At 63.0% G+C, this 54,987-nt stretch carries 59 protein-coding genes and 4 tRNA genes (2 of these 63 running past the window's edge); 35 read left to right on the forward strand and 28 right to left on the reverse strand.

The window, feature by feature from the left end; translation table 11 throughout:
- Positions 1-771, forward strand: the 3' portion of a protein-coding gene (locus J7643_06250; GenBank protein MBO9540178.1) for an MBL fold metallo-hydrolase. The gene continues 75 nt to the left of window position 1, outside the view; the window shows 771 of its 846 coding nt (coding positions 76-846); its start codon lies beyond the left edge, outside the window; its stop codon occupies positions 769-771.
- A 23-nt stretch (positions 772-794) separates the two neighbouring features.
- Here J7643_06250 and J7643_06255 read toward each other — a convergent pair whose 3' ends face one another.
- From J7643_06255 to J7643_06270, 4 genes are all read right to left on the reverse strand, one after another.
- Positions 795-1,202, reverse strand: a complete 408-nt coding sequence (locus J7643_06255; protein ID MBO9540179.1) for a CAP domain-containing protein — start codon at positions 1,200-1,202, stop codon at positions 795-797.
- 253 nt (positions 1,203-1,455) lie between these two features.
- Positions 1,456-2,064 carry a C40 family peptidase gene (locus J7643_06260; protein ID MBO9540180.1) on the reverse strand — a complete coding sequence of 203 codons (609 nt, stop codon included), beginning with the start codon at positions 2,062-2,064 and terminating at the stop codon, positions 1,456-1,458.
- A 162-nt stretch (positions 2,065-2,226) separates the two neighbouring features.
- Positions 2,227-2,299: transfer RNA gene (locus J7643_06265), tRNA-His, on the reverse strand.
- A gap of 22 nt (positions 2,300-2,321) precedes the next feature.
- A tRNA-Arg gene (locus J7643_06270) sits at positions 2,322-2,397 on the reverse strand.
- Positions 2,398-2,614: 217 nt separating this feature from the next.
- Between J7643_06270 and J7643_06275 the strand changes: the two genes are divergently transcribed.
- From J7643_06275 to J7643_06315, 9 genes are all read left to right on the forward strand, one after another.
- Positions 2,615-2,848, forward strand: a complete 234-nt coding sequence (locus tag J7643_06275) for a BolA family transcriptional regulator (protein MBO9540181.1) — start codon at positions 2,615-2,617, stop codon at positions 2,846-2,848.
- 46 nt (positions 2,849-2,894) lie between these two features.
- Positions 2,895-3,224: a glutaredoxin gene (locus tag J7643_06280; GenBank protein MBO9540182.1), complete on the forward strand. Its 330-nt coding sequence runs from the start codon at positions 2,895-2,897 to the stop codon at positions 3,222-3,224.
- A 140-nt stretch (positions 3,225-3,364) separates the two neighbouring features.
- Complete coding sequence (locus J7643_06285; GenBank protein ID MBO9540183.1) at positions 3,365-5,692, forward strand: DUF4040 domain-containing protein; 2,328 nt, start codon at positions 3,365-3,367, stop codon at positions 5,690-5,692.
- Positions 5,685-6,092: a hypothetical protein gene (locus J7643_06290; protein ID MBO9540184.1), complete on the forward strand. Its 408-nt coding sequence runs from the start codon at positions 5,685-5,687 to the stop codon at positions 6,090-6,092. Before J7643_06285 ends, J7643_06290 begins: the two co-directional genes overlap by 8 nt.
- Complete coding sequence (locus tag J7643_06295; protein MBO9540185.1) at positions 6,089-6,421, forward strand: NADH-quinone oxidoreductase subunit K; 333 nt, start codon at positions 6,089-6,091, stop codon at positions 6,419-6,421. The genes J7643_06290 and J7643_06295 overlap by 4 nt, the downstream gene beginning before the upstream one ends.
- Positions 6,418-7,857: a hypothetical protein gene (locus J7643_06300; GenBank protein ID MBO9540186.1), complete on the forward strand. Its 1,440-nt coding sequence runs from the start codon at positions 6,418-6,420 to the stop codon at positions 7,855-7,857. Before J7643_06295 ends, J7643_06300 begins: the two co-directional genes overlap by 4 nt.
- Positions 7,854-8,351, forward strand: coding sequence for a Na+/H+ antiporter subunit E (locus J7643_06305; GenBank protein MBO9540187.1), 498 nt, complete (start codon positions 7,854-7,856; stop codon positions 8,349-8,351). Before J7643_06300 ends, J7643_06305 begins: the two co-directional genes overlap by 4 nt.
- Complete coding sequence (locus J7643_06310; protein ID MBO9540188.1) at positions 8,351-8,623, forward strand: hypothetical protein; 273 nt, start codon at positions 8,351-8,353, stop codon at positions 8,621-8,623. The genes J7643_06305 and J7643_06310 overlap by 1 nt, the downstream gene beginning before the upstream one ends.
- Positions 8,620-8,949: a monovalent cation/H(+) antiporter subunit G gene (locus tag J7643_06315; GenBank protein MBO9540189.1), complete on the forward strand. Its 330-nt coding sequence runs from the start codon at positions 8,620-8,622 to the stop codon at positions 8,947-8,949. Before J7643_06310 ends, J7643_06315 begins: the two co-directional genes overlap by 4 nt.
- 36 nt (positions 8,950-8,985) lie before the next feature.
- On the opposite strand, the gene J7643_06320 is transcribed toward J7643_06315, so the two are convergent.
- The gene (locus tag J7643_06320; GenBank protein ID MBO9540190.1) at positions 8,986-9,462 is read right to left on the reverse strand and encodes a hypothetical protein; all 477 of its coding nucleotides are present in this window, start codon (positions 9,460-9,462) and stop codon (positions 8,986-8,988) included.
- A gap of 186 nt (positions 9,463-9,648) precedes the next feature.
- Between J7643_06320 and J7643_06325 the strand changes: the two genes are divergently transcribed.
- Both J7643_06325 and J7643_06330 read left to right on the forward strand, forming a co-directional pair.
- On the forward strand, positions 9,649-10,158 hold the full coding sequence (locus tag J7643_06325; protein ID MBO9540191.1) for a hypothetical protein: 510 nt from the start codon (positions 9,649-9,651) through the stop codon (positions 10,156-10,158).
- 74 nt (positions 10,159-10,232) lie between these two features.
- Complete coding sequence (locus tag J7643_06330; GenBank protein ID MBO9540192.1) at positions 10,233-10,787, forward strand: hypothetical protein; 555 nt, start codon at positions 10,233-10,235, stop codon at positions 10,785-10,787.
- 18 nt (positions 10,788-10,805) lie between these two features.
- Here the strand turns inward: J7643_06330 and tpx are convergent, their stop codons facing one another.
- From tpx to J7643_06350, 4 genes are all read right to left on the reverse strand, one after another.
- On the reverse strand, positions 10,806-11,306 hold the full coding sequence (gene tpx, locus J7643_06335) for a thiol peroxidase (GenBank protein ID MBO9540193.1): 501 nt from the start codon (positions 11,304-11,306) through the stop codon (positions 10,806-10,808).
- 81 nt (positions 11,307-11,387) lie between these two features.
- Positions 11,388-11,972, reverse strand: coding sequence for a YdeI/OmpD-associated family protein (locus J7643_06340; GenBank protein MBO9540194.1), 585 nt, complete (start codon positions 11,970-11,972; stop codon positions 11,388-11,390).
- A 5-nt stretch (positions 11,973-11,977) separates the two neighbouring features.
- Positions 11,978-12,376 carry an SRPBCC family protein gene (locus tag J7643_06345; protein ID MBO9540195.1) on the reverse strand — a complete coding sequence of 133 codons (399 nt, stop codon included), beginning with the start codon at positions 12,374-12,376 and terminating at the stop codon, positions 11,978-11,980.
- Between the two features lie 29 nt (positions 12,377-12,405).
- Positions 12,406-12,963 carry a hypothetical protein gene (locus J7643_06350; protein MBO9540196.1) on the reverse strand — a complete coding sequence of 186 codons (558 nt, stop codon included), beginning with the start codon at positions 12,961-12,963 and terminating at the stop codon, positions 12,406-12,408.
- A 182-nt stretch (positions 12,964-13,145) separates the two neighbouring features.
- On the opposite strand from J7643_06350, the gene J7643_06355 reads away from it, so the two are divergent.
- The gene (locus J7643_06355; protein MBO9540197.1) at positions 13,146-13,673 is read left to right on the forward strand and encodes a zf-TFIIB domain-containing protein; all 528 of its coding nucleotides are present in this window, start codon (positions 13,146-13,148) and stop codon (positions 13,671-13,673) included.
- Between the two features lie 248 nt (positions 13,674-13,921).
- Here the strand turns inward: J7643_06355 and J7643_06360 are convergent, their stop codons facing one another.
- A complete protein-coding gene (locus J7643_06360) occupies positions 13,922-14,701 on the reverse strand; it encodes a hypothetical protein (GenBank protein ID MBO9540198.1) in 780 nt (259 codons plus the stop codon).
- 343 nt (positions 14,702-15,044) lie between these two features.
- Positions 15,045-15,608, reverse strand: a complete 564-nt coding sequence (locus J7643_06365; protein ID MBO9540199.1) for a protease complex subunit PrcB family protein — start codon at positions 15,606-15,608, stop codon at positions 15,045-15,047.
- A gap of 360 nt (positions 15,609-15,968) precedes the next feature.
- Here J7643_06365 and J7643_06370 point away from each other — a divergent pair, with 360 nt between their 5' ends.
- From J7643_06370 to J7643_06380, 3 genes are read left to right on the forward strand one after another with little or no spacing between them, the layout of a single operon-like run.
- Positions 15,969-19,193: an IPT/TIG domain-containing protein gene (locus tag J7643_06370; protein MBO9540200.1), complete on the forward strand. Its 3,225-nt coding sequence runs from the start codon at positions 15,969-15,971 to the stop codon at positions 19,191-19,193.
- 20 nt (positions 19,194-19,213) lie between these two features.
- The gene (locus J7643_06375; protein MBO9540201.1) at positions 19,214-20,233 is read left to right on the forward strand and encodes a hypothetical protein; all 1,020 of its coding nucleotides are present in this window, start codon (positions 19,214-19,216) and stop codon (positions 20,231-20,233) included.
- A 2-nt stretch (positions 20,234-20,235) separates the two neighbouring features.
- The gene (locus tag J7643_06380; protein MBO9540202.1) at positions 20,236-20,931 is read left to right on the forward strand and encodes a hypothetical protein; all 696 of its coding nucleotides are present in this window, start codon (positions 20,236-20,238) and stop codon (positions 20,929-20,931) included.
- Here J7643_06380 and J7643_06385 read toward each other — a convergent pair.
- Positions 20,921-23,278, reverse strand: a complete 2,358-nt coding sequence (locus J7643_06385) for a hypothetical protein (protein ID MBO9540203.1) — start codon at positions 23,276-23,278, stop codon at positions 20,921-20,923. The two genes, J7643_06380 and J7643_06385, sit on opposite strands and share 11 nt — an antisense overlap.
- Positions 23,275-24,840 carry a hypothetical protein gene (locus J7643_06390; protein ID MBO9540204.1) on the reverse strand — a complete coding sequence of 522 codons (1,566 nt, stop codon included), beginning with the start codon at positions 24,838-24,840 and terminating at the stop codon, positions 23,275-23,277. Before J7643_06390 ends, J7643_06385 begins: the two co-directional genes overlap by 4 nt.
- Positions 24,841-25,579: 739 nt before the next feature.
- Between J7643_06390 and J7643_06395 the strand changes: the two genes are divergently transcribed.
- Positions 25,580-26,794 carry a hypothetical protein gene (locus J7643_06395; GenBank protein ID MBO9540205.1) on the forward strand — a complete coding sequence of 405 codons (1,215 nt, stop codon included), beginning with the start codon at positions 25,580-25,582 and terminating at the stop codon, positions 26,792-26,794.
- 202 nt (positions 26,795-26,996) lie between these two features.
- Here the strand turns inward: J7643_06395 and J7643_06400 are convergent, their stop codons facing one another.
- Positions 26,997-27,401 (reverse strand): hypothetical protein, encoded by a 405-nt coding sequence (locus tag J7643_06400; protein ID MBO9540206.1) that lies wholly within the window; start codon positions 27,399-27,401, stop codon positions 26,997-26,999.
- 336 nt (positions 27,402-27,737) lie between these two features.
- Complete coding sequence (locus J7643_06405; protein ID MBO9540207.1) at positions 27,738-28,154, reverse strand: hypothetical protein; 417 nt, start codon at positions 28,152-28,154, stop codon at positions 27,738-27,740.
- A 109-nt stretch (positions 28,155-28,263) separates the two neighbouring features.
- On the opposite strand from J7643_06405, the gene J7643_06410 reads away from it, so the two are divergent.
- A complete protein-coding gene (locus J7643_06410; GenBank protein MBO9540208.1) occupies positions 28,264-28,707 on the forward strand; it encodes a hypothetical protein in 444 nt (147 codons plus the stop codon).
- Positions 28,700-29,245 (forward strand): hypothetical protein, encoded by a 546-nt coding sequence (locus J7643_06415; GenBank protein MBO9540209.1) that lies wholly within the window; start codon positions 28,700-28,702, stop codon positions 29,243-29,245. Before J7643_06410 ends, J7643_06415 begins: the two co-directional genes overlap by 8 nt.
- A gap of 283 nt (positions 29,246-29,528) precedes the next feature.
- On the opposite strand, the gene J7643_06420 is transcribed toward J7643_06415, so the two are convergent.
- The 4 genes from J7643_06420 to J7643_06435 all read right to left on the reverse strand — a co-directional run bounded on the left by J7643_06420 (position 29,529) and on the right by J7643_06435 (position 31,602).
- A complete protein-coding gene (locus tag J7643_06420; protein MBO9540210.1) occupies positions 29,529-30,050 on the reverse strand; it encodes a hypothetical protein in 522 nt (173 codons plus the stop codon).
- 765 nt (positions 30,051-30,815) lie between these two features.
- Positions 30,816-31,235: a hypothetical protein gene (locus J7643_06425; GenBank protein ID MBO9540211.1), complete on the reverse strand. Its 420-nt coding sequence runs from the start codon at positions 31,233-31,235 to the stop codon at positions 30,816-30,818.
- A gap of 200 nt (positions 31,236-31,435) precedes the next feature.
- Positions 31,436-31,510, reverse strand: a tRNA-Gly gene (locus J7643_06430).
- A gap of 15 nt (positions 31,511-31,525) precedes the next feature.
- Positions 31,526-31,602 (reverse strand) — tRNA-Pro (locus tag J7643_06435).
- Positions 31,603-31,820: 218 nt separating this feature from the next.
- Between J7643_06435 and J7643_06440 the strand changes: the two genes are divergently transcribed.
- The 3 genes from J7643_06440 (at position 31,821) to J7643_06450 (ending at position 33,633) form a co-directional block, all read left to right on the forward strand.
- Positions 31,821-32,375: a DUF4332 domain-containing protein gene (locus tag J7643_06440; GenBank protein ID MBO9540212.1), complete on the forward strand. Its 555-nt coding sequence runs from the start codon at positions 31,821-31,823 to the stop codon at positions 32,373-32,375.
- A 160-nt stretch (positions 32,376-32,535) separates the two neighbouring features.
- Positions 32,536-33,414 carry an undecaprenyl-diphosphatase UppP gene (gene uppP, locus J7643_06445; protein ID MBO9540213.1) on the forward strand — a complete coding sequence of 293 codons (879 nt, stop codon included), beginning with the start codon at positions 32,536-32,538 and terminating at the stop codon, positions 33,412-33,414.
- 9 nt (positions 33,415-33,423) lie between these two features.
- Positions 33,424-33,633, forward strand: a complete 210-nt coding sequence (locus J7643_06450) for a hypothetical protein (protein ID MBO9540214.1) — start codon at positions 33,424-33,426, stop codon at positions 33,631-33,633.
- 38 nt (positions 33,634-33,671) lie between these two features.
- Here the strand turns inward: J7643_06450 and ettA are convergent, their stop codons facing one another.
- From ettA to J7643_06465, 3 genes are all read right to left on the reverse strand, one after another.
- A complete protein-coding gene (gene ettA, locus J7643_06455) occupies positions 33,672-35,549 on the reverse strand; it encodes an energy-dependent translational throttle protein EttA (GenBank protein MBO9540215.1) in 1,878 nt (625 codons plus the stop codon).
- A gap of 227 nt (positions 35,550-35,776) precedes the next feature.
- Entirely contained in the window at positions 35,777-36,142 is a 366-nt protein-coding gene (locus J7643_06460; protein MBO9540216.1) for a response regulator, read from the reverse strand.
- Between the two features lie 288 nt (positions 36,143-36,430).
- A complete protein-coding gene (locus J7643_06465) occupies positions 36,431-37,261 on the reverse strand; it encodes a DNA adenine methylase (protein ID MBO9540217.1) in 831 nt (276 codons plus the stop codon).
- 262 nt (positions 37,262-37,523) lie between these two features.
- On the opposite strand from J7643_06465, the gene J7643_06470 reads away from it, so the two are divergent.
- Positions 37,524-38,369: a hypothetical protein gene (locus J7643_06470; GenBank protein ID MBO9540218.1), complete on the forward strand. Its 846-nt coding sequence runs from the start codon at positions 37,524-37,526 to the stop codon at positions 38,367-38,369.
- A gap of 52 nt (positions 38,370-38,421) precedes the next feature.
- Here the strand turns inward: J7643_06470 and J7643_06475 are convergent, their stop codons facing one another.
- Positions 38,422-40,863: a vitamin B12-dependent ribonucleotide reductase gene (locus J7643_06475; GenBank protein MBO9540219.1), complete on the reverse strand. Its 2,442-nt coding sequence runs from the start codon at positions 40,861-40,863 to the stop codon at positions 38,422-38,424.
- Positions 40,864-41,648: 785 nt separating this feature from the next.
- Here J7643_06475 and J7643_06480 point away from each other — a divergent pair.
- Positions 41,649-42,143, forward strand: coding sequence for a helix-turn-helix domain-containing protein (locus J7643_06480; GenBank protein ID MBO9540220.1), 495 nt, complete (start codon positions 41,649-41,651; stop codon positions 42,141-42,143).
- 82 nt (positions 42,144-42,225) lie between these two features.
- On the opposite strand, the gene J7643_06485 is transcribed toward J7643_06480, so the two are convergent.
- Positions 42,226-43,395, reverse strand: a complete 1,170-nt coding sequence (locus J7643_06485; GenBank protein MBO9540221.1) for an MFS transporter — start codon at positions 43,393-43,395, stop codon at positions 42,226-42,228.
- Between the two features lie 299 nt (positions 43,396-43,694).
- On the opposite strand from J7643_06485, the gene J7643_06490 reads away from it, so the two are divergent.
- The 9 genes from J7643_06490 (at position 43,695) to J7643_06530 (ending at position 50,860) form a co-directional block, all read left to right on the forward strand.
- Complete coding sequence (locus J7643_06490) at positions 43,695-44,525, forward strand: cytochrome c oxidase subunit 3 (GenBank protein ID MBO9540222.1); 831 nt, start codon at positions 43,695-43,697, stop codon at positions 44,523-44,525.
- A gap of 62 nt (positions 44,526-44,587) precedes the next feature.
- Positions 44,588-45,691 carry a cytochrome c oxidase subunit II gene (gene coxB, locus J7643_06495; protein ID MBO9540223.1) on the forward strand — a complete coding sequence of 368 codons (1,104 nt, stop codon included), beginning with the start codon at positions 44,588-44,590 and terminating at the stop codon, positions 45,689-45,691.
- Between the two features lie 21 nt (positions 45,692-45,712).
- Positions 45,713-47,299, forward strand: a complete 1,587-nt coding sequence (gene ctaD / locus J7643_06500) for a cytochrome c oxidase subunit I (GenBank protein ID MBO9540224.1) — start codon at positions 45,713-45,715, stop codon at positions 47,297-47,299.
- A gap of 17 nt (positions 47,300-47,316) precedes the next feature.
- The gene (locus tag J7643_06505; protein MBO9540225.1) at positions 47,317-47,886 is read left to right on the forward strand and encodes a cytochrome c oxidase assembly protein; all 570 of its coding nucleotides are present in this window, start codon (positions 47,317-47,319) and stop codon (positions 47,884-47,886) included.
- 19 nt (positions 47,887-47,905) lie between these two features.
- Positions 47,906-48,046 carry a hypothetical protein gene (locus tag J7643_06510; GenBank protein MBO9540226.1) on the forward strand — a complete coding sequence of 47 codons (141 nt, stop codon included), beginning with the start codon at positions 47,906-47,908 and terminating at the stop codon, positions 48,044-48,046.
- A gap of 31 nt (positions 48,047-48,077) precedes the next feature.
- Complete coding sequence (locus J7643_06515; protein MBO9540227.1) at positions 48,078-49,025, forward strand: heme A synthase; 948 nt, start codon at positions 48,078-48,080, stop codon at positions 49,023-49,025.
- Positions 49,022-49,939, forward strand: coding sequence for a heme o synthase (locus tag J7643_06520; GenBank protein ID MBO9540228.1), 918 nt, complete (start codon positions 49,022-49,024; stop codon positions 49,937-49,939). The genes J7643_06515 and J7643_06520 overlap by 4 nt, the downstream gene beginning before the upstream one ends.
- 10 nt (positions 49,940-49,949) lie before the next feature.
- Complete coding sequence (locus J7643_06525) at positions 49,950-50,366, forward strand: cytochrome c oxidase assembly protein (protein ID MBO9540229.1); 417 nt, start codon at positions 49,950-49,952, stop codon at positions 50,364-50,366.
- Positions 50,363-50,860, forward strand: a complete 498-nt coding sequence (locus J7643_06530; GenBank protein MBO9540230.1) for a hypothetical protein — start codon at positions 50,363-50,365, stop codon at positions 50,858-50,860. Before J7643_06525 ends, J7643_06530 begins: the two co-directional genes overlap by 4 nt.
- A gap of 63 nt (positions 50,861-50,923) precedes the next feature.
- Here the strand turns inward: J7643_06530 and J7643_06535 are convergent, their stop codons facing one another.
- From J7643_06535 to J7643_06545, 3 genes are all read right to left on the reverse strand, one after another.
- Complete coding sequence (locus tag J7643_06535) at positions 50,924-51,142, reverse strand: hypothetical protein (GenBank protein MBO9540231.1); 219 nt, start codon at positions 51,140-51,142, stop codon at positions 50,924-50,926.
- Positions 51,143-51,168: 26 nt separating this feature from the next.
- Positions 51,169-51,915 (reverse strand): hypothetical protein, encoded by a 747-nt coding sequence (locus tag J7643_06540; protein MBO9540232.1) that lies wholly within the window; start codon positions 51,913-51,915, stop codon positions 51,169-51,171.
- 106 nt (positions 51,916-52,021) lie between these two features.
- Entirely contained in the window at positions 52,022-52,717 is a 696-nt protein-coding gene (locus tag J7643_06545; GenBank protein MBO9540233.1) for a hypothetical protein, read from the reverse strand.
- Positions 52,718-52,853: 136 nt separating this feature from the next.
- Between J7643_06545 and J7643_06550 the strand changes: the two genes are divergently transcribed.
- Positions 52,854-53,441: a 4Fe-4S dicluster domain-containing protein gene (locus J7643_06550; GenBank protein MBO9540234.1), complete on the forward strand. Its 588-nt coding sequence runs from the start codon at positions 52,854-52,856 to the stop codon at positions 53,439-53,441.
- 136 nt (positions 53,442-53,577) lie between these two features.
- Positions 53,578-54,000, forward strand: coding sequence for a hypothetical protein (locus J7643_06555; GenBank protein ID MBO9540235.1), 423 nt, complete (start codon positions 53,578-53,580; stop codon positions 53,998-54,000).
- A 62-nt stretch (positions 54,001-54,062) separates the two neighbouring features.
- On the opposite strand, the gene J7643_06560 is transcribed toward J7643_06555, so the two are convergent.
- A protein-coding gene (locus J7643_06560) for a hypothetical protein (protein MBO9540236.1) crosses the window boundary here: on the reverse strand, positions 54,063-54,987 show its 3' portion. Its footprint extends 320 nt past the window's final position; 925 of the gene's 1,245 nt are visible here — the last part of the coding sequence; its start codon lies off the right edge, out of view; its stop codon occupies positions 54,063-54,065.

Below are 54,987 nucleotides of genomic sequence, written 5' to 3' on the forward strand. Positions count from 1 at the left end.
TCGCGTCCCGGTGAGGTCGTGTGCCATTGCCTGCTCGTTGAAACCGGCGATGGCTTGGTCTTGATCGATACAGGACTGGGGACCGCCGATCTCGCAAACCCTCGCCAGCGTATCGGGGGCCTCTGGACCGCCCTGATGAGGCCGCAGACCGATCTCGGCGAGAGCGCCTTGCGCCAGATCGAGCGCCTGGGCTTCAAGGCGGATGACGTGCGGGACATCGTCGTCACCCACCTGGATTTCGACCATGCAGGCGGCATCCCCGACTTCCCGAAGGCCCAGGTGCACGTCTACGCGCCCGAGTACGAGGCCGCCATGGCGCGTCGTAGCCTGCGCGAGCGCTTTCGCTACAAGCCGGATGACTGGGGGCACCGTCCCCAGTGGCTGCGCTACGAGACGGAGGGCGATCGCTGGTACGGGTTCGACTCCGTACGGGCGCTCTCGGATCGCAGCAGCGAGATCCTGTTGGTGCCGTTGCTTGGTCACACCCGGGGCCACTGCGGTGTTGCGGTCGATAGCGATCAAGGCTGGCTCTTGCTTGCGGGGGACATCTACTTCCACCACGACGAGCTGGAACCCAATGGCCACAGCCCCATCGGCTTGCAAATCTATGAGAACGTCATGCACATGGATCGCAGCGTTCGCCAGGAGAACGTCCGGCGCCTTCAGGCACTGCACCGCGACCATGGCGCCGACGTCCAGATCTTTTCGTCGCACGACCCCGAGGAATTCTATCGCTTCGTGCCTCAGACGCAGGCGGCCGAGAGGCGCTGAGGAGGCGCCGAATCACCGATCTGTCAGCTCGCGAAGACCTGGGTGACGAGCAAGTACCCGCCAAGCTTGGCAGGGGGTAGCGATTGGCCTTCGACCTGGGGATGGTAGCGCGTATTGGCCGGCAGGCGGATGATGCCGACCCCCAAGCGTCTGAACTCCGGGCGCAGGATGTTGGCTCGGTGGCCGGGGCTCTTCATCAGGCCGCGGTGGGCCGCTTGTAGGTCGTGGGCGAAAGCCAGGTTCTCTCCGAGGCGCGTGTAAGTGAGCCCGCTGCGCGCGGCCCGATCGGCAAGCGTCTCGCCGTCGGGGGCTTCGTGCGCGAAGTAGTTTTGCTTCTGCATGTCCAAGGAGTGCGCGCGTGCAAGTGCAGCGAGCCGCTCGTCCCAGACGAGGGGGCGGAGCTTGGCCTTGCGGCGTTCTTGGTTCACCAAGGCGAGCATCTCGCGCTCGGTTTGGTGTGGGGCCGCGAGCGCTACGGCGGCTCTGAGGGGCGCTTGACTAGGAAAGGCGCCAAGTGGGCCGAGCAACGCTGCGAACAAGGTTAAGACTTGAAGGCGTTTTCTCATGCTGGCCGGCTTTCTAGAGAGCGGGAAGGCCCCTAGCATACCGATTGAATTCTGGCCGGCTGTAACAGGAAACGGCGGCCCCGCCATCGTGGCGGGGCCGCCGTTGAGCATGAGCGCCTCAGAAGAGACGGCGTGCCGATTCGAAGTAATTCGCCCCCACGAAGGAGACGCGCTTCCCGGTGGTGGGAGCGTGGAGGACCTTGCCGCCGCCCACGTAGATGCCGACGTGGTGCGCCGGGCTGCCTCGGAACACCAGATCCCCGGGGCGGAGGTTCCGCATGTCGACCGCCTTGCCCATGCGCTGGAAGGTGGCCGCGGTGCCGCTGCGGCCTGCCCCCGCCATGCCTGAGGCCTGCTGGACCAAGCCCGAGCAATCGACCGGGGCGGGCCCCTTCATCCAGCCGCCGTGGCCGCCGCCCCAGCGATAGGGCTGGCCGATGAAGCGCATGGCTTCCTTGACGAAGCGCATGGCCGTACCCGTCGCGCCCTTCACCTTGTCGAAGAAGGATGGGCTGGCTTGTTGCGGGGCCTCGGCGGCGCGGTAGGCGTTCATGCGGCCTTGCGCGTGCTTCAGGCTTCGGGTGTCCCGCTCGACCTTGAGGGTCTTGCCCGCGAAGATCCGGTTGATGTCGCGGATCCCATTGGCCTTCGCCAGGCGCTCCACCGACGTGCCGAAGCGCTTGGCGAGCGCGCCGAGGGTATCGCCGAACTTGATGCGAATATCCATCCCGTCCCCCTTTCGTCGAAGGCCTCCTAGCTTGTCGGCGGTTCGACAGGCGAGATTGTGAGGTTTAGCGAAGATTTGATGAAGGATTAATAGAGGGCCCCCGAGCAGGGAAGCACGGTGTCAAAAGGTTGAAGGCCCCGTCTTTCGACGAGGCCTTCGAGGGGTGGATGATGGGAATCGAACCCACGTATGCTGGGACCACAACCCAGTGCCTTAACCACTTGGCGACACCCACCACGGTGTTTCAGAGAATACGCTGGCGCGCCCGGCTGGATTCGAACCAGCGGCCAGCCGCTTAGAAGGCGGCTGCTCTATCCCCTGAGCTACGAGCGCAGAAGCGAATCGAGGATTTAAATATAGCTTATCCTGGGTGGGCTGTAAAGTCCCCCGCTTGATGAAATTTCGGTTTCAGTCCTCTCGGCCCGCGCAGCGCGGCCTGGGGCGGTCCTTTGACACCCCCCGGGGGATGGGTTAGAGTTGAAGCCAACTAATAAGACCGGATTTGTCCGATTCACCCTCGGACCCTGTTGAGGAGCGAAAAACGCCGCCAATGATCACGCCCGAGCACCTGACCCAGTACATCCTCCAGGCCATGCCCGACGCCGAGGTGACGGTGACCGACAAGACGGGCACTTCCGACCACTTCATCCTGCGGATCGTCTCCGACGCCTTCGCGGGCAAGAACCCGCTCGATCGTCAGCGCCTGGTCTACCAGGTCCTGAACGAGCCCATGAGCGACGGGCGCATCCATGCGCTCGAGATCCGCACCGAGACCAAGTCCTAAGTCCCCCTTTCCAGCAAGAGGAGATCCCATGAGCGAGCTGTTCAAAATGGCCGACACGGCCATCGAAGAGGAAGTCCGCCGCGAGATCCAGGATCACAAGATCCTGGTCTACGGCAAGGGCACCAAGCTGATGCCCATGTGCGGGTTCACCCGCGAGACCATGCAGTTCTTCGATCGCTACGGCTACGCCTACGAGGTGATCGACGTCCTGAGCAACCCTGCCAAGCGCGAGTTCCTCAACCGCATGACCAACTGGCCGACCTTGCCCAAGGTCTTCATCAACGGCGAGTTCTACGGCGACACCGACATCCTCGACCCCATGGCCGAGAAGGGCGAGATCGAGCCCCTGCTCAAGCAGGCTTTCGAGAAGGCCTAGTCCCCGCCTCGCCTTTGACGCGCCCCGGATGCTCTCCGGGGCGCGTCTTTTTGCGCGCCGAAATGATCCGGCCATTCTGACCAGCCTGCGCTTGCTTGCCAGCTTTTACACTCGAGAGGGTCGAAGCGAGGGATGCGCGCATGCCGAACCTGTTGCTCATCGCCATCGTCATGCCGTGGCTGTTCGCGGCGCTACTGGCGATCCTGCCTCGGGGCTTGGACCGCTGGGCTCGCCGTGTGGCCCTTCTAGGCAGCCTGCTGACGGCGGGAACCTTGACGCTCGCCTGGCGCTTCTTGCCGCCTGCATCCTCGCTCATCGCCGTCGCGACCTTCGAATGGCTGCCCTTCGGGGGCGGGCGCGTCTCGGTGGCGTACGACGGCCTCTCCTTTCTCTTTCTGCTCTTGACGGCCTGGATCGCCGCGGTGGTGGTCCTGTTCTCGGGGGCTTACATGCCTCACGCCCAGCACGCCGAGCATAGCGATCGCAGCGAGGCCAGTTACTACGCGCTGCTGAGCGCCTTCACGGGCTGCATGTTCGGCTTGCTGCTCGCAGGGCATTTGCTGCCCTTCTACGTCTTCTGGGAGCTGACGAGCCTCGTTTCGTTCCTGCTCATCGGCTTTTGGCACCACAAGCCGAGCGCGCGCGAAGGGGCCATGCGCAGCCTGGTGATGACCGGCACGGGCAGCCTCTTGATGCTGGTGGGTCTGGTCGGGCTCGGTTTGGGCGCGGGGGCCTGGAGCTTCGGTGAGTTGCTCGCCCCGGGCGGGGTGGGGGCGGCGATCCCGGGGCTTGCCGTTTGGGGGGCGCTCATTGTGGCGGGGGCGCTCGCCAAGAGCGCTCAGGTTCCTTTCTCGAGCTGGTTGCCGGGGGCCATGGCGGCGCCGACGCCGGTCAGCGCTTACCTGCACTCGGCCGCGCTCATCGCGTCGGGGGTCTATCTCTTGGCGCGCTTTTTCCCGCTCTTGAGCGGGACCGTCACCTGGCAGTGGCTGCTCGTCGCTTCGGGCTTTATCGGGGGCCTGATGGGGGGCCTCATCGCCCTGAGGCAAGAGGAGCTCAAGGCCATGCTGGCCTACTCCACCATCAGTCAGTACGCCTTCATCATCTTGGCCTTCGGGCTCGGCACCGCGACCGGGGCTCAATCCGGCCTCTACGCCTTCTTCATCCACGCCTTCATCAAGGCGGGGCTGTTCCTGCTCAGCGGCGCGGTGATGTACCTGACCGGCGAACGCCACTTCGAGGCCCTGGGCGGCCTTGCTCGACGCCAACCCGTCCTCGCCGTGCTGGCCGTCGTGCTCGCCCTCTCGCTGGGAGGCGTGCCCATCTTCGGCGGTTTCTTCTACAAGGAGGAGCTGCTCCACGCGGCGCTCGAGACCGATGCCTGGCTCTTGCTCGGGGCCTTGCTCACGGGCGGGGGGCTCACCTTTCTCTACATGATGCGCTTCTTTACCGAGATCTTCCGTGGGGATCTGCCCGCGCCCCTTCACGTGGAGCGCCTTCCCACGCGCATGACGGTGGCGATCGCCTTGCTCACGGGGGTCTCGCTCGCGGCGGGCCTCTTCCCCAACTGGATGAATCAGGCCCTGCTGGATCCGGCGATCGCGAGCGTCCTGGGCCACCCGGCTCCCTACGCCATCGAGATGCATTTCAGCGGCTTGCTGCTGCTTAGTTTGGTGGTCTTGGCTTGCGTGGCGGCCATCTGGGCCGTCTGGCGGCGCGGGGTGCTGCCCGAGGAGTTGCTCTGCGCCCTGCCTTCGCGCTTCACCTTCGGCGGAGACCGCTTGCTTGCGTGGTACGGGGCTGCCTCCGAGGCGTTACTCGACCTGCACGACGGCAACCTGAGACGTTACCTGCGAATTGAGCTCTTCGCGGCGGCGGTCCTGACTTTTGGCTGCTGGTGGGGCCTCGCCTGGGTCTGGCCCCCGTCGCCGACGCGCTTCGATCTCGCCCTCACCTTGATGCTGGCGGTCGTGGTGCTCGCAGCGGGCGCGACCATCTGGCTACGGTTCCACGTGCTCGCCGTCATCGCCTTGACCATCTCGGGCTACGCGCTCGCGGCGGTGTTCGCCCTCATGCACGCGCCCGACGTGGCCCTCGCGCAGGTGCTGGTCGAGACGCTCGCCACTTTCTCGATCGTGGTGGCCCTGAGCCAGAGCCGCCAGATCAACCCGCAGGAGACCCAGATCCTGACGGCCGGCCGTCGTGACTGGGGGCGCTGGGGCCTCTCCATCGGCTTGGGGGCCTTCATGGGCTGGCTCACCTACTGGGTCGGCGGCCATGCGCCTCGCGTATCGATGGGCGAGCGCTATGCGGCCGAAGCCCACGCCTTGACCGGCATGTGGGACCTGGTGACGGCGATTCTGACGGATTTTCGCGCACTCGACACGGCGATCGAGATCCTGGTCTTCGCCTCGGCGGCGCTCGCGGTGATGGCCCTCTTCCGCCGGCGAGAGGTGGCCCATGAATAACCCGCTCGTACGTTTCGTGGCGGCCTTGGTGTTCGCGCTGACCTGGGTGATCGCCTGGCAAGAGATCCTGTATGCGGGCGAGTTACCCGGTGAGGGCTTCACGGCTTCCGTGCTCTTGCTCTTGGTGGTGTTGCTCCAGTACGCGGTCATGGGCGACGCCGAGGCCTCCAGGCGCTTGCCGCCGCGGGTCTTCTCCCATGCCATGACTGCGGGCGGGCTCTTGCTGCTCTTCCTGCTTGGCGTGCCGCTTGCCTGGGGTGGGGCGCTCCTCCAGGTCTTCAAGATCCCGCTGGGGCCGTATGAGGTGTCGAGCACCATCCTCTTCGATCTGGCCCTCTTCCTCACGGTGAGCGGTTCCATGCTCGCGGCTTTCGCGGGCGTCAAGGAGAACGAGGCATGACGGTCGTCTACGCGGTGGCTGTGGGCCTGCTGTTCGCCATCGGCTGTTATCAGCTGCTCGGGCGGGATCTGCTGCGCATCGCCTTCGGGATCTACCTCGCTTTCAACGGGGCCAACTTGCTCATCATGGCCCTCGGCACCGTGCCGACGGGGGCTGCCCCGTTCGCGCAGCTTCGCCCGCCGTACGTCGATCCCTTGGTCCAGTCTATGGTGCTCACGGCGATCGTTATCGGCTTCGGGCTCGCCACCTTCTTGCTGATCCTGGCCGCGCGCCTGGGCGAGGCGCGATCGACCTTGGACGCCGAAGTCATGCGGCGGTGGCGACGATGAGCATCGCTTTTCTGCTCTTGGTCCCTATGGCGGGCTTCGTGGCGGTGCTTGCCGCAAGGCGGGCGCCGCGCGTGCAGGCGGGTGTCATCCTGGCCATGGCCTTGCTCTCATGCGCCTTGAGCGTCGCGCTCATCGGGGCGGGGCCTACCACCCTCGGCTATGCCCCGGGCGGCTGGGGAGCACCGTTCGGGATCGAGCTGCGGGCCGATCGCCTCAGCCGCCTCATGCTGGTGCTGACGGGCCTTCTCTTCGTCGCGGGGGGCGCTTGCCATCTGGGGCAGACCTGGCAGGGGATGACGCCTACCGAGCGGCCGGTCTACCACCTGGCCTTCCCGTTGCTGCTCTTTGCCCTCAACTGCCTCTTCTTGACGGCCGATTTCTTCAACTTCTACGTCTGTTTCGAGCTGGTGGCGGTTTCCTCGTACCTGCTGGTCGCGATGGGAAAACATGCCCCCTTCGAGGCCGCCTGGAAGTACTCGGCCCAGAGCGTGCTCGGATCCCTCTGCCTGTTGACGGCCATTTGCTTGCTTTACAGCTGGACCGGCGCCCTGGCCATGGCGGACGTGGCGGCGCGCCTGGTCGAGCCCGCCCGCTGGGTGGCGCCCCTGCTATTGGTGGCCTTCCTCCTCAAGGGGGCCATCTTCCCCTTCCACTTCTGGCAGCCGGATGCCCATGCGGCGGCGACCACGCCGGGTAGTCTCTTGCTTGCGGGCCTGCTCATCAAGGTGGGCCTGTACGGCTTGCTGCGTTTCTGGCCGCTGCTGCTGGGCAGCAGCCTGGAGCAGGCGTTTCTCATCATCGGGGCGGCCTCGATCCTGTTCGGTGCGATCGCCGCCTGGCGTCAGGCCGATGCCAAGCGCCTCTTGGGCTTCTCTTCGGTGAGCCAGCTGGGGTTCGTCCTGGTGGGCTTGGGGCTAGGAAGCCCGGGAGCCGTGGCGGCGGCCATCTTCTTCCTCGCGGCGCACTCGCTAGCAAAGGCCCTGCTCTTTCTTTCCACCGGTAGCATCGCCGATCGGATGGGCCAGACGGCCCTGGTTGAGCTCGCGGGGGGCGGGCGCGGCCAGCGGCTTGCCAACATGGGCTACTTGCTCGGGGCCCTCTCGCTGGCAGGGCTTCCGCTCACGGCGGGCTTCGTCGCGAAGCTCGGCCTGCTCACGGAGGGCGCGCGTCTGGGGCAGTGGCTCTGGGTGGGGCTCGTGGCGCTGGCGAGCGTGATGACGCTCGGGTACGTGCTGCGGGCCTATCAGACCTTGTTCTGGGGTGCGCATCCCCCGTCGCCCTTGCCCGGTAAGGCGAACCCGGGATCGTCCGGGGCGATCGCGCTGCTGTCGCTCGTGGTCTTGCTGATCGGAGTGGCGCCTGCGCCCCTCTGGGGCTGGTGCCTGGCGAGCGCCGAAGAGCTCGCGGTCTCGCGTCTCGATTGGGGCGGACGATGAACGTCGCCTTCTGGCTGTTTGCGATCGTGGCCTTGCTGGTCTGGTTCACCCTCACCGGGCGCGCCGGCGTGCCGGAATGGTGCCTCGGCGTGCCGGTCGTGCTGAGCGCCTGGGGGATCCTACAGCGCCTGGTGGAGGCGCCCTTGCGGCTGACTCCGGGACGTTCGCCCACCTGGCTTCGGGGCGTGGTCGGCTACCTGGTGGGCTTCGTGCTGCCCGAGATCCCGCGCGCCACCTTTCGGGTGTTCGTCAAGGTCCTTCAAGCGCGGCAAGACGTCCATTCCGTGATCCTGGCGGTTCGGATTCCCGAGGCGTCACGCGCGGCCCTCATCCTGCTCGCTTATGGGATCTCTTTGACGCCCGGGCAGTTGATCGTGGACATCGACGCCGACGCGCACGTGCTCTACGTCCACGTCCTGGAAGCCGCCGATCCCGAAGCGGAACGCCAGGAGATCCTCGCGCTCTACGAGCGCTACCTCAAGGAGGTCGTGTGATGCTGAACATGGTGCTGGTCGCAGCTTTGGTCGTCTTGGTCCTCCTCGCGCTCGCGACCACCTGGCGGGTCGTCACCGGCCCCACGATTCCCGACCGGCTCTTGGCGGGCGATCTCACGGTCGCCATCCTCACCTTCGTGCTCGCGATCGCCGCCATCCTCGGCTCCTCGGAGTTCTACCTGGACGCCGCCCTGGTCGCGGCCTTCCTCGCCTTCACCAGCACCATCGTCCTCACGCGCTTCATCGACAGCGGCAGGGTGTTCGACGCATGACGGCCGTGATAGGCTTGTGCGCCCTCTTGCTCGGGATCGCCATCACGGCGGCGGGGGTGGTCGGTATCTATCGCTTTCCCGACGTGTACGCGCGCCTCAACGCCCTGGCCAAGGTGACGACGATGGGAGCGGTCCTGGTCCATCTCTCCTCGGGGGCCCTGCTGCCGCCTGGGCACGGGGGCAAGGGCGTCCTGACGGCACTCGTGTTGCTGTTGACCACCCCGGCGGTGACGCAGGCGATCGCCTATCTCTCTCATCGCCAAGGCCTGCCCAACTGCCTGGAGCGCGACGAGCTCGCCGATGAAAGAGCGAGCAGCGAGCCGTGACGCGTTTTGGAGCATAGGTTTTCTAGCTTAGGCGCTCTAAGGGGAAAAGGGGCCCTGCGATCGCACGTGTCGGATCATCCCCGTGAAGACGATGGCGAGCAAACCGAGTAGCACGCAGACCCCCAGGAAGGAAATGCCTTTGTTGCGCAGCAGGTCGCTGTCGGCGACGTCCGCGATCGCGGGCGCGTCCTTGGCGTATCGGACCCTGATCGACGAGCCGAGCGGCTTGGCACCTGCCAGTTCCCTTTCCACTTGGCGGCGGACCTCGAAGGAGCGGCTACTCTCGCCGGCAGGCACGACGTAGCGGATGCCGAGATAGTAGCGCGAGCCTTTGGGCTTTCGAACCCGCACGTTCTCGGTGACGGTGCCGAGGGAGACGGCCGTATCGAGGGTGCTGAGGCGGTACTGGGTGAGCAGGTCCCGGGGCCCCAGGCTGAACGCGGCCAAGACCCCGATGGTAAGCAGCAAGAGGTAGGGCAAGAGGTTTCCGAGCAGTCGCTTCAGGGTGTCCATCGGGGCGCTCTCCCATACGGTGCGTGGCCGCCGGCCTCAGGCTTTGGCGTCCAAGAGGGTATACCACTCCTGCTCGTTTCTCACGCCGGAGCGTCTCAAGCGTTTGGTGATTTTTCATCTAGGCCATTCACTGGCTTCGCCTCATGCTTTTACCTGGGTAGCAGGCATTATGAGGAGGGACGTGCCGTGAGAGCTTTGCTGGTCCTGGGTGGCCTCACCGCTTGTCTGGTCGGGTGCGCCGTCGCTTCCGCCCCAAAGGAAACCGAAGTGGTGGCGCGCTGGACGTCGCAGCAGACGGCGCCAGTCATCACGCGAAAGTGGATGGCAGGTTTCGTGCCCGCCGAGGCCTGGAAGGTCGATACGCTCAGGGTCTACGGCGATGGCCGCTGGGTGGCGACGCGGGCCTTCGCACCGGTTTCCAACCGGCCGGATTCGGTGGTCGCAAGCGGCTCGCTGAGTCAGGATGCGCTGCGCGAGGTGCTCGACAAGGCGTTCGAGCGTAGCGCTGACGGCACGCGCTTCGTGGATCTGCCGGCGCGGGTCGAGAGCGGAATCGCGGATGTTTCGGCCGAGACCCTTTCGCTGTCGATCGAGAACGCGTCGCACTCGGTTTCTCTCTCAGGGACGACGCCCCCCGCTTATCGGCGTTTTGCCGAGGCGCTCACCGCACGGACGATCGCCGTGCCCTTCGATTAGGCGCCTGCGCTTTCGGGAACTCATGTCATTAAGCCTTGCTCGGTTGGATATGAGTTTCCGGAGGATGTTGCCCCATGCGACGCTGCCATCGCCTTAGCTTGCTCGCCCTCGTGATGCTCGGCTTGACGAGCCAACCTGTCCTGGCGGCTCCCCTGACCTCCTGGCAGGAGGCGCCGGTGACGACCAGCCAAGCCGTTTATTCCTTGGCTTCTTCCGATCTCTCCCACCTCAGCCTTGCGCCCAGTGCCACGCTGCAGGAGGCTGATGTGACGCCCTCCTTGAGCCCGTGGGGCTCGGTGGCGCTCAGTGCCGCGGGGGGGAGCCTCTTGTCGCCGCTGGGGCTCGGGGTGGGGTATCTCTACGCCGGTGATCCGATGCGCGGCGTGATGGTTGGCCTGGGTGGCCTCGGTACCGTCTCGCTAGGCGTCTTGGCTGGTGTCGCCCTCAGTCAGGCCGTCGTGGTCGGCGCCCAGTCGGGTGGCGAGAGCGCGGGCTTCGCGTATGTCTTGGTTGGCCTGCCCGTGATGGCCCTGAGCTTGGTTGGGTACTACGCCTGGGCGCTCGTGGACGTCTATCACACCACGCTTCGCACGAACGAGGCGCTTCGAAAAGAAGCGACCCCGGAATGATCCGGGGTCGCGCGAGGCTTAGGCCAGGGCCTTGAGAGCCGCTTCGTAGTTCGGCTCCTGGGCGATCTCGGGGACCTGCTCCTCGTAGACGATCTTGCCCTGGGGGTCGATCACGACGACCGCCCGGGACAGGAGCCCGGCGAGGGGACCGTCCTGGATGGTCAGGCCGTAGCGCTCGGCGAACTCTTGGTGGCGGAAGCCGGAGAGGGAAACCACGTTCGTGAGGCCCTCGGCACCGCAGAATCGCGCATGGGCGAAAGGCAGATCGTTCGAGACGCAGAGCACCACGGTGTTGTCGAGCTTCTCGGCCGAGGCGTTGAAGCTACGGACGGATGCTGCGCAGACGCCCGTGTCGACGCTCGGGAAGATGTTGAGGATGATGCGCTTGCCCGCGAAGTCCTTGAGCGAGACGTCGCTGAGGTCGGTCTTGGTCAGCTTGAAGTCGGGCGCCGTCGCGCCGACCGACGGGAGATTGCCGGCCGTGTGGATGGGGTTGCCCTTGAGGGTGATGGTGGCCATGGTGCCTCCTTTGATGGGATTGAGCTGGGATCGATTTGGAAAGGCCGCTTCCATTGTAGAGGAATTTGCCCAGGCCACGGGTTAATACAGCTTTTCCTGCTTCAACATCAAGTCGAGGGCCCACGCGAGGCGACGGGCCCGCGTTTCAGGCTTCTTGGCGGCCTGGATGCGGTAGTAGAGGGCGTAGCGGTTGGTCTTGTTGAGGCCCTCGAAGAAGGCCTTGGCCTCGGGATGCTGATCGAGCAGGGCCAAGAAGTCTTCCGGGACCTGCGCCTGGCTCGGTGAGTCGTAGGCGGCATCCCACTGGCCGTTGCGCTTGGCCTCTTCGATGGCTTGCTGGCCGGCGGGCTGCATCTTGCCGGCCTCGATCAGGCGCGCGACGTGCTCGCGGTTGACCTTGGACCAGGGCGATCGCGCCTTTCGTGGCGAGAAGCGCTGCAAGAAGCTCTCGGCGTCGTACTTGTTCTTGGTGCTGTCGATCCAGCCGTAGCAAAGGGCCTCGTTGAGGGCCTCGGCGTACGTGATGCTCGGATATCCGCTTCCCTTCTTGTAGAGGCGCACCCAGACGCCCGGGGCGTGGGTGTGGTGCTCGGCGAGCCAGGCGCGCCAGGCATCGGGGGATTCGAAGGGGAGGATAGGCAGGTCCTTGAGGGTTTCAACGGTCATCGCTATCAGGCTTCCAGGATTCGCTTCAGGTTGTGCAGGTCGCGTTCGACCCAGCGTGCGTCGTCTTCAAAGCGTTCTTGCGACATGTCGGGTTGGCGGAAGAGCGTGAATTGGATCTCGCTGCCCGTGCCGTTCGGAATCACGCGCATGGGCACCTCCACGACGTCTCCGCTCGGCAGCAGGACCCGGTGATCCAGGACGCCATACGCGTTCGGCGGCGCGAAGTGCAGCGTGACGAGGCCCGATGGCCCTTGTACCGTCCACTCATCGCCGGCTTGCCGGATTGTATCGCCCAGGCCTGAGGCCCACTTGACCAGGTTCTCGGGGGACGAGGCGAAGGCATAGACGAGGTCCGACGGGCGGTCGATCCAGAGGGTGATCGTGCGGGATTCGAGGGCGGGCAATCGTGGGTCTCCTGGTCGTTTGAAGCTGCTCAGCGCGTGATGACGTACGTGACCACGGCATCATCCCCCTGTTTTCCGATGCCGTAAATGACGTAGGAGGCGCGCGCCGGATCGTAATCGTAGACGATCGCACCGAAAGTCGTCACGTCGTGCAGGGAGTTGTGGGGCACCTTGCCCGGGCCGAGGCGGGTGCCCTTGGGGGTCGGTGTGGTCGCGGTTGCGGGCTTCAGCGGGCTGTTGCTCGCAGGCAGGCGAATCGCGTTGGATTGGTGCAGTTCGTACGTGGAGAAGGGGTTCGGCGGCATCTGGTCATTCGCCATGTAGTAGGTGCCCTGGTGGGTGAGGGCCTTAAGGGCGGTCTCGGCAGCAGGATAGTTGCCGGCATGATCGACCGCGTACATCTCGAGTGCCATGTGAAACGCGCGAAGGTTCGCGCCGAGCTCTTCGTTCGGATCGCTCGGCGCTTCTTGCTGGATGGCTTCGAGTGCTTGCTGGGATGGCGTGGGAAAGAAGGCAAGAGGGCGCGAGCAGCCGAGGAGCAAGCAACTCAAGGAGAAGCCGAGGGCGAAGAGAATGCTGCGTGGCATGGCGGGCCTTTCACTTCAAGAACGGGGTTGGCACCAAGCGAGGACTGATGAGAATTTACCCGCTGAGGGCTTGAACGCTACCTTGGCGGGTGAGGGCGCGCACGTCCTTTGTGTGGCGACGATTCTTGCGGGCCTGCACGGGGTAAGGAACAAAAGCATGCACGTTCGCTTGGAGGATTTTCATGCTTTGTCCAGCTTGCGGCCATTCCCTGACCGAGACTCAGGCGGGATCGATCGTCGTCGATGCCTGTGCCCAAGGCTGCGGCGGCCTCTGGTTCGATGCCTTCGAGCTCAAGAAGGTGGATGAAGCCCACGAAGCCGCAGGCGAAGCCTTGCTCGCCATTCGGCCGGCGGCAGAGCGGGCCGCCATTCAAGACGAGAAGCGTCGCTGCCCGAAGTGCGTCGATGTCGTGATGTTCAAGCACTTCGCCAGCGTCCAGCGGCGCGTGACGGTGGACGAGTGTGCGGGCTGCGGCGGCTTTTGGTTGGATGCGGGCGAGTTGGACCAGATCCGAGGCGAGTTCGAAAGCGAAGCCGAGAAGGACCGCATCACCGAGACGGCGCTCACGGGTCAGCTCGAATCGGCGGCGGTCGGAGCGATCGTAGACCGAGAAGAGAACCTGGCGCGCGCGCAGCAGGTGGCTCGGATGTTCAGGTTGATCTGCCCGAGCAACTACGTGCCAGGAAAGCAAGACTGGGGCGCGTTTTAGCCGGTTGAAACCGCCTGCCTCAAAAGCCCCCGAGCATCCAAGCGGGCGATAGCAGCTTCACGCTTGGAGGGTGTCCGCGGGAACGGTTTTTTGAGCCAAGAGATGGCAAGATACTCCCATCAACCACACACCACCTCTCTGAACTGAAGCCCCCGGCCTAGTGGCCGGGGGCTTCTTGATGGAGCGTGCGACACGACTCGAACGCGCAATAGCTTGCTTGAAAGGCAAGACCTCTGCAGCCCGGAAATCTACATGGGGAGATAAACGCCGGCGGGGCAAGGCCTAATGAGGGTTGGGTTGTTCATTCCCTCTGCGACATAGCCTAGGCCATAGTAGCGGCCTCTTTGGAAGCGTGCGGGCGACCCGTCTGTGTATGTGCCCATGTCTTCCTTAAGCTGAACTGAGATGTTGACGACGCCATCAACGGGCGTTGATTCGCCGATCGAGAGCCAGTTCTCGGACATGGCTCCATCGCTACTAGCGCTGCCGAGGTAGAACTTGATTGGCTTTGTAAGCGTCAAGCCCTTCAAGGTGAAGGTAACCTGCGTGCCCAGATTGGGACACGGTTCCGAGACCAGGAATTCCACGCGATCGCGCACCTCGACATTGAATGGATCGAAGAGCGAAATCCGTGGAGAGCTTACTTGGCCGATCAGCGAACCATTTTGGACAAAGCTTTTGACCAACCGATATTCGCCGCTGGAAAAATCTCTAGGCTTGGTATGAACGAGATAAGTCGGCGTCTTGGCGTACTCCGCATTTGCCGGGATCAAGCCGCGCTTGGAAAACTCTTCGTAAGGAGCCAACTCGGTCTTCGTGGCTAATACCATTTCAACGGGGCCTTTGGGCTCGGGTGACGTGCTTATGCCTGTGGAGCCAAGAGCGAGCCTTTCGGCATTTTCTCGCGCGGCCTTGGCTTCGGATGATTCCTCCAAAAAGCCTACAGTGGCACCTAGTGACGAGAGGATGCCGCAGCCACTGAGAAGAAAGGTGGAGGCCATGAGAATCGGCAGGATGCGTTGTTGCATAGTCGTGCTCCGTTTCGCAACAGGTTATTGATGGATTGTATTTTGGGTTTAATTAATAATATTATCATTATAGGTATCTTAAGACAATGCCATGCAACAGGAGTTACGCAGGTTAGGCTGAATTCCGCCGCTCGGGTGAAGCTGAAGGGCGAGGGCATGAGGGTGACTTTGTCGTCAAAAAGCGATCGAGCAAACGATAGCAAGTTCACTTCGACGAAGTAAGAGGGCTAACAGCGTTGCGGCTCAAGATGAGGGATACTGAAACCCATCAAGACCACGAACGACCACCTCTCGCTCTCGAGGCCACCCGTCGCACACCGGGTGGCCTCGAGAAGTTTTTGTGTTACTGGACTGAGGAGATGGCATACCAAGGGCCAGGTTGTTCTCTCTTAACCCTTGGAGCAAACTCCATGGGCTTTTCGGAGCGAGGCATTGCGACGTAGTGGTAGGGATAGGTGACTGTAGCCGTTACGGTCATCCCGGATGAGGGCGTCCATAAGATTGGGTGCACGACGAACCGATCCGATTTTTCTTCGATGGCGGCGATTTTACCTTCATAGCCCCCACTGCTTTGGCTGCCAAACAGAAAGAGAACCCCTTGGTCTTTGGTAAAGTCGATGACAGGGAGACGGCTGACAAGACCATCGACGTAAGCTTTTCGATCTACCATTCCGGGTATTTCATCGAGATGGCTGTTTAGGGCGTCGTGCAGCTCTTCTTGGCTTTGAATGCGGAAGCCTCGTGGTGTGTTCCCCCCTAGGTTGCTGTATTCCCCAGCAAGAGGAGCAATCGATCTAAAGGAAATGCTCGGGGCAATTGGAAGAGTGGAGGCCAAATTCCTGGCAATGCCGCAGCCTGAGAGCATCGAGATGCAGTAGAACGAGAGAGTTAGTTGTTTTATTGTCATGTTGCTACGGCCGTCCTCGCTAGTGGATGTCTTCTCTGAAGTAATTATCCTGATTGCTGATAACAGAATAGATCACATGAATGGCTCATGAAACAAAACGCGTTTCATTTGCTTCATTGGTTTCATTTTCTGGAATCTGTATCGGCGTATAGCAAAAGCCCCTGCCATTGGAGTGAGCATCAATCACATACTACCTCTCTAAACTGAAGCCCGCCGGGTGCACACCCGGCGGGCTTTCTCGCATCAAGCCTCGGCCCCTGTCTGACAAATCCTGACAAACCGGCTGGAGTCTCGAATCCACAGATATATTGATGATCGTCGGCTGATAGGTTGCGCCGATCAGACCGTGGAGGAGACCCCATGCACAACGTCGTGCGCGATACCGTAAAACCCTGGCGCCTGCTCATCTTGCTCGTGGGTCTCCTCGTCGGCTGCCCTCACCTGCCCAGCGCGGTTCAATCATCACAAGCAACCCCCGTCCTGAGCGGCACCGTGCTCGGCCAGGACGGCTATCAGACCCAGGGCACTCCCATCAGCGAGATTGCGAACGGCGCCACCGTCTCGCTGATCAATCCCAGCGACGGCCAGACCATCGCCACCACCTTGACCCAGCCCAACGGCGACTTCGTCCTGGCCTTCGGCACCAAGGCCCTGGCCCAGAACACTCCCTACTTGCTCGAGGCGATCAAGGGCTTGAGTGTCGGGGGCGCACCGAATCGAGCGGGCGCTCCCGCGGCTCGCCTTCGCACCTTCGTGTACAAGACGTCCAGCGGCTGGCAGAGCCTCACGAAGCTATCGAACGGCAGCGACGTCGTCCGCATCAACCAGAGCACCACCGCCCTGTGTGTCATCGCGGGCCTCAGGGGCTTCGACAAGGCCGCGCTCCTTGCGCTCAAACGCACCATCACCGTCGGAACCCCCGACTCCTTCGCTGCAGCCGGCGGGATCACGGGGCCCGAGTATGCGAGCGTCTGGGGCCTGATCGACACCGCCCTGACCCTCAACCAAGATCCGGTGAGGACCGTCGCCCTCGACACTGCCACGAACACTTACGCCCGCCTCGAGCGAGGCCCGTTCGTCACCGACCTTTCGACCGTGCAGAGCGATCCGGGGACCACCATCACCCTGTACGGAAGCGGATTCGACCCCGTCAAGACGAACAACAAGGTCTACTTTGCGGGTGATGCGAGCGCGGCGACCGTCGTCTCCGTCAACGCCACCGGCACCCAGCTCGTCGTGAAGGTGAGCAACAACGCCGACGTGGGGACGATCGTCGTCCAGGTGGGGAATCTGCGCAGTCTGGTGGCGTCCGCCACCGTCTTCAAACCCGGCCCCGTCGTTGAAGCCTTCGCGGGCGCCGTTGATTACGCGACCGGCAAAAGAATCCCCCTGGCGGGCACCAAGGCCCGGAACTTCTACCCGGAATCGCCATCGACCTTCCCGACCTCTGTCGCGGTGGCTTCGGGCGGTGCGGTGTTCGTGACGAGCCATCTCCAGGTCTTCAAGGTCTTTCCCGACGATACCTTCGTGCCGGTGGCCGGTAGCCTGAGCGGCGGCTCCAGCGCGGAGGGCGTTCCGGCCACCAGCGCTGCGCTCAGCGTAACGGGCCTCGCCGCGGATGCCGACGGCAATCTGTACATCGCCGTCTTCAATCGAATCCGCATGGTGCCCAAGGCCTCCGGCACCTACTTCGGCCAGGCCATGACCGCCAATTGCATCTACACCATCGCGGGCACCGGCACCTCCGGCTTCAACAATGATGGAATCCTCGCGACCACTGCCTCGCTCAACAATTCCACCGGTGTGACGCTGGACGCCCAGGGCAACGTCTTCATCGCCGATACGAATAACCATCGCATCCGGATGATCCCGCGCACGGGCGGCACCTACTTCGGCCAGACCATGACCGCCCACTATCTCTACACCATCGCGGGCACCGGCGCGTCCGGCTCCGATCTGGATGGGACCATCGCCACCAGCGCCAGGCTCAATGCCCCCAAGGGCGTGGCGGTGGATGCTCAAGGCAATGTCTTCATCGCCGATACGAGCAACCATCGTGTCCGGATGATTCCCCGCACGGGGGCCACCTACTTTGGCCAGGCCATGACGGCCAATTGCACCTACACCATCGCCGGCAAGGCGACTGCGGGCTATGACCCGGATGGGACCGCCGCCGCCAGCGCTCGATTCAACACCATCGGGGGGGTGGCCGTGGACCTCCAGGGCAACGTCTACATCTCCGATACGGCGGCTAACCGGCGCATCCGGATGGTTCCTGGCACAGGCGGCACCTACTTCGGCCAGAGCATGGCCGCCAACTGCATCTATACCATCGCCGGCACCGGCACGTCCGGCTACAACAATGACGCAATCCTCGCGACCACCGCCACGCTCGGTGCTACGACAGGCGTGGCGGTGGACGCTCAGGGCAATCTCTTCATCGCCGATACGGATAACAAGCGCGCCCGGATGATTCCTCGCGCGGGCGGCACCTACTTCGACCAGATCATGATTGCCAACTACATCTACACCTTTGCGGGGAACGGCGGAATTTACTTTGGAGGCGATGGGGGGCCGGCGACTTACGCGCTTCTCAACACCCCCGGTGGGGTGGCGGTGGATGCTCAGGACAACGTCTACATCGCTGATACTGGCAACCATCGAATCCGCATGGTGCCCAAGGCATCCGGCATCTACTTCGGCCAGACCATGACCGCCAATTGCATCTACACCATCGTGGGCACCGGCACGTCCGGCTACGACCCGGACGGGACCACCGTCACCAGCGCCAGGCTCAATGGCCCGAGGGCGGTGGCGGTGGATGCTCAGGGCAATCTCTTCATCGCCGATAGGCTCAACCATCGAATCCGCATGGTGCCCCAGGCTTCCGGCACCTACTTCGGTCAGGCGATGACGGCCAATTGCATTTACACCATCGCGGGAATCGGCTCGGGATCCTACGACACGGGCGTCCTCGCCACCTCCGCCCGCCTCTGGCTACCTGCTGGAATCGCCCTGGATTCCCAAGGCAACGTCTACATCACGTGCGAATTGACGAGCGTCCAGATGATCCCGCGTGTCGGCGGCACCTACTTCGGCCTGTCCATGACCGCCAACTACCTCTACACCCTCGCGGGAAATGGCTCGTATGGTGTGACCCAGGACGCCGTCCTCGGCCGTAGCACCCAGGTCTGGGCACCGGTGGCGATCGCCGTGAACAAGCAGGGCACCGTCTTCTTTGCGGATGCCATCAACAACGGCTACCGCGTGATCCCCAGCGTCGACGGCCGCTACTTTGGCCGTGACATGATCGCCGGCTACGTCTACAACTTCCCCTGGAGCGCCGGCAACTCCAGTACGGCCATCGCAGTCGACGCCGTCGGCTCCCCCTACTTCTACTATACCGGTATCCAGAAAGTCGGCCCCGATGGTCTGGCCACCGTCATCACCGGTAAGACCTCCACGACCAGGGCGATCGGCGCGCTCGCCACCAAGACCATCCTCAATCCCCCCCTCGGGATGGCGTTCACCAGCAACGGGGATCTGTACTTCGCCTGTGACAACAGCGTCCGGCGTATCCATTGAGCTTGCGAGGGCCGATTATCATGCGCACGACCTCTCCCTTGATGCCTCTCGTGGCCCTGATGCTGGCTGGTTGCGCCACGAGCGCGCAGCCCCATCTGCCGAGCACCCTCTCGGGTACCGTTGCGCCCTTCCCGAGCCCCCGCCATGTCGCCGCGACGAGCGGCGAAATCGCCCAGGGTGCCACCGTCTCGCTGATCGACCCGATCAGCGGCAACACCCTGGTCACCGCCCTCACGAGACCCGATGGACGCTTTGTCTTCACCTTCGACAAGAGCTTCAAGCCCTCGGTCGGCCCTTACTTCCTGGAGGCCGCCAAGGGCCTGAGCGTTGGAGCCAGCCAGAATCGTCCATCGGTGCCTGCGGCGCGCATGCGAACCCTCATCTCGAACTCGAACGGTCTCTGGGCCTCGCTCACCGGTCCCAACGCCAACATCACCCTCGGCACGACCGCCCTGTGCGCGCTTTCCAACCTCAAGGGCCTCGATCAGACGAAGAACCTCGCGCTGTTGGGCCGCATCGACCCCGGTTTGCCTTCCGCCTCGCCCGGAGGCCTCACGAGCAATGAGACCTTCACACCGCCTCTCGCCTGGATCTCCCTGCCGGCGACAGAGAGCATCTCGGTGCTGGAGTTCCTGCAAGCCTGGAACCTGGTCGGCCGAGCCCTCGCCCTGGATGCCGACCCCATGGCGGCCCTCATGCTGCGAGACCCCATCGCGACTGCGAGCCCGACGATCATGGATCCCGCCGTGCTTTCGGGTGTCGCCATGGCCCAAGACGGCTGGGCGCTCACCAGCGTCAAGCCCGCGACCGCCAGCACGACCATCCCATCGGTCCTCACCGTCCGCGGGATCGGCCTGCCCACCGCCACGGACAGCCTTCTCGTCACCCTCAACGGCGCCACCTGCTCCGTGCTCACCGCGAGCGCCACGGGTTCCGATTTCACCGTGCGCGTCCCCGCCGGCATCCCTCTCGGCGCCAGGAAACTCGTCGTCACCTATGGGCCCTGGAGCCACCAGGGCCTCACCGTCACCATCCAGTGAGCATGTCCCAGCCCATCATCAGGCCTCTGGCCGTTCTCGCCCTGCTGTCCGTTCTCGTCGCCGCCTGCGCCGTCGAGGACGGCCCGCCGTTCGGCGTCACGGCGATCGATCACGGTTCGCCTTTCTCGGGCGGTGAGGCTGCGAGCGCTTCTGTCGGGGTGCCGACCGTTCGTTTCGTCACCCTCGACCCCCAGGAGCTCGACCTCAACGCTCCTGACCCGCATGGCGAGACCCCTGCCGGGCTTGCTGCCACCGGCTCGCTCACGGTCGAGGTCATGCTCAGTAACGGCAGCCTCGATCCGCATGGGGTCACATGGTCCGTCTCCGAAACCTGGCTCACGGTCGATCGCTCTGGGCTCGTCCGGCTCCTGCCCGAGGCCGCCGGCACCGGGCTCATCACCGCCACCTCGGTCACCGATCCCACCCAGCGCGCGAGCGTCCCTGTCACCGTCACCCGGGACGGCATCGTGCGTGTGAGTTCCCCTTTGCCCTCGGAGGACGCCGCCGGTGCTATGGTGTTCGTCCAGCGTGGGAATGCCTACGTGGGCGCGTTCTCCCTCGTGGGGCCGAGCACGGCTCTCAGGCTCCCGGCCGGAGAGGAGTACTCCTTCGAGGTTTCGAGCGAAACGTTCAGCCATCTCCTGCGCGTCCCGCGCCTTGGGCCCAACCAGCTCGTCACGCTCGACCTCACCCCCTGAGCGGAAAGCCCGCGCCGAGACGCGCCTGCTGAATTCGATCGCGCAGGGACTCCAGCAGGCGGGGTTCGAGCTCCGGTAAGTTCTCGCAGGGATCCCCGCTCACGTGGTGCAAGGCGATCGTGAACCAGTACGCGGCCAGGTCGCGATCGCCAACCTCTTGGTGCTTCATCCCCTGCCGGAAGAAGGTCTCGAACTCTTTCAGCTCGTTGTAGGCGAACTCCTCGCCGACCAGGCGCTGGCGCCCTCGGCTGCTTTCGATGAGGTGCTCGCCCCCGATGGAGCGAAGCGCCTTGCGCGCGGCATAACTCAGGCCATGCAACGAGTCGCGAGGGTTGGAGGGCAGCCAGTCCCAGAAAATCTGCTCGGTTATCTTGTCCGTCTCGAGGCCGTCGGGCTGCAAGCCGAGCATCGCGAGCAGCGCCAAGGAGCGACGGCGCGGCCAGGCGGGGGCAGGTGCGCCAAGGCGCTCGATCTCGAACGCTCCAAAGACGCGCAACTTGAAAATCGGCGGAAGCGTCGCCAAGCCGAGATCCCTGAGGGCGCGGGCCTCAATGCGCCGGAGGAATCGTCCCTCTGGCGAATCGACGAGAGCACGAATCGCCTCCAAGCTTCCCTGACCCTGCAAGTGATCGAGCCAGCGCCGTAGAAATTCCCAGTGGACGCGCATGAAAGGAGACGACGCGGCGGGTATCTCCCGGGCGGCCTCGTCGTACTCGCCAAGCTCCAGCAGGCAGCGGACCCAATAGACGTGTGCGGCGTCCCCCCATGACATGGGAGCCTCGGAGAGATCCATTGCCTCGTACTCGGCGCGCGCGCGCGCCAGCTCGCCCGACTGCGTGTGGACCATCATCCGTCCCAGCCTGGCGAGTTGGACCTCGTAGCTCAGTGCGTGGGTCGAGGCGAGCCGCTCCAGGTGGTCGAAACAGCGCAGGGCGAGTCCACCCTCGCCGAGATAGCGGGCGCGATGCCCCAGGTAATCGAGCATGTAAGCCCGCATTCCGGGTGGAAGCGGGACGCTCGGATCCCATTGCAGCTCGAAGGTGGACGGGCGCGACTCGTCCAGGATCTCCTCTCGGGTCCGTGTAAGCAATGCTTGGGAGGTGCTTCGCTCGAAGCCCCAGCGACGTGACAGCACGTGGATGCGCCGCCGATGCCGGCGAGCCACCGTGAGGTCGTCACGCAACGTGGCCCAGGCGTGAAGGTTGGCTTCGGCCCTGATCCCGAGCATTGCGAGGGTCCTATCAGGCTGGGCCCCCAGCTGCGCGACGTCCTCCCAACACTGGGCGGCTTCGGGATGCTTGCCTTGGATCGCCAGCCACCTGCCCTGGTTCAGGAGCGCGCGTGCGCGCAAGAGGGAAGAAGGATCGGCCAGAGCGGGAGCGATGCAAGCAAGCTCCTCCTCGGGCGGCACCCCATCGAGGCGGAAGCGCGCTTCGAGACGTTGAAGGGCGAGGCGCTGCTGATCGTGTTGCGAAGCGGGGCGCAGCGCCAGCGCTTGTTCGAAACGCGCATAGGCTGCCTCGTAATCAAATGCGTCGAAATAGGCCTGTCCCTCGATCTCGAGCAACGTCGGCCGCAATGCCCGGCTCGACGCGGGTAGGCGTGCGATTTTCTCCAACATCCCCTCGCCCCGGATGGTCCAGCGGTGTTGATCCCAGAAGGTCAGCAAGTCGTGCTCGACCACCTCCCAGACGGACGGCGTCACTTCGTGAGGCTGAATCTCCGCCAGAACCTGACGCCAGGGCTTGCGCAGGACGTGACGCTCTGCTGCTTGTTCGGCCACGTTGCGCCGGATGAGCTCTTGCCCTTCAGGCGACGGGGAGGCTTCTCCGACGAGCGCGAGCGAGAAGGTCTTTGCGAGCAAATGCAGCGGCAATTCCACCAGATCCGAGAAAGTGGGACGTTCGTCCCAGGCGGGGTGATCCGAGCTCCAGACGGCCTCCAAGGCGGACTCCAAGGAGGGTAAGCGGTGGCGAGAGGCCACGACCAGCGCGCAGGACATCGGGAGGTGCTCCGCCAGCTCGACGAGGCCGGACACGAGGGGCGATTCCTCAATCGCATGAGCGTCATCCAGGAAGAGCGCGAGGTCGGGCATTAGCCCGAGGGCCGCCACGAGACGTTCCCCCCATGCGGGGCGTGGATCGGCGACGAAACGCGCGTAGGCCGCCGGTCGCGCTCCCAGCAGGCGATAAGCGAGGAACTCGGGGTCTCGATCCTCGGGGGTGAGGCGTAAGTAGAGTGTTTCAGACGGGCTTTCGGCGATCCATTGGCGCAGCAAGCGGGTCTTGCCCGCACGGGGCCCCGCCGTGAGCAGGAGGCGTCGAGCCGGCAAGAAGGACCAGCTCATGCGGCGCTCGCATCCGCTTGGGCGCGACGCACGACGTCCGCGCGCTCGGCATCGAACATGTCCGGGAGATTCTCGAAGAGCTCGCCGTTGACGTAAGCGCGGGCCAAGCGCCGGAAGAGGCGGGACGCCTCGGGCCAGCCTCGCTGCTCCAGATCGGCCGCCTTGCGCATCAGGGCCTCGAACTCATGCAGGTCGCAGGACGCGATCGCATGCCAGCGGAGGCGATAGAGGCCCCCGGAAGCATCGAACAGGTGCTCGCCGTCTACGGAGGTGAGGGCATTTCGCAGGGCGTACGTGACCGTGTGCAGCGCCTCGCTGGGGGTGGCGGACGCTTCACCGAAGATCCGCTGGGCGAGTTCTCGGGCCGACATCCCTTCCGGATTCAGCGTCAGCAGGGCCAGAAGCACGCGTGCTGCCTTGCGCGGCAGCTTGACCTCAGAGCCATCCGGCGCCAAGAGTTCGAGCGGCCCAAACGCGCGCAAGCAAAATCCGAGCTTTCGCTGATGGAGTGGCTCATCGCACTCTCCAAGACGCCGGGCCAAGGCCTCCTCGCCGAGCGCGGCGGCACGGCGCGCGAAGCAGCGCTCGTAGCGGGCAACCTTCGAGAGATCGCTGAAAGCCTCGCCTGGAACGTCCAGCAGGGCTTCGAAGGGTAGCGCCGGATCGAGCAGGAGCTGGGCTTCGAGCTTGGCCACGTGAGCCTCCAGCAAGTCCCGATGGAAGCCGTGACGCGTGGCGAGCGCGATCATGCGCGTTGCGAACACCTGGGCCTGAGCACTCTCGTCACTTGCGATCGCCTGGGCATAGCGATCGCGCAACTCGCGATATGCCTGGTAATGGTACCTGCGCTCTCCTGGGATCGCCGCGGTCGATGAGGAAGCCCAATCACCGATCTTGGCGAGGGTGGGGCGCTCGGCGAGAAGCTGTGAGGGAATGCGCGCGAGCACCGCAGCCAGCGAGCGCTCCTCTGTGGTGCGTAGCGTGCGCTCAGCATAAGCGGCCAGTAGTTTTTCGAGCCGCTCCCAGGTCTTCGGAGAAAGGGAGAACGCGAGACACCGCTCGGCCGCCGAGGCCCAGGCCGGATGCAGGTGGTGCGTGTGGTCGAGGCCTGGCAGCGCCACGTTGCGTCTCACGAGTTCCTGGCTCTCGAGATCGGGTTTCTGAGAGCCGAGTAAGTGGAGCGCGAGGGCATGGCCTAGTAGCTCCTCGGGTAGCTCCAGGAGGTGTGCGGGCTCGATGCGCGTCTGCCAGATCGGGTGCTTGGCATCGAAGTGATGCGTCACCTCCCGACCGAGCTCCGTGAGGCGATGGCGTGAAGCCAACACTAACGAGCCGCCTTCGGGGAAATGGCGCAACAGGGGCAGGAGATCGTCCAGGACGGTCTCGGCGCCATGCGCGTCATCCAGGAGGAGGCGCGCTTCTGGAAGAACGTCGTCCAAGGCGCGCCCCAGGGCCGCTCCCCAGGGCAAGGAAGGAAAGCGCGCCAGGAGTTCAGCCGTCCTGCTTGCCGCTTCGGGCCAGAGCCCCGAGACGGCCGCCTGAAGTTGTCGGGGATCCCGCATGTCTGCGAGGCTGACCCTACGGGCATCCGGCCAGGTCTCGGTCCAGGCGTTTAGAAGCCTGGTCTTGCCAGCCCCGGGCCCAGCACTCAGGACCACGGTGCATGGATCTGCAGGCGGCGAAACGTCCGAGAAAGCGTGCGGTGTGGTGACCATAGAGTTCATATTATACCGATTGAACGTTATTTGTTTAATTTTGGGCGCAGTATCATTGCTTGAACAAGTTCCCTCGGGCAATGCGAGCGGAAGTCAGGCTGAGACGTAAATTCTGACAGGGGCTAAATAGGGGCAGGCCACAACGGCTTTAGCCTGAGATAGCGCTTTCGGCGATTTTTCCTGCCGATGGAGCCTCCAAGCAAGCGATAGTAACCTCACGCCTGGGAGGTGCCCTGGAGAACGGTTTTTCAGGCCGATGAGTGGCAAGATACTCTCATCAACCACACACCACCTCTCTGAGTTGAAGCCCGCCGGACGTATATCCGGTGGGCTTTCTGCTTTCCACAGGAGGGGGATTTGGCATCTTAAGCGGGTTTGAACTCGAGCGGACACTACATCTCAGAATATTGATAATTCGAATATCATTTCGGGATATTGATAGCTAAGAGTTGCTATTCATGTGAATTTTTGGCGAATTGGTGTGCTATGAATAGTGATATTACTTGCATAGGGGCGATCGAATCTCGTTCCATCCACTTGCGCCCCGTATCTATCCATATGCCGGGGATATTATCAGGAGGCCAATTTGCATTTTAGTTCGACCTTGCAAGGCGCCTTGCTCGCTTCGCTGATCCTCATTCCGATGCCCGCCTTGGCCGCGACCGATGCGGCCGTGGCAACCGGCTCGGTGCCCGTGCGCCATATCTCCGTCAACGTGGCCCTGTTCCCGCCGCTCGAGTTCGCCTCTGAGTTCGAGGGGCGCGTCTCCCCACGATTGGGGCTCAACATCATCGGCGGTCGCACGTATGGTCTCGACGGCCTCGAGATGGGCGGCGTCTTCAACATGAAGGACGGCTACGTCAACGGTACGCAGTTGGCCGGGGCGTTCAACTTGGCTGGTGGCCCGGTGAACTACTTCCAGGCGGCTGGCATCGCTAACCTGGTCGCGGGGCCCGTGAGCGGCATGCAGGCAGCAGGTGCCGCCAATCTGGTCAGCGGCGACACGAGTGGCTTTCAGGCAGCAGGTGGCGCAAACCTGGTCAGCGGTGATACGAGGGGTTTACAGGCGGCAGGCGTGCTCAACATCGCTGGTGGGCGCGTTTCGGGATTTCAGGCGGCGGGCGGCGTGAACGTTGCGGGCGGCTCGTTTGATGGGCTGCAGGCTGCTGGCCTGGTCAATGTCGCTCAGGGTTCGCTCCGGGGCGCTCAAGCGGCAGGTCTCGTGAACACGGTCGCTGGGAACGCCGCCGGGGCCCAGATGGGCCTGCTGAATGTCGCGGGTGGCCGCGTCGACGGCGCGCAGATTGGTCTGGTGAACATCGCGGATGACCTCGACGGTGTGCCGGTCGGGATCTTCAGCTATGTGCGCAAGGGCCGTCTCGAGGCCCAGGCCCTCTACGAGAACAACGGCTTCACGCAGATTGCCGTCAATTCAGGCGGTCTGGGCGCCTACTCGATCGCGTCAGTCGGCTATCGCTCGGAGACCGGTGCCCCGCTTTACGCGCTCCAACTCGGTCTTGGCTTCAACCGCGAGCTTGGCAATGGCTTCTACAATCAATTCGAGCTCTTGAGTGGGAACGTGATGTTGACGCCTGACTCGTTCCGCAATTCGGGCGTCCTGCAGACTCTGCGCGAGTCGATCGGCTTCCGGTTGGCGCCGCACCTGGCGGCCAAGGTTGGTGTCTCGCTCAACGTTCTGTCGGCCGCGTCCCTGGCGAACAATCCGCTCACCAACTCACCCCTGTACTCGTCGGCCAACGTTCAAGTCTGGCCGGGATACTTCGCCGCGCTCGAGTTTTAAAGGGCGCGATCGCGCGTGGGCCTGCTAGATGGGTTTTGTGAGCAACCGGGCAATATCAGCCTCACCTTTCGAGGGCGTCATGGGCAACAGCTCTTCGCCTTGAGGTGTGGCAAGATACTCTCATCAACCACACACCACCTCTCTGAGCTGAAGCCCGCCGGACGTACACCCGGCGGGCTTTCGATTGGTTATGGAATACCCGTTAACAGATAAATCTGGCTCTCTTGGGCGCAGTAAATTTGTATTCCGTCCATTGGCCCGACTTGGCGGAAAAGCCACGAAGAACAATGTTCGTCTTGAAGGAGACCTCACACAGGTCTTTCAATCCGTCTGCGCTTTTGATCGGAACATTATCCCAAGTCTCGGACACAGGGTTGAACTGTCGTATCTCCAAAGATTCCCAGTCTTCGATTAGGAGCCTTCCTTCCGGCAAGACCGAACCTCCATGGGCATCTTCGGCATCCAGATGAGCTCCATCGATCAGAACCTCAAATTGTCCTTGCTCCATATCAAGACGCATCTCTGTTACCTGGCTATCAGGAAAGGAGAGGTCTTGCAGTTTCGTGCCGAATATTTCCATAGTCACTGAATTTCTGATATTTTCCAAATACCGTTATCTTTTTTTAGTCTTACAAGAACTTGACCGCTTTTCTTTGTTCCATGAATCCATAAGCGTAATTCAGAATCGCCAGTTCCATTAACGTATTGATAGTATGAGTCAATTGGGATAAGCAATACGAACTCTGGTTTTCCGAATTTTTTTATGATGTAAGAGTCGATATATAGGTGTGATAGTGCTAAGCTCATCGCATCACTGTGAATAAGGCTAATATATGCAATTATCCACACTACTAGTGAGAATAGTAAAAATACAGGAAGACTCTTCTTGGTGTATTCAAGATATTTCTTTGCGATGTTTGTAAAGGTCATTGTGTTTTTATTCCTAGAATGCAAAGAACGCCTGAGAAGATGCCGCAATTTGATCTAATTTCCCAGCCTCCAACTCAATAGTTGCTTTGACCGTCCAAGGTTTGCTCATCGATCTAGCCGGATCTAGGAAAACTGCAAGCTGGTATTTACCCGAACGAGTAGACGTGCAGGCGAATTGAAGAACGCCATCTCGCGATTTCCAGACCTTTTCCCCTGACCATCCCTGCCAATGCTCTGCCAAGTCATGGAAGAACTCAGGTAGACCACCGCCCAAGTAGTCTTCAATTGTTGCTGTGGCTTGTAATCCATCCACTTCAAGAGAGACTGTGAATTCGTCTATCAGAGTGTCAGAGAACGTAGGATTGCTGAGGATGAGCTTGTTGCGCCCCAGAGGCGGAATTCTCAAGGTTGGAGAGGCGGTCATATCCACAGAGGGCGATCTCCGAAGTGTTTACGTTGCTGTGAACAAATGCTTGCGAGTAGATCTTACCCATGATTGGGCAGGTATTACCTGCTTGCCATGCTACGATTGTGATGAGATGATTTCGCGTCAAGATGAGATATTTTTAAACCAAGTCGCTCAGGGCCTTCTCCCTTTCGAGGCGGCTGTAGCTTGGTTTGAATCACTGCTAGAGGCCGCCCAAGAGGAGATTCTTCGAGAACTGATCTACCTTTCTTCCCAGGCGGGCGCTCGTGATGAAGACATTCAGGAATCGATTACACAATCTCGCCTGCGGCCAACCTTTACGCCGTGTATTGTGCTCCGCAAGGACGGCGTTAAACACTGTCGTCTTGACCTGCTACCTCCGGATGAGCATCTGAAATCTTTCCGCCTGCTGATGGCTCTGTTTGAGATTGCTGATCAGCGGCGTAGAGCGACGAGTTGTAAGGATGGATGCAAGCATTGGTGGCATCATCTTGAAACTTCATCGACTTTGCGTATCCCAGCCAATGCTCCTGACAGGTCATCCCAGGATGAATAAATTCATCTTTGTTTTGTCGTTTGTTGCCATTGCCCAGTGTGCTCTGCCTGATAGCGCGTATAGCCTTGGCTGGGGAGGGATTTCCGATACCTGCTCGGGGATTACTGTTGGAAGAACCGATGACAAAGAGGTTGTAGCCAGATTAGGCGGTGGTCTCTTTGTAGGCAAAGAAGGCGCTTTTGGTGGCAGATACTACATCGCTCCAGATGGAGCAATGACCTTGCATCTTGTGACCGGGACTGATGCTGTGGTTTGGGAGTTGACTCTAACTCGTGGGATTGCTTTGCCGTCAGGCTGTAAGCCAGTAAAGGCAATTCTTCCGATCAATTTGCTCGAGGCTGGAATCCGTCTAGGAGACTCACCGCAGAGAGTAACAGCGCTTTTGGGAAAGCCCAGCAAAGACAAATCAGTAAAGGGCAACAGGACTCTGGAGTTTTACAACTACAGGAATGCACCAGCCGATGAGGCGGGAAACTCTGCGACGTTCAGCTTCATCAACGGGCGCCTGGTGAAGGTTAGGTTGTATTGCGGGGATTAGCCTTCGACCTGCCCGTGAAACAAAACTCGTTACATCTGTTTCATTGGTTTCAAGCCAGGATGGTCTCTGTGGCGATTTTTCCTTGACTAAGAGAGCGCCCAACCGAGCGATAGCTTACTCACCCTTCGAGGGCGGCACGGGCAACGGCTTTTCGCCTTGAGGTGTGGCAAGATACCCCCATCAACCACACACCACCTCTCTGAGCTGAAGCCCGCCGGACGCACACCCGGCGGGCTTTCTTGTTGGTTTCGGCTATGGTTGCAGGATGAACTGATAGAGGTAATCATCTTTCATTTGAGCGAAAAAGCTGGGGGGTGAGATTCTGAAGATTGATTTTTGCCGTCCCCTTGATCGTGAACGGCTCGTCCATCAAGCCGACAGTGTAGAAGTGGATCAAGAGCCCGATGCTATTGACTAAGCCCGTATTCGCCAAGTCCTGAAAAAAGGAGATCCATTCTGCCGGAGCGGTTGCATCATGTTCTTTCGCTTCTTGCTTCTCAATGGTGCGATTCTTTTCTTCAATCCAGCGGGCTATTTTGGCATCGCTCCAGCCTTTTTGTTTTAGCTTCTTGGTGTCGAAGGAAGCTTCCGATTTGGCCTGGTCTAGGCGGCGGAAACAACCGCCAACGGTTTCACAGTCACAGTAATGTTTTGTCGCTTGCAGGTACATGAGCTCTTCCGGGAGTTGAGCTTCAATGAACGCGTTCTTAATTGGCTTGAACTTTAGCTTGTGCGCATCAATGATAGGTCGCAGCGCATCAAGATCCGTCGCTTTGGGAAGTGTTGCTGTAATGAAATAGCACATAGGGAATTCCTAACTTCTAACCTGGCTAATTAATTTTTCACGGTCTTCCCATTCAGCTATCAGGCTATTAATGATTAACGCAATTCCTGCGATTAGAAAAGAAAGCCAGAAATCCAGCCGAAAAAGGTAGCTTCCCGCCGCACCTATCAAAAGTGAAATCACCAGCCAAAGCAGGATGTAAGTAATGTTCTGCATTACTGGTACCTACAGTCAGACTGACCGTGAAGCAAAACTCGCTCCATCCGATTCATTGGATTCACTTCTGACCGGGAGGATTTTTGGCCGATATTTCGTTCAGCAAAACTACACTACCGCTGAGTCATCAATGGATATGCTTTTTCCGCTAATACTAATCACATCTCCACTTTGCATTTCGAATTCAATGCTAACTTCACTATTGTTCTTATTTATTGTAGTCTCGTTAATATAAATACTAGGACCCCACGGGAGCCTCCTCGGAACAATAATATTCGAAAAATTTGAAACATTAAGACTTATAATTCCTTTTCACTCTCCATCAAAAAAATAGCCTCTGCCTTTTCCCAGTTTACCGTAATAGATAAAAGCACAGCATCATGAAATTCGAAAGGATCCATAAATAGCATCCCTTTTGAGTCTAAACTTGGCAGCATCTATAGTCTAAATGAAACAACTGCCTCACTTGTTGCCATATTTGCTACATGAGCAGGGAACATTGGGGCCAGCTTAGTTCCGATTGAGATCCAAATTCTTTATAACTCTAATTACGGGAGGCAGGTCAATCGCTTAAGGAGTCATTCTCGAATGGTATAGAACTCGGATTTCACCCTGTAATTGCTCGGGTTCGAGGTGGCGGTTGAAAAAATAAAGGGATGTAGCCCTCCCCCCTTCCCCAGAAACCTTACCGCTCTTGTAGGTGCCACATTCTTCGTCAATTACATACATCGTCCAGGTGTTGCTTGGGTGCTCGTTGTATAGACGATCCTGCCAAGCCGAAGCGACTTCTTCAAGCAGGGAAAGGGCAATCGTTCTACCCTTTCGCTCAGTCCGGGCGAGTCTTTCGTGGACGAGCGTTATTTCGTTTCTGTTATCGATTGAGAGCTCTAAGTCAGGGTCATGCAGATTTTCTTCTATCCCTTCAACTGGATACAGTTCAGCGTCGATGATGATGAACCCATTAGCACTATAAAACCTCCAGCGCTTCATCCGCTCGATGTCCCGCCTTTGTTGCCTGTAGCGTCGTGACCAAATGCTCATAGAGAAGTCGTACCCATGATTGAGCAGTGCTTACCTGCTTGCCGTCTAGTGAAACAAAACTCGTTTCATCCGTTTCATTGGTTTCACGCTTTGAAACTTGTATTGGCATATGGCAAAAGCCCTCGGCCTTGTGGCCGAGGGCTTTGTGATGGAGCGGGCGACGCGATTCGAACGCGCAACAGCTTGCTTGGAAGGCAAGAACTCTACCATTGAGTTACGCCCGCACGAATGTCAATAAATGGTCGGAGCGCTGGGATTCGAACCCAGGACCCTCTGCTCCCAAAGCAGATGCGCTACCAAGCTGCGCTACGCCCCGAAAAGGCTCGTCCAGCATATCAACTTCCTCGAACGGTTGTCAATCGAACGTCTCGCTTGCCAAAGCGCATCCATCCATGGATTTAGACGGGATTTAGCCATGGGTTAATTCACCCTTAAGAAAGATCCGTCCCCCACGCCCGATAACGTTTGTGAGCTGTTAAGAGTGCTCGTTTCAAGGGGGAAATGATAATGCAAGTTCAACGTTCGAATGCACTGATGCCGACCCGCGTGGCAGCACCCGTCAAGGCCGGTGGAGGCGAAACCGCCGTTCAGGCGCCTGCTCAGCAGATGACCGCTCAGAGCAGCGAAAGCCTCAACCAGATGAACCAGCTCCTCGGCAACGAGCAGGATCTGGCGCGCCTGAACCGCGTCTTCCTCGCGAGCCCCGGGATGCTGCGTTTCGCGACCGGCGGCGGCATCCGTCGCGCCATCACCTCGTTCCTCACGGGTATCCCTAAGGACCAGCTTATTCAGTACGGCCAGATGGCTGATATGATGCGCGTCCAGGGCATGCAGCCCCAGTGGGCCCACCTCTTCGTGAAGGCCGGCATCAAGAACCCCGGTGAGCTCTCGAAGTATGCCGGTGACGACTGGTCCGCCCAGATCCAGCGCGGTATCGTCTGGGGCGCCATGGCCGCCAAGGCCATCGAGCTGGCGGGCAACGGTCGCAACTACTCGCCGCCCTCGTACGACCAGATCAAGGCCCTCGCCAAGAACTCCGTCGGTCTCGGCTCGGTCATCAACCTCGGCGTCCCCCAGGCCCAGCCCTAAGCCCCGAATCAACCAACTCAATCCCTCTCGACGCCTCGCGCCCGCCGTTCCCCCCGGCAGGCGCGAGGCGTCGTCTTGGCGCCAATTTTAGCCGCTCATATGGTAGAATCCGAGGGTTTGACCGTTCGTCATCTGGATCGCCCGAGAAAGGACTTTCCCGTTGGATCTGCTTCAGTCCGTCGTGCTGGGCGTGGTGCAGGGCATCACCGAGTTCCTGCCCGTCAGCAGCACCGCCCACCTCATCCTCGTTCCCTGGTTCATGCACTGGCGTGACCCTGGCTTGACCTATGACGTGGTGCTCCAGGGCGGGACCTTCCTCGCGGTCATCTGGTACTTCTGGACGGACATCCGCAACATGCTCGTGGCCTGGTTCCGCAGCCTGCGCAAGCCCGATCTGCGCAACGATCCGGACCAGCGTCTCGCCTGGCTCGTGATCCTGGGCTCGTTCCCGGCGGGCGTGGCGGGGGTGCTCCTCGAGAAGCACATCGAGACGACCTTCCGCTCGCCCTACATCATCGCCGCGACCCTCATCGGGGTGGGCCTGCTGCTCGCCCTCGCGGAGCTGCTCGCGAAGCATCAGCGCGAGCTGAAGAACCTGCGCTGGCTGGATGCGCTCGTCATCGGCATCGGTCAGGCCTGTGCCCTGATCCCCGGGACCTCCCGCTCGGGGGCGACCATGACCGCGGCCATGTTCATGGGCTTCAGCCGTACGGCGGCGGCGCGCTTCTCCTTTCTGCTCGGGATTCCCATCATCTTCGCGAGCACCCTCTTCAAGGTGAAGGGCTACGTGAGCAACTTCGCCCTGACCCATCCCGGCACCTCGCTCATGGACCACCTCATGCACAGCCCGAACACCGTGCCCTTCATCGTGGGGACGGTGGTCTCGACCGTCGTGGGCTACCTGAGCATCCGCTTTTTGCTCGCCTTCCTGCAGCGCGGGACCATGTGGCTCTTCATCGGCTATCGCCTGGTGCTCGGCGTCTTGATCCTGGTCATGCTGATGACCAATCGCCTGCCCGCTACCATGCACGTCGGGTAGCCGACCGCCATGGAGGCCTTCGAGGTGACGCTGGACGGCACGCTGTTTCGCTTCTTTCCGGGGGCGACGGTGCGGGATCTGGTCGGGCGCCTGGCACCCGAGGAGCAAGTGGCGATCGCAAACGGCCTTGCGGCCATCGCCGACGCGCACGGCAACACCCTCGGCTCGGGCGGTGCCCTGCGGCCCGGCGGGCGCTATCTCTTACTTCGAATGGTCTGAATCAAGAAGGGGGGCAGGATATCCTGCCCCCCTTCTTCTTACGCTTCGGCTGGGACGAGACCGTCTCGGATGGCTTCGAGCTCCTGCCAGCGCAGGTAGAGGGCTTCCACCTCGCGCTTGGCCGTTTCAGCCTGATCGAGCAGCCCCTGGACCTCGTGGCCGCGCTCGGCGTACAGGCTCGGGTCCTGGAGCGCGGCATCGAGCGTCGAGACCTTCTCTTCGGCTTCTTCGATCCGGGCTTCGATGCCCTCGAGCTCCTTGGTCTCCTTGTAGCTCATCTTACGTTGAGTCGGCCGCTCGGACTTGGCGGCAGGGGCGCTCGACGGGGTAGGGACAGGCTTGGTGACGCTCGGGACGGCGCGCCGCTCCATGTAGCGATCGTAAGAGCCTTCCGAGTAGACGATCCGCCCCTCGCCTTCGAAGGCGAGGATGCCCGTCGCCACCCGGTTGAGGAAGTAGCGGTCGTGGCTGACGATCAGGGCGCAGCCCTTGAAGGCCACCAGAGCGTCTTCCAGGGCGCGAAGGGTCATCAGGTCCAGATCGTTGGTCGGCTCGTCCAGGATGAGGACGTTGCCGCCCTTGCGGAGCAGCTTCGCAAGCTGCACCCGGTTCTGCTCGCCGCCCGACATGCGCTTGACGGGCGTGTTGGCCTGCTCGTCGGTGAAGAGGAAGCGCTTGAGGTAGCTGCGCACCGTGATCTGACGGTCCTCGATCGTGACCCACTGGGAGTCGCCGGCGACCTCTTCGACCACGGTTTTCTCGGGATCGAGCAGGTGGCGCCCCTGGTCGGCGTACACGAAGCGGGTGTTGACCCCCACCTCGATGGTGCCGATGTCGGGCTGATCCTGCCCGAGGATCATGCGCATGAGGGTCGTCTTGCCCATCCCGTTCGGCCCGATGACCCCGAGGCGCATGCCGGCCGCGAGCTCCAGGTCCAGGTTCGAGATGAGGGTGCGATCGCCGAAGCGCTTGGTGACGCCCTTGAGCTGGACGACCTTGTTGCCCAGCCGCTGGCTCATGGGGATGAGCAGGTCGAACTCGCCGTGCGAGTCGGGCGGCGCCTGATCGACCAGCTCCTGGAAGCGGTCGACGCGGGCCTGCTGCTTGGTGCTGCGGGCCTTGGGCTGCTTGCGGACCCACTGGAGCTCGCGCCGGATCGTCATCTGGCGGACGTGCTCGGATTTGGCCTGGGCCTCTTCGCGCTCGGCCTTGAGCAGCAGGTACTCGGAGTAGTTGCCCACGTACTCTGCGAGCTTTCCGAAGTCGAGCTCGATCATGCGGTCGGCCACGTTGTCGAGGAAGTAGCGATCGTGGGTGACCAGGACGACGGTCCCGGCGTAGGAGGCCAGGTAGCCCTCAAGCCATGCGATGGTCTCGGCATCTAGGTGGTTGGTCGGCTCGTCCAGGACCAGCAGGTCGGGCTTGGCCACCAGGGTGCTCGCAAGTGAGACCCGGCGCATCTCGCCGCCGGAGAGGCCGCGGATGGGGCGCTCGGGGTCAGGAACCCGCAGGTGCTGCATGACGCGCGCGACCTCGACGTCGAGGTTCCACGCGTCGAGCCGGTCGATCTCGGCCTGGAGGCGCTCATGCTCGACCGCAACTGCGGGGTCTTCGGCAAGCTGGTGCGAGAGGGCGTGGTAGCGTGCGAGAAGGGCGCGGGGCTCGGCGAGGCCCGCCTCGATGCTCTCGCGCACGGTCGCGTCGGGGTCGAGGACGAACTCCTGGTGCAGGTAGCCAATGCGCAGCCCCCTGGCGCGCACGACCTCGCCCTCATCCTGCGGCTCTTGGCCCGAGAGGATGCGCATGAGCGTCGACTTCCCGGCGCCATTGACTCCCAGGAGACCGAGGCGGTTGCCCTGGTGAACGGTCAGGCTGACGTCGTCGAGGATCGCGCGGCCTTGGAAACGGTGGGTCACGCCCCTCAGCGAGAGGAGGGGCTCTCCGGCGAATACATCCATGCCTTCAGGATAGCATGGCGCCGGATGCGGCGCGCCTAGTAGATATCGAACAAGTTGCCGAGGTCGGTGCGGCATCCCGCGGCGCTCAACGCGAGCATCAGCAGGGTCGCCAGGTAAATCAATCTGCGCATGGACGGGCCTCCTGGGGCCTTCATACCCGGGGCGCGCCGCTTCTGCACGCCCCCTTACTTCGTGAGGACCGCCTCGATGGCCGCGAACACGCGCTCTTTCCGGAAGGGCTTGACGATGAAGTCCTTGGCGCCGGCCTTGGCGGCGGCGACGAGCATGTCCTGCTGGCCCACGGCCGAGCACATCACGATCCGGGCGGAGGGATCCTCGGCGATGATGGCCTTGGCGGCCGTGATGCCGTCCCCGTCGGGCATGGTGATGTCCATGGTGACCACGTCCGGCTTGAGGGTCGGGTAGAGCGCGATCGCCTCGCGCCCGCTGCAGGCCTCGCCCACGACCTCCCATCCCCGCTCTTCGAGGAGCTTCGTGATGCAGCGCCGCATGAAGAGGGCATCATCCACCACCAGAACTCGTAGGCTCATCTGTTGCTCCTTGCCAAATGCGCATGCATTGGGGCTTCATCCTATAGCTATTTTGTGAAATATTGAGACTTTCTAAACATGGTCACCTTATTGTTGCGGATCTTGAAGGGGTGGGCTGTTCCGCCGGGGGCGACGCGGGAGGGAGCGCTTGCCTATAGGATTCTGGGCCGCCCGTGCCCCCCGGTCAGAGCGCTGAACAGTATGCCAAGATCGCGATCGCGAAGATATAGAGCGAGACGGCGAATTGAGCAAGAGGGGCCGGTCCATCGGACCGGCCCCTCTAGTTTGTTAGTAGTTCATCACCACGACTTCGCTGATGGCGCCTCGCTTGGCGGCGTCCCGGTTGATGGCCCGGCGGCACCACACCTGCTCGATCCGGTAGTCCTCGTACAGCTCGCGGATGAAGGGCGTGTCCGAGTTGGAGAGCATGACCTTGCAGCCCTTGGCATCGAGCCGCCGGAAGGCCGCAGCCAGGCGGATCTGGTCATCCGGCTTGAAGTCGTCGGCGCCGTAGCTCGTGAAGTTCGAGGTGGAGCTGACCGGGTGGTAGGGGGGATCCAGGTAGATGAAGTCCCCGCGACGGGCCTTGGACACCACCTCGTCGAAGGAGCGCAGCTGGATCTCGACGCCCTGGAGGGCCTGGCTCACGGCGTGCAGGTTGTCCTCGTCGAGGATCTTGGGGTTCTTGTAGTCGCCGAAGGGGACGTTGAACTGGCCGCGACGGTTGACGCGCCACAGGCCGTTGAAGCAGGTCTTGTTGAGGAAGATCATGCGCGCCGCCCGCTGCACCGCCGAGAGGTCGGCGGGGTTCAGCTCGCGGACGTGGTAGTAGAAGTCCTTGTCGTGACGGTACATCCGCAGCACCTCGATGAGCGCGGGCAACTCGTCGCGGATCACCTGGTAGCAGGCGATCAGGTCAGGATTGGTGTCCGAGAGATGCGCCTTCTGGGGCTCCAGGTGGAAGAAGACGGCGCCCGCCCCCACGAACGGCTCGAAGTAGCGGTTGAAGCGCTTGGGGAAAAGCGGCTCGTACTGTCCGAGAAGGCGCCCCTTCCCACCGGCCCACTTCAGAAAGGGGCCCGCTTTGACGGGGGCGACGGCGCGACTGATTCTCGGCATTCCGGGCGGCTCCTTTGCAGCGGCTGATCCATGGAGATAGCTGATCGATGTCTCCGATGATCTTTGTCTCGTTTGATCCATGTTTACATTAGCACGATCGATCCATGGTGGGAACCCCCCTTTGCTAAGGCGATCAAAAAGGGCTCAAACGTCCTGATATCGCCGCTTACCGGCGACCTAGGATTTACAAAAGTTGCGATTATTACGGGCGATTTTGGGCAATAGGAGGATTGTACTAACGCTATTAGAGGGGGAGACAAGGGTGCTGATCGAGCCCGCAGTCCACGAACGCTTTGTCCAAGATTTCGGCATCAACATGCTGAACACGCTGACGGTGAAGGATAACCGTCAGCTGGCGCACAAGCGGCGGATCTTTGTTTTTGACGAACGGGGCGGTGTCTTCGGGGGCAGCGATCAGACCCTGCGGGAGTACCAGAACCTCACGACGGGGGTCTTCCACTCGAACAAGCGCCGCATCGTGGGCGTGCGCTACCGCTGCCGGCCCAACACGCTGGAGGTGCCCGAGATCGGGGCCTTCCACACCCATCCGGTCGCGTTCTCGACGAGCGTGCGCCAGGTCCGGCAGCGCATCGAGAACCTCTTGTGGCTGAGCGACATGGACGTGAAGGCCTTCCTCAAGCAGTACGAGCTCTACGGCTACGAGTGGCACTTCATTGGCAGCATGGACATCGGCTGCTTCCACATCGACGACGTGCGCAAGGGCCGCCGCGAGCCGCGCGAGGTGATCCGCTACCCGAAGCTGGAAGAGGCCATGGCGCACCTGGCCCCCCAGATCCGCTTCTACGACCAGATTCTCCAGTCCAGCGCGGCCGCGGCGCCGAGCCACGAGGTGCTGGTGCGCGTGGTCCAGGACCTGACGGCGCAGCAGGGCGACCTGCTGGGGATCCTCGCCATGCACGATCCCGAGTCGATCCCCATGCTTGCGGGCAAGGTGGCTTCGCGCTTCCAGCTGCTGGGCTACTCGTCGCGCCAGGTGAACACCCTGCTCAAGAAGACTGTCGGCAAGACCGGCAAGGAGGCCACGGTCCTCTCCTTCCAGGATCACCTGTGCAGCGCGTACGATCGGCTTTCGGCTCTCTCATCCTAAACGACGAAAAAAAGGCCCCCAGGCTAAGCCTGGGGGCCTTTTGATGGAAATACTAGGAGCAGCGCGAGTAGCCGCAGCCGTGGCAGACCGCGCACCCTTCGCCAAAGGCGAGCGAGTGGCCGCACTCGGGGCACTCGGGCGATTCGCCGTAGACCTCGACCGCGTGCACGCCGTAGCGACCGTTCACCGTGGCCTCGCCGGCGTAGGTGTAGGCCTCGACGGCCTGAGGCTCGAGGCTCGGCTGGACCACCGGCTGGGCCGAGAGGATGGCGCCGAGCTGGCGCGGGCTGTCCTTCATCACCTTGCCGATGGCGTCAGGGATGCTCAGGGTCTGCTTGGGGCCGAAGCCCGAGGGGTTCGCGCCGCGGATGCCGATCAGCTGGGCGGCGAGCTCGTCCACCGGGACGTTGTACTGGAGCGCCAGGCTGATCAGGCGGCCGATGCCCTCGGAGAGGGAGTTGAGGGTCCCACCCGAGCGGCCCACGTTGGTCACGACCTCGCGGATGCCCTGCTCGTCGTAGTTGACGGTGGTGTACAGCTTGCCGTCGCCGGTCATGGTGACGCGGGTGAAGCCGTACAGGTCCTCCGAGCGGGTGCGGGGGCGCGGCGCCATCGGCACGGCCGGGACGACGGGCGCCGCGACGGGGGCGACGGCCTCGGCGGGCTGCTCGGTCTTCTTGGGCTCGGCCTTGGGCACGCTCAGGGGCTGGAACTGGCGGCTGTTGTTGCGGTAGATGGTGATGCCCTTGCAGCCGGTCTGCCAGGCGATGGTGTAGGCGGCTTCGACGTCTTCGACGGTGGCGTCCTCGGCGAAGTTGATGGTCTTGGAGGTGGCCGAGTCGTTGTACTTCTGGAACGCCGACTGGATCATCACGTGCTCACGAGGGCTGATGTCGTGGGCCGAGACGAAGACCTCGGCAGCCTTGGTGGGCATATCGAAGCCCTTGAGGCCCAGGAGGCTGCCGTGGTTGGCCTCGACGGCGGCCATCAGCTCGTCGCTGTAGTAGCCGTGCAGCTTGGCGTGGTCGAGGAAGACCTTGTCCACGTCGACCATGTGGGTGTCGGCCTGCCAGCGCTTGAAGGCGAGGGCGAAGACCGGCTCGCAGCCGCCCGAGGTGTCGGCGATGATCGAGATGGTGCCGGTGGGGGCGATGGTCGTGGTGGTCGAGTTACGGATGCCGTACTCCTTGACCAGGGCGACCAGGTCCAGGTAGTTGGCCGAGGGGTGGCGGTGGGGGTTGCGATCGCGCTCCACGAAGAGGCGCTCGAAGAAGGCGTTGGACTCGCCCTCGTGACCGTCACGGCCCGAGAACTGGCCGCGGAGCTGCGCCAGCTTGATCGAGGCGACCTTGGACTCGAAGTCGATGAAGCTGAAGAGCTCCTCGGCGACCTTGAAGGAGGCCTCGCTACCGTAGCCGACGCCGAGGCGGAACAGCATGCGGGCGAAGCCCATCACGCCCAGGCCGATCTTGCGGGTGGCGAGGGTGACGTCGCGGATCTCGGGGATCGGGTAATGGTTGGCGTCGATGACGTTGTCGAGCAGGTGGGTCGAGACGTGGATCGCCTCGCGCAGGGCGTCGTAGTCGATGGCGGTCTTGCCGCTATCGTCCATGCGCACGAAGTTCTCGACGTTGATCGAGCCCAGGTTGCAGCTCTCGTAGGGGATGAGGGGCTGCTCGCCGCAGGGGTTGGTCGACTCGTAGCCGCCCATCCAGGGCACGGGGCAGTAGCGGTTCATGCGATCGATGAAGACCACGCCGGGCTCGCCGGTGTTCCAGGCGCGCTGGATGATCTCGCGCCACACCATGCGGGCCTCGAGGGTGCCCATGATCTCACCCGAGCGGGGGTTGCGCAGGTGGTAGTGGCTGTTGGCCTCGAGGGCCTCCATGAAGGCGTCGGTGACCGCCACCGAGATGTTGAAGTTGGTGAGCTTGGAGAGGTCTTCCTTGTGGCGGATGAAGTCGAGGATGTCCGGATGGTCGACGCGCAGGATGCCCATGTTGGCGCCACGGCGCATGCCGCCTTGCTTGATGCTCTCGGTCGCGGCGTTGAAGACGTCCATGAAACTGACCGGGCCCGAGCTGACGCCCTTGGTCGAGTTGACCAGGTCGTTCTTGGGGCGCAGGCGGCTGAAGGCGAAGCCGGTGCCGCCGCCGGTCTGGTGGATCAGCGCGGCGTGCTTGATGGTCTCGAAGATGCCGCCCAGATCATCGGGCACGGGCAGGACGAAGCAGGCGCTGAGCTGGCCGGTGCGGGTGCCGGCGTTGGCGAGGGTCGGCGAGTTGGGCAAGAAGTCCAGCTCGTACATGAGGCGGTAGAACCGGGCCTCGGTCTCCTGCACCTCGGCGGGGGTGGCGCCGTAGTCGGCGTCGATGGCGGCCAGCGTCGAGGCGACCCGGCGGAAGAGATCCTCGGGGGTCTCGCAGACCGCGCCGCTCTCGTCCTTGCGCAGATAGCGCTTCTCGAGGACCGTAACCGCATTTTTGCTCAGCATGAATGACTCCTACCAATAACCGTAGCGATGGTGACGAATGGTTTGCGGGGTGTGGGGCGCGTTTGGGCCAGGAGGCCCGGCATCGAAGGTCGAAGGCAGTGCGATCGCAGGATGCCTTGAGGCGCGGAGGGCAAAGGCTCGGCGGGCTTCAGGCCCGGCACGCTACATCTAGTGTCCTCGTGCGCTTCGCTCACTATAGCACCGCTAGATGGGCGTGTCCAGACAGCTAACTCGCCCAGATTGTCAAGTATCCGCCTTAGTCCGCGAGGAAATCCGGCACCGGAGCCAAAACACCCGCAAAGTGATCCAGATCACCGAGTTTTGGTGTTATGTTGCGACAACAGCGGGGCAACAAATCGAGCCATGGAGCCGGATTGGCCGCAGCAAGGACGCGATCTCGGCCTTATTCGCCATTCCGGATGTAAGTCGAGGATTTTTGCCGATGCAGTGGGATTTCAGTACATCACGGCGAAGATACTGAGATTCAATGATTTATCAGTGTTGCGACAATGCGGTAACAATTTTGCAATGCGCAAGGGGAACAAGGGTTAGGGCGGCTCATGACAACATGCGTCTTCGGGTGAAAAAAATTTTGGCCCGCCGGCGGGAACCGCGGCGAGCCTGGTCGAGTCGAGATTGAGGGCGAGAATTGTCAAGGACGGATTGCTCACGACCCCCTCACGATTAATTATCAATTAAACGTCTTGCCAAGGCTCACGGGTTGATTCATAATTTTTATGAAGGGTTCTATGCTTTGTGCCTGAGAGAGAAGGACGGTTCCCGACATGGTGAAATGGTTAGCCTCTCTGTTTCGTGCCATCCGCACCCTTTGGCCAGCCGGTCATGCCGGCAAAGAGGCGGCGACCTGGGTCCCTGATTCACCTTCCCAGCTCATCTCCGCCTGGCACCAGGCCCGCAATTCCCAATCCCTGGGGTTCATTCTGAACCAGGCCCGGATCTCCAAGGGGCTCAGCTTGCTGCAGCTCCAGACCGGCACGGGGATCAATGCGACTTACCTGGTCAAGCTGGAGCACAACCTGATCAACCAGCCCTCGATCTTCGTGCTGGTGCAGCTCGCCGAGGCGCTGGATCTCGATCTCAAGCAGCTCATCCTGCGTCTCGATCCCCGGGCCTACAGCCCTGAGGACCTGCTGGCGCTCGAGCGTCGCTGGCGCCTGTGCCTCCTGGCGCAGCCCGGCAATCGCAACGGCATCCTCATGCTCGAGGCGATTTCCTTGATCTGGGCCCAGATCGGCGCCAGGGCCTCGGGCTCGCGCTGAGTTTCCTTTTCACTGATAAGAGCCCCGGAGCGACGCTCCGGGGCTCTTTTTATTCCGCCCCTTGGTGGGCAGGGGATCGAGGTTATGCCGCTGCGCGAGCCGGCGTGGTGCCCTTGAGCGTGATGAAGGCGAGCACCAGCGCGGTCACCATGACGGCAGCCCCTGCCTGGTAGGGGAGTCCGGGCGCCATATAATAAAGAACGCCGCCGAGGGCGGGGCCGAAGACCCGCGCGAGGGATTCGCTGCTCTGCATGATGCCCATGGCCGTCCCCTGCCCCGCCGAGGCGCCGCGTGAGACGCCGGTCGAAAGGGAGGTGCGCAGCAGGGCCGAGCCTACCCCGAAGAAGCAGAACGCCCCCAGCAGCTGCATGGGGTTCTGGGCCAGGGGGGTGAGGACGAAGCCGATGGCGAGCACCGCGCAGCCGCTGCGGGTGATTGCCGCCTCGCCGAAGCGCGTGATGAGCTTGCCGACCCCGCCGCCCTGGAAGCCGGCCGAGACCAGGCCCATGGCCATGAACATGAGGCCGACCTGGGTCATGGTCAGCTGGAACTGGTCCTTGGCGTACAGGACGAAGGTCGCTTCCATGTTGGTGAAGGCCAGCATCTGGATGAAGGAGAGCAGGTAGAAGGGCCACAGGGTCTGGCCGGTTTTCTTGAGGGCCTCGATGAGGCCGAGGCGCGTGGCGCCGGACGGCTGCCGAGCGGGCAGCGCCAGGAGCACGAAGAGGGCCGTCAGGACCGTGAGGCCTGCGGCCACGAAGAACGGCAGGCTCGCGTTGTGCCCCCCGATGCCACCTGCGATCCCGCCGATGGCGGGGCCCACGACCATCCCGAGCCCGAGACCCGCCCCGAGCATTCCGAGAGCCTTGGCGCGCGACTCGTCGCTGGTGACGTCCCCGGCGTAGGCCATGGCCGTCGGCAGGGCCGCAGCCCCGAAGGCGCCCCCCACGATCCGGGAGGCGAAGAGGACCCAGGGGTCCTGGGCGAGCCCGAAGATCACGAACGACACCGCGAGACCCGCGAGGCCCGTGAGAAGGACGGGCTTGCGGCCGATCCGGTCCGAGAGGCGGCCCCAGAACGGGGCGCACAGGACGTTCATGGCCGAGTAGGAGGCCAAGAGCAGTCCGACCGTTCGCGAGTCGAGCTTGAAGGTGTCGACGGTCAGGTAGGGCAGGGCCGGGATGATGATCCCGAAGCCCGTCATCACGCAGAAGAGCGTGGCGAAGAGGATGAGGATGGTGCGTTTTTCCATTGGGGGGCCTTTCCGGGCGATGGCAATTCCGGAGATCCGGCGGATCGATTCCGCAGATCCGCTGACGAGTCATTGTAACACGGCCCTGTGGGCGGCTCTCGGCCCTACGGGTTATCTACTGAGCCAAACGCTTTGCATCGGGGAAAACTACGTAATTTAAGGGGCTCGTATAGGCAGCGTAGCAGGGGTTGTGCTAAGATTCCGGGGAGCCTAACGGCGTCCTGACGCCTTTTTGTGCCTGTCGGCGCCGGACCGCACCTTTCACAAAGTAGCAGGAATAACACTAAGGAGACGCACGCGTGAACCAATCCGCCCACGATCAGGGTCACCTTGATCACCCGCACGTCGACACGAACCCCTGGCCGCCAGTAGCAGCCCTGGGGATCGTGATTCTGGCGTTCGGCCTGGCTCTTTCGTTCAGTTTCAAGGCCATCGGCTACGCGGTCCTGATGATCGGCGCCATCGTGACGCTGGTCGGGACCATCGGCTGGTGGCGCGACCTGATCCACGAAGCCAACACCCACACCCTGATGACGGCCCATGCCGCCTCCGAGGCTCACAAGCCCGGCCAGGACATGAAGCTCGCGATGATTCTCTTCATCGCCTCCGAGGTCATGTTCTTCGCGGCCTTCTTCGGCTTCTACTTCTACACCAGCACGGGTGCTGCGGTGTGGCCGCCCGAAGGTACGCCCGAAGCCGTCGAGTCGATCCTGCTGCCCGCGATCCAGACCGTGATCCTGGTGATCAGTAGCTTCACCTACACCTACGCCGAGAACGCCCTGATGCGCGACAACCGCAAGGGCCTCGTCGCGGGTCTCGCGATTACCCTGGCGCTGGGCGTCATCTTCATCGCGGGTCAGGTCTTCGAGTGGCAGCACATGCACCTGTCGATCACCGACGGGCAGCTCGGCGCGGCCTTCTTCATGCTCACGGGCTTCCACGGGGTGCACGTGATCGTCGGTGCGATCTTCATCCTCGTCAACCTGGTGCGTGCCATCAAGGGCGACTTCACCAAGACCGACCACTTCGCCCTCCAGGGTGCCGGTTGGTACTGGCACTTCGTGGACGTGGTCTGGCTGATCCTCTTCTTCCTCGTCCTTTACGTCCCTCTCTACAATCTCCGGGGCTAATGCCCCCGTCTCAGTCGTATTCGCCCTTTACTTGGAGGCAAGCAGTGCAAGTTCGATGGCCGTTGCCACGTAATCTCGTCGCCGGGGTGAGCGCCCTGGCCGCCATGCTGGCGGCCCTCCCCGCTCATGCCGTCGGTGGCGTCGTCAATGCGACCCCGATCGCCGATCGGGTCGACGGGGTCTACAACCTCATCTTCTGGTTCACCACCGTGATCTTCATCGGGGTCTGGGTCGCCATGGCCTTCGTCCTGGTGAAGTTCCGCGCGCGCGAGGGCGGCAAGGCCCAGCAGATCCACGGCAACACCGCCCTGGAGATCATCTGGACCGTCATCCCCGCGATCATCCTGATTGCGATCGCGATCCCGACCTACAAGACCATGAAGTACGTCGAGAACGCGCCCAAGCCCGACCTGACCATCCAGGTGGTCGGTCACCAGTGGTTCTGGGAGTACAAGTACCCCGACAACAAGGTCGCCGTCTCGAACGCGGACCTGGTGATCCCGGCCAACAAGGTCGTCAAGGTCCTGGTCTCGTCGGCCGACGTCGTCCACAACTGGGGCGTGAGCGCCCTGGGCTTCTCGTTGGACGCCATCCCCGGTCACATCAACGAGGGCTGGTTCTACGTCAAGGAGCCCGGCGAGCATGAAGGCTTCTGCCGTCAGCTCTGCGGCACCCTCCACGCCAAGATGACCACCAAGGTCATCGCGCTGCCGGATGCCGAGTGGCAGGCCTGGATCAAGGAGAAGGGCGGCGTCATCCCCGCCACCTACAACCTGGCCGAGGGCGAGAAGCCCACCGAGAAGATCCCCCTCGCCGAGGCGCCCTCGCAGGCTCCTTCGGTTGCCCCCAAGAAGGCCGACGGCGCTGCCGTGTACCAGGCCAACTGCGCCTCGTGCCACCAGGCCAACGGCGAAGGCATGCCGGGCGTCTTCCCCCCGCTCGCGGGCGGCGAGATCCCCAACGGCGACGCGACCGAACACATCAAGACCGTGCTCAAGGGCAAGTCGGGCCCCATCACCGTCCTTGGCAAGCAATACAACGGGGCCATGCCTCCGTTCAGCCAGCTGAGCGACGAGGAGATCGCCGCGGTCATCACCTACGAGCGCACCACCTGGGGCAACAAGGGTGGCGCTGTCACCCCCGACCAGGTCAAGGCCCTGCGTTAGGCTTGAGAGGTAGTTGATTCAATGAGCACCCAATCCGCGAGCGTGCACCCGCACGCCCCCACCAAGCCGACCTGGCTGAAGTGGCTGACCACGACCGATCACAAGAAGATCGGCATCATGTACATCTTCACGGCGTTCTTCTTCTTTATGCTCGCCGGCTTCTTCGCCCTGTTGGTGCGCGCGCAGCTGCTCTTCCCGGGCAACACGCTGCTCACCCCCGATCAGTACAACCAGATGGTCACGATGCATGCCTCGGGCATGATCTTCTTCGCGGTCATCCCCTTGCTGGTCGGCTTCGGTAACTACGCGGTGCCGCTGATGATCGGCGCCCGCGACATGGCCTTCCCCCGCGTCAACGCCATCGCCTTCTGGATGCTGCCCTTCGGCGCCCTGATGATGATGTCCAGCTTCTTCCTGGGCGGCGCGGCGGCGGGCGGCTGGACCCAGTACCCCCCTCTCTCGGGCGGCTTCTTCTCGCCCGGGCGCGGCGTGGACATGTGGATCCTCGGCCTGCACGTGGTCGGCGTCTCGTCGATCATGGGCTCGATCAACTTCATCGTCACCATCCTCAACATGCGCGCCCCCGGCATGCGGCTTCACAAGATGCCCCTGCTGTCCTGGACCGTGCTCGTCCAGTCGTGGCTGCAGCTGATCGCGACCCCGGTTCTCGCCGGCGTCCTCACCATGCTGCTCTTCGACCGCAACTTCGGCACCTCGTTCTTCCGCCCCGAGCACGGCGGCGACCCGCTGCTCTGGCAGCACCTCTTCTGGTTCTACTCGCACCCCGCCGTCTACATCATGATCCTGCCGGCCTTCGGCATCGTCTCGGAGATCCTGCCCGTCTTCTCGGGTAAGCCCATCTTCGGTTACCTGGCCATCGCCTACTCGTCGGTCGCCATCGGCGTGCTCGGCTTCGTGGTCTGGGCCCACCACATGTTCGCCACCGGTCTGCCCGTCAGCATCCGCATGGTGTTCATGTTCCTGACGATGCTGATCGCGGTGCCCACGGGCATCAAGATCTTCAGCTGGGTGGCCACCCTGTGGGGCGGTCAGATCCGCTTCACGGTCGCGGCGCTCTACGCGATCGCCTTCGTGGCCTTCTTCCTCATCGGCGGTCTGTCGGGCATCTTCCTGGCGTCGGTCCCGGTCGACGTCCAGCTGACCCACACCTACTTCGTCGTCGCCCACATCCACTACGTGCTGTTCGCCGGCTCCATGCTCGGCATCTTCGCGGCCATCTACTTCTGGTTCCCGAAGATGTTCGGCAAGATGCTCGACGAGAAGCTGGGCATGGTCCACTTCTGGCTCACCATCATCGCGATGAACGTGACCTTCTTCCCCATGCACGTGCTCGGCATCATGGGCATTCCCCGCCGGTACTACACCTACTCGGCGCACCTGACCGAGGTCGCCACCATCAACACGATCGAGTCGATCGGCTCCTTCGTGCTTGGCGTGGCGCAGTTCATCCTGATCTACAACGTCATCGTCTCGCTCAAGAAGGGCAAGACGGCCGGTGACGATCCCTGGGGCGCCAACACGCTCGAGTGGACGGTCTCGTCGCCGCCCCCCGACAACAACTTCGACGTCATCCCCACCATCCGATAGAAAACCAGGGACCAGCGATGCATTCCGAAGAGCTCCATCAACAGGCGATCCAGGACAAGAACAGCAAGACCCTCAAGATGCTGGGCTTGATCATCGTCGGGATGTCGCTCTTCGCATGGGCGCTGGTCCCCATCTACCGGATGGTCTGCACCAAGTTCGGGGTGGGGACCGCTCCCCAGCGCCCGAACTTGGCCAACGTCTCCACGGGGGTCGGCGATCGCCAGATCACCGTTCGGCTTGTCGGCATCACCACTGCCGGCACCCCGGCCTCCATCGAGCCGCTGGAAGAGAAGGTCGTCGTCCGGGTTGGAGAGACCCGCGAGGTCAAGTACCGCTTCAAGAGCTTCGTCGACCATCCCCTCGATTTCCAGGCGGTCCACAGCGTCACGCCGCCGCTCGAGGACCAGCACTTCCACAAGCTGGAGTGCTTCTGCTTCACCAAGCAGACCCTCAAGCCCCGCGAGACCCGGATCATGCCGCTGAGCTTCTGGGTCGATCCCAAGGTCGCGGCCAAGGTCGACACCATCACCCTGCAGTACACCCTGTTCGCCCTGAAGCCGGAGCGCCCGGCCAAGCAACCGGGTTAGCCGATACGAGGAGGTCCCGATGCACACCGAAGAGGCCCATGTCGCCGCTTACCAGGCGAAGAACCGCATGCTTGGTCTGGTCATGCTCGGCGTCATCGCCGCGATGATGCTGCTGGCGTACTTCACCCGCAGCACCCTCTACCACACGGTCTTCAAGTAGTCGCTCCTGAAGCGCCCCGAAGGAGAACCCCTTGGCCAGCCCCGCTGATACCTTCCGACGTTTCCGCCCCCTTCCCGTGGGCATCGTCGTCTTGACCTACTGCTTGATCCTGCTCGGCGCCATCACGCGCCTGATGGGGGCCGGCCTGTCCTGTCCCGACTGGCCCCTCTGCAACGGCAAGCTCATCCCGACCTTCGAGGGCGGGGTCATCTACGAGTGGCTCCACCGCCTGGTCGCGGGAACCGTCAGCATGCTCTTCATGGGCATGCTCGTCTGGATTTTCGTGAACCCCACCCTGCGCAAGCGCCTCTGGAAGCTCGCGCTCTTGGCGGTCGCGGTGCTCGGGGTCCAGATCACCCTGGGGGCGCTGACCGTCACCAAGCTGCTCAAGCCCCTGGTCGTGACCATGCACCTGGGGACCGGCACCCTCCTCTTCTCGACCCTCATCTGCATCGCGGGCGCCACCGTGCTGGCCGCCAAGGACGCCCCGGCCGCTCCGCGCCAGCCCAAGGGCCTCAAGCCCCTCGCCCTTCTCACCCTCGTGGGCGTCTACGGCCAGATCCTGCTGGGCGGTCTGGTGGCCTCCAACTACGCGTCGTGGGCCTGCCCCGACTTCCCCACCTGCCATGGCATGTGGTTCCCGCCCCTGACCGGTTTCATCGGCCTCCACATGATCCATCGCTACGGCGCCTATGCGGTCACCCTGATCGCGCTGGCCCTCTTCGTGGTCGGCCGCAAGGCCGAGGGGCCGCGCATGCGGCTCGGGATCTCGGTGGTCTTCGCCCTGGTCTGCGCCCAGATCGCGCTCGGCATCGCGAACGTGCTCATGAAGATCCCGGTGCCGCTGGCGGCGGCCCACAACGGCTTGGCTGAGGCGATCCTCGCGACCCTGGTGGCCCTCAACTTCGCCCTCTGGCACCGCGGTGCCGCTGCGGCGAGCGACACCGCGTCCGCGCGGGAGGAGGCGCTGAAGGCATGAGTGCAGTCCACGTTTCCACGCGCCCCTCGGTCCTCGACGTCCTGCGCGACTACTACCAGCTCACCAAGCCCACCATCGTCATGCTGATGCTGGTGACGGGCCTTCCCGCCATCCTGATGGCGGGCAAGGGCTTCCCCGCTCCCTGGCTGATGGTCGTGGCCCTCCTGGGCACGGCCATGGCCGCCGGCGCGGCGAGCGCGCTCAACCACTGGTACGACCGGGACATCGACGGCCTGATGGAGCGGACCAACCGCCGCCCCATCATCTCGGGCAGCGTGGGCCCCAACCAGGCCCTCGCCTTTGGTCTCATCATGAGCGCCCTGTCGGTGCTCCTCCTGGGCTTCTTCGCCAACTGGCTCTCGGCCTTTTTGGCCTTCGTCGCGATCTTCTACTACGTGGTGATCTACACCATGTGGCTCAAGCGCCGCACCCCGCAGAACATCGTGATCGGCGGCGGCGCGGGCTCCATGGCTCCGCTCATCGGCTGGGCGGCTATCACGGGGAACGTGGGCTTGCCTGCCTGGCTCATGTTCCTGATCGTCTTCATGTGGACCCCGCCCCACTTCTGGGCGCTCGCGCTTTACCGTCGCACGGACTACGCCAAGGCCGGCGTCCCCATGATGCCGGTGGTCGCGGGCGAGGATTCCACCCGCCTGCAGATCGTCGTCTACACCGTCCTGCTGGTCGCCACCACCCTGGCCCTCCACTTCACCAAGGCCACGGGCCTGATCTATTTGGTGGGCGCCCTGGGGCTCGGGGCGAGCTTCACGGTGGGAGCTTTCAAGCTCTACCGCGAGAAGACCGATGCGGCGGCCAAGAAGCTCTTCATGCAGTCGATCTTCTACCTTCTCATCCTGTTCGTGCTCTTGTTCGTCGATGAGGTGGCGCGTATCGCGCTGCCTATCCTGCGCTAGGAGGCCAGCCGTGAAGGCCAAGGCGTTGTTGCTCGCATGTGTCGTGGTGGGGGCCCTCGCCCCGGCGGCGCTCGCCGCCCCCCGCGAGGTGAACGTTCACTTCCGTGGGACGGTCGACAAGGGGCTCCCCCTCGACTTCGGCCCCACCCGCCCCGCGCTGCGGGTGAAGCTGGGTGAGAAGCGCACCATCCCCTACCGCCTGACCAACTTCACCAAGGAGCCCATGCACCTGAAGGCCGTCCTCAAGGTCGAGCCCGCCGAGGCGACCAAGGCCTTCCGGGTGGTGAAGGGCTTGAGCCTCTCCCCGGTGCTGGTCCAGCCCGGCGAGAGCAAGGTGCTGCCCGTGGAGTTCGTGGTGGCGCCGGACCTGCCGACTTCGGCCCCCGAGCTGACGGTGGGCTTCGTGCTCTCCAAGGGGGCGAAATGAACAACGGCAAGCTGGTCATCGTGGGGATCTTCGCCTGCGTGATCGCGGGCGGGCTCTGGATGCGCAGCGCGGCCTCGAGCCAGTGGAACACCACCCTGGCCTTCTACCACGAGCACCGCCCCACCATCGCGCGCTACGAGGCTTTGCACGAGAAGGTCCGGGCCCTGCAGCTCAAGCCGTCGCGTGAGACCGTGGCCCTTGCGACCGAGGCCCGCAAGCTTGCCGATCAGGCGCGTACGATGACGGCCCCCAACGGTCGGACCATGCGCACCCAGGCGAGCGAGATCGCCTACGCGGAGCAGGTCGAGGCCTGGGCGCAGGAGCTGGCGCGCACGGGCCGATCCGTCGAGGAGGCCTCGCCCTCATTCCTCGATCTCGAGGCCACCTACGGCGCGCTGGTCGGGCAGGTGCGGATGGACGATCCGGAGTATCCCTTCCGGCTGCCGCCCGCGCCGGGCACCATGCCGACCCCCAAGCCCCGGCGCATCATCTAGGGCGCGGCGCGAAACCAGCTTTCAAACAGGCGGTGACCATCGGTCATCGCCTGTTTGCTGCTTTCAGGGGCTCTGGGGCGGAGCCTGCTCGGGCCCTGGCCGCTTGCTCTCTTCGGGCTCGCTGGCGACGAACTCGCCCTCGTGGAGGGGGGCGCGGTACTGGAGCGCGGTCCAGACGACCAGCCCGAAGACCAGGGCGGAGAAGAGGACCATCATCCCCCCGAAGAAGAAGATGGCCGCGTTGGCCTGGACCCAGTGGCCGGATGAGACGGCGACGGGCATGGAGGCCCTCCTTTCACGCAGGGGGATTACGGCTCGGAGGCGAATTGCCGGCGCAGGTGCTGGTACTCGTCCCAGCTGATCTCGCCGCGCTCGTAGCGCGCCCGCAGCTCGGCCCGGCCCGACTGGATCAGGTCTCGCTCGTTCGGCTCGGTCGCCTCGAAGGCGTAGGGGGCTGCGGCGGCGCTCGCAGGAACGGACTCGATGTAGAGGTAGACGACCGCCCCGAACAGGATCAAGGGCAGCAGGATGGCGATGCCGTTGCCGCCGTACCCCTCGCCCCGGATCGAGCCGTTGAGCAGGCCGACCGCCACGTAGGCGAACCCCATGACCGCCCCGTAGAGGTGGTAGCCGATGAGGCGCACGAAGGCTTCTTGAGGCCCGTAGTTGATCCCCCAGATCCCCGGATCGCTCTCCTGGCCCTCGCGGATGTGGGGGTTGAGCTGCCGGCCGATGCTGATCAGCGGCATGGAGAGGAGCCAGTGGTAGATCCCGAAGCCCGTCCCCACGAAGGTGGCGAGCCACAGGACCCCGGGCAGGCCCAGGTAGGCGAAGAGGCCGGCGTAGATCAGGCCGAAGACCACGCCTATCCCCAGGTGCATCAGCAGGCCGATCAGCGCGGCGTTCCGGTCGATCTGGGGCCGGACGATGCCGCCGAGGAGCCGTCCGAAGTCGATGTGGACGAAGCCCAGCGCGAGCATGAGGGTCATGAAGCCGGTGAAGGCGGTGGTCGCCCAGACGGCCGCAGCGATCGCGTTATAGAGGTTGAACGGCATGGCGAACCTCCTCTCCGTGCGCGGGAGTGTAGCAGGCCGTGTCGCCAGCGCCTAGTGCGAACCGGCAGAAAATGAACCCCCGCTCGGGCGAGCGGGGGTCGAGGTTTTACTTGGCCCGCTTGGCGTGCGGGATGAGGCCCAGGTCGTTCATGTGGCTGCGCATGCCGACCAGGTAGCCCACGGCGCCGAGGGCGAGGATTACGATGGAGCCCACCGAGAACCAACCGACGTTGCCGCCGAGTGCGCTGAGGGTTCGCGGATCCAGCCCGACGCTGCCCGGCATGTAGATGCCGCCCTGGGCCGCCTGGGCGCCTGCGACGGCGCCGGTGGTCGCGCTGGCGGCCAGGGTGCCGGCGAAGAGGCCGAAGAGCAAGGGCAGGGTCAGCACGACGGACGCGTAGATGATGCCGTTGACCGCCCCGGGGTAGCGCGAGCGCAGGTTGGAGGTCCAGCCCGCGAGCACGGCCCCGACGAAGGTCGAGACGAGCATGATGAGCCCGACGGTGAAGCCAATGGTGGCGGCGGACTGCGCCGGGTTGATGGCGCGGGCGGCGATCGCGAACGCCGAGAGGATCGTGGCGCAGGCGAGATAGGCGAAGAAGCCGCCCCAGATGGATCCCCAGTGCACCAGGTCGGCGCCGAAGGGCTCGACCTTCTCGAGGCGCGTGACCGTCATGTTCTCGACCATCTCAGGGTGCGCGGTGGTCACGTTCCGCGCCATGAGCATGTTCCGGCGAATATCGAGATCCACGTCCGACGCCGAGGGCGCGTTGGCCTCTGGGCGATTGTAATCCCGTTCCATCCTGTGCCTCCTTTCCAGTCCCATGGGTGGAAGACGCCCTGATGCCGGCAACGTAATATAGCTCAACGTCGTTGGCAAGCACCGCTCTTTCCCTCTGGGCGCGCCGTTTCACCCTCTCGTTTGGTATCCTGGGGGAATGGAACCCGAATCGTCTCTTTCCCGCGAGGTCTTCGTCCGCGAGGGCGTGGGGCAGCTGGGCCAGCGTTTCGGCCTGCTCTTCGGGGCGTGGCTGGGCCTCTCGCCCAAGCCGCCCGTGGAGCCGCCGGATCGTCGTGTCCTGCGCCCTCCCGGCGCGCTGCCCGAAGAAGCCTTCCTGAAGGCCTGCACCCGCTGCGACGCCTGCGCGGCGGCTTGTCCCGCCTTCGCCATCAAGGTGGCGGGGCGCCTGGACCCGGTCGCCGCGGGCACGCCCTACTTGCACGACCCGCTGCGATCGCCTTGCCTGTTGTGCGAGGATGCGCCGTGCATCGCCGCTTGCGAGCCGGGTGCGCTCGTTCCAGGCCCCTTTCGCCTGGGCCGCGCGGAGATCGCCGAGGATCGTTGTGTGGCGTTTGCCGGCGAGGCGTGCACGGCCTGCGCCGAGGCCTGCCCGCTCGGCGAGGAGGCGATCGTCGTGCGGGAGGGGCGGCCCATCGTGGTGCCCTTGGGCTGCGTGGGTTGCGGGCAGTGCCTGGGCGCGTGTCCGGCCCCGGGCGGGGCGATCGCGCTGCGGCCGATGCCGTAACGATTCGTAAGCAGGGGGATCTATCGCCGCAAGCTGTGGTAGAATGTCGCAGGAAGCGATCGAGGGCTCGCCCTTGGCGCAACCGGCGCCAATCGCCGCAAATCTTTCTCGATTCCTAAGGAGTGAACTTCTCACCATGATGCTCGCACTCGCCTCGGCCGCCGCTGGCTTCGGCCACCTCGTGAACGGTTACTGGTACCCTGGCGCCACGGGACAGATCGTCCTGCTCTACGCCTTCACGGTCCTCTTCACCTTCATGGGCTCCTACTGGTTCGGTCTCGCCTTCAAGCAGCGCTCCATGCGCTCCTGGATGGAAGGCGCCCTCAAGGCGACCGTCGCCTGGACCGTCACCATCGTCGCGGCCATCCTGGTCCCCATCGGCCTCTACGGCATGGGCGTCACCGCGCTTCAGAACAAGGTCGTGGGTGGCATGACGATCACCCCCTTCATCGCCGAGAGCATCTCGGGCGCGCTGACCTTCGGCATGACGATCACGCTCCTGGTCCTGATCGTGGCCTTCTTCTACACCAAGGGCGCGGCCTGGTTCCTCAAGCCCTAGTCTCTCTTTCAAACGCCCGAAGGCCCCGCTCGAATCCGAGCGGGGCCTTCGGGCGTTTGGGGCTAGCCACTCGTCGGCAGGACGTTGCTGAAGATGATGCGCTTCTTGAGATCCGTGAGGGCCATGCGATCCTCGGTGCCCCACGGGTTGCTGAAGTAGACCTGGTCGTCGGCGATCCGGGTCACGAGGATCTCGTGGACGCCGTGGATCTTGCCCTGGGCGTCCGGCTTGCCCCACCTGAGCGCGACGGGCACGGGGGATCCGCCATTGGCCGACTGGCGGATGGTCGCGAGCATCGAGTCCTTGAAGGCGTCGATCTGGCCGGCGGGATGCTCGCCGATATCGAGGAGGCGAGGCTTGCCGTCGATCAGGCCCGAGAGCACGCGCTGCACGCCCGTCTGGCCGAGGCCCTGCCCCCCGGTCTCGACGTGCACGTCCTTGGCGTTGTCGTAGTTGGTCTTGTCGCCGTTGCCGTACTCCATGAGCGAGGCTTGCCAGAGGCGGGCCGACGCGGTGCGTCGCGTCCCGTCGGCGGTCTCGGTGCCCGGCTCGCGCAGGATCGCATCACCGTTCGCGAGGTTTACCGAGCCCTGGGGCGAGGCGAGGCCCGCGACGATGCGGGCGTACTCGGCGGGCTGCGTCAGCGCCATGAGGATCTGGAGGGTGGAGACGGTGCAGGTGCCCTTGTTGTGCTGGTTGATGATCGAGGGCAGGGCGATCTCCTGCAAGAGGTCGCTCACCAACTCGCCCCGCTTGAGGCTCGCGTGGATCGGCTCGCTCGCAAGCCGATCGAGCGTCTGCAAGAGCGTCTTGCCGTCATCGGCGAGCGGGGCGCCAATCAGCTTCCCCTCGATCAAGAGGACCTGGAGCGCGAGTCGGGCAGCGGGATCCTGCTCGGTCTGGGCCTTGATGTGCTCGTAGGCGACCTTCTGCGCGGCGTCCAGCTTGGCGAGCGTCGCTTGTTCGAGGGGGGCGTTGCTGGCGAGT

This window comes from bacterium (assembly GCA_017744355.1).
Lineage (GTDB): Bacteria > Cyanobacteriota > Sericytochromatia > S15B-MN24 > UBA4093 > JAGIBK01.

Bases quoted from the DNA above. Each gene is read 5' to 3' on its own strand.
- J7643_06260 (MBO9540180.1), bottom strand. From the start codon at position 2,064: ATGGATATTCGCATCAAGTTCGGCGATACCCTCGGCGCGCTCGCCAAG.
- J7643_06275 (MBO9540181.1), top strand. From the start codon at position 2,615: ATGATCACGCCCGAGCACCTGACCCAGTACATCCTCCAGGCCATGCCC.
- J7643_06280 (MBO9540182.1), top strand. From the start codon at position 2,895: ATGGCCGACACGGCCATCGAAGAGGAAGTCCGCCGCGAGATCCAGGAT.
- J7643_06285 (MBO9540183.1), top strand. From the start codon at position 3,365: ATGCCGAACCTGTTGCTCATCGCCATCGTCATGCCGTGGCTGTTCGCG.
- J7643_06290 (MBO9540184.1), top strand. From the start codon at position 5,685: ATGAATAACCCGCTCGTACGTTTCGTGGCGGCCTTGGTGTTCGCGCTG.
- J7643_06295 (MBO9540185.1), top strand. From the start codon at position 6,089: ATGACGGTCGTCTACGCGGTGGCTGTGGGCCTGCTGTTCGCCATCGGC.
- J7643_06300 (MBO9540186.1), top strand. From the start codon at position 6,418: ATGAGCATCGCTTTTCTGCTCTTGGTCCCTATGGCGGGCTTCGTGGCG.
- J7643_06305 (MBO9540187.1), top strand. From the start codon at position 7,854: ATGAACGTCGCCTTCTGGCTGTTTGCGATCGTGGCCTTGCTGGTCTGG.
- J7643_06310 (MBO9540188.1), top strand. From the start codon at position 8,351: ATGCTGAACATGGTGCTGGTCGCAGCTTTGGTCGTCTTGGTCCTCCTC.
- J7643_06315 (MBO9540189.1), top strand. From the start codon at position 8,620: ATGACGGCCGTGATAGGCTTGTGCGCCCTCTTGCTCGGGATCGCCATC.
- J7643_06320 (MBO9540190.1), bottom strand. From the start codon at position 9,462: ATGGACACCCTGAAGCGACTGCTCGGAAACCTCTTGCCCTACCTCTTG.
- J7643_06330 (MBO9540192.1), top strand. From the start codon at position 10,233: ATGCGACGCTGCCATCGCCTTAGCTTGCTCGCCCTCGTGATGCTCGGC.
- tpx (MBO9540193.1), bottom strand. From the start codon at position 11,306: ATGGCCACCATCACCCTCAAGGGCAACCCCATCCACACGGCCGGCAAT.
- J7643_06340 (MBO9540194.1), bottom strand. From the start codon at position 11,972: ATGACCGTTGAAACCCTCAAGGACCTGCCTATCCTCCCCTTCGAATCC.
- J7643_06350 (MBO9540196.1), bottom strand. From the start codon at position 12,963: ATGCCACGCAGCATTCTCTTCGCCCTCGGCTTCTCCTTGAGTTGCTTG.
- J7643_06355 (MBO9540197.1), top strand. From the start codon at position 13,146: ATGCTTTGTCCAGCTTGCGGCCATTCCCTGACCGAGACTCAGGCGGGA.
- J7643_06360 (MBO9540198.1), bottom strand. From the start codon at position 14,701: ATGCAACAACGCATCCTGCCGATTCTCATGGCCTCCACCTTTCTTCTC.
- J7643_06365 (MBO9540199.1), bottom strand. From the start codon at position 15,608: ATGACAATAAAACAACTAACTCTCTCGTTCTACTGCATCTCGATGCTC.
- J7643_06370 (MBO9540200.1), top strand. From the start codon at position 15,969: ATGCACAACGTCGTGCGCGATACCGTAAAACCCTGGCGCCTGCTCATC.
- J7643_06375 (MBO9540201.1), top strand. From the start codon at position 19,214: ATGCGCACGACCTCTCCCTTGATGCCTCTCGTGGCCCTGATGCTGGCT.
- J7643_06380 (MBO9540202.1), top strand. From the start codon at position 20,236: ATGTCCCAGCCCATCATCAGGCCTCTGGCCGTTCTCGCCCTGCTGTCC.
- J7643_06385 (MBO9540203.1), bottom strand. From the start codon at position 23,278: ATGAGCTGGTCCTTCTTGCCGGCTCGACGCCTCCTGCTCACGGCGGGG.
- J7643_06390 (MBO9540204.1), bottom strand. From the start codon at position 24,840: ATGCGGGATCCCCGACAACTTCAGGCGGCCGTCTCGGGGCTCTGGCCC.
- J7643_06410 (MBO9540208.1), top strand. From the start codon at position 28,264: ATGATTTCGCGTCAAGATGAGATATTTTTAAACCAAGTCGCTCAGGGC.
- J7643_06415 (MBO9540209.1), top strand. From the start codon at position 28,700: ATGAATAAATTCATCTTTGTTTTGTCGTTTGTTGCCATTGCCCAGTGT.
- J7643_06420 (MBO9540210.1), bottom strand. From the start codon at position 30,050: ATGTGCTATTTCATTACAGCAACACTTCCCAAAGCGACGGATCTTGAT.
- J7643_06425 (MBO9540211.1), bottom strand. From the start codon at position 31,235: ATGAAGCGCTGGAGGTTTTATAGTGCTAATGGGTTCATCATCATCGAC.
- J7643_06440 (MBO9540212.1), top strand. From the start codon at position 31,821: ATGCCGACCCGCGTGGCAGCACCCGTCAAGGCCGGTGGAGGCGAAACC.
- J7643_06450 (MBO9540214.1), top strand. From the start codon at position 33,424: ATGGAGGCCTTCGAGGTGACGCTGGACGGCACGCTGTTTCGCTTCTTT.
- J7643_06460 (MBO9540216.1), bottom strand. From the start codon at position 36,142: ATGAGCCTACGAGTTCTGGTGGTGGATGATGCCCTCTTCATGCGGCGC.
- J7643_06465 (MBO9540217.1), bottom strand. From the start codon at position 37,261: ATGCCGAGAATCAGTCGCGCCGTCGCCCCCGTCAAAGCGGGCCCCTTT.
- J7643_06475 (MBO9540219.1), bottom strand. From the start codon at position 40,863: ATGCTGAGCAAAAATGCGGTTACGGTCCTCGAGAAGCGCTATCTGCGC.
- J7643_06480 (MBO9540220.1), top strand. From the start codon at position 41,649: ATGGTGAAATGGTTAGCCTCTCTGTTTCGTGCCATCCGCACCCTTTGG.
- J7643_06485 (MBO9540221.1), bottom strand. From the start codon at position 43,395: ATGGAAAAACGCACCATCCTCATCCTCTTCGCCACGCTCTTCTGCGTG.
- ctaD (MBO9540224.1), top strand. From the start codon at position 45,713: ATGAGCACCCAATCCGCGAGCGTGCACCCGCACGCCCCCACCAAGCCG.
- J7643_06505 (MBO9540225.1), top strand. From the start codon at position 47,317: ATGCATTCCGAAGAGCTCCATCAACAGGCGATCCAGGACAAGAACAGC.
- J7643_06510 (MBO9540226.1), top strand. From the start codon at position 47,906: ATGCACACCGAAGAGGCCCATGTCGCCGCTTACCAGGCGAAGAACCGC.
- J7643_06520 (MBO9540228.1), top strand. From the start codon at position 49,022: ATGAGTGCAGTCCACGTTTCCACGCGCCCCTCGGTCCTCGACGTCCTG.
- J7643_06530 (MBO9540230.1), top strand. From the start codon at position 50,363: ATGAACAACGGCAAGCTGGTCATCGTGGGGATCTTCGCCTGCGTGATC.
- J7643_06535 (MBO9540231.1), bottom strand. From the start codon at position 51,142: ATGCCCGTCGCCGTCTCATCCGGCCACTGGGTCCAGGCCAACGCGGCC.
- J7643_06540 (MBO9540232.1), bottom strand. From the start codon at position 51,915: ATGCCGTTCAACCTCTATAACGCGATCGCTGCGGCCGTCTGGGCGACC.
- J7643_06545 (MBO9540233.1), bottom strand. From the start codon at position 52,717: ATGGAACGGGATTACAATCGCCCAGAGGCCAACGCGCCCTCGGCGTCG.
- J7643_06550 (MBO9540234.1), top strand. From the start codon at position 52,854: ATGGAACCCGAATCGTCTCTTTCCCGCGAGGTCTTCGTCCGCGAGGGC.
- J7643_06555 (MBO9540235.1), top strand. From the start codon at position 53,578: ATGATGCTCGCACTCGCCTCGGCCGCCGCTGGCTTCGGCCACCTCGTG.